Genomic DNA, 57671 nt, shown 5'->3' with positions numbered 1-57671 from the left:
GTGCCGCGACGGCGTGAGACCTTCAGCGCTCCGGGTGACCGGGTGCTCGTCGTCACCTGGTGGGATGCCGACGCCGACAGCCGTGAGGCCGCCCGGCCCGCCGAGGACGCCGCGAGCGCGGACGCCCCGAGCACGGGCGTCCCGAGCGAGCCCGCGGCGCCCGTCGTCGCCGAACTGCCCGAACCCCCGGCAGAGTTGCTCCAGCGCCCCGTGCACCGCTGGCACTTCACCTCCCTCGGCACCGACTGACGCGTACCCCCGCGCCCCGGGCACCCGGCCCACTCCGGCGACCCGCCGTCCCCGTCCGAACGGGGCGTTCCGTCCGCCGTTCGCTCAGGTGCCGGTCACCGGATGGCCCAGGAGCATGGCCGGTGCGCCCTCCGCGCGGGTCAGGAAGACGGTCGCCGACGCGGGGCCACGAGGTTTGACCCTTCGCCGCAGCTCCTCGGGCTCGATCGGCGATCCGCGTTTCTTCACCGTCAGCGTGCCGACCTCGCGTTCGCGCAGCAGGGCCTTCAGCCGTTTGAGGTTGAACGGCAGCGCGTCGGTGATCTCGTACGCCCGCGCGTACGGGGTGGTGCGCAACTCGTCGGCGGTGAGGTAGGCGATCGTCGGGTCGATCAGCCGCGCGCCCAGGTCCCGCGCCAGCTCGGCCACGAGGTGCGAGCGGATGACGGCGCCGTCCGGCTCGTAGAGATAGCGCAGCACCGGGCCTGCCTGCGGGTCCGGGAGTCCCTCGCCGACCAGCGAGTGGCGTTCGGGCAGCAGCGTGGCGCGTACGACGGGACGGGCCGGGCCGCCCGTCCCCTCCGTGAAACCGCCGAACCAGAGCACGGCCTCCTTCACCTCGCCGTCGACCGAGATCCACTCCGCCTCCGCCTCCGGCGGGATCGCCTCGTGAGGCACTCCGGGAGCGATCTTGAGCGCGGCGCACGGCATCCGTGCGGCCAGTTCGCCGGCCCAGGAGAGGGGCGGCGAGTACGCCTCGGGGTCGAAGATCCGGCCACGGCCGCCGCGGCGTGCCGGGTCGACGAAGACCGCGTCGTACGGGTCGGGGCCGCCGAGCAGTTCGGCGTCTCCGAGGTCTGCGGCCTCGGCCCGGCGCACCTCGATGAGTCCGTCGAGGCCGAGCGCGGCGGCGTTGGCCGCGAGAACCGCGCAGGTCAGCGCGGAGCGGTCCACGGCGAGGACCTGTACCCCGGCTCGGGCGAGTGCCAGGGCGTCGCCGCCCACGCCGCAGCAGATGTCCACCAGCCGACGTACGCCCGCTGCCGCGATCCGCTCGGCCCGGTACGTGGCCACCGCCGATCTGGTGGCCTGTTCCAGACCGTCCGGGGTGAAGTACATGCGGCTCGCGTCCGCCGCTCCGAACTTGGCGACCGCCCGTTGGCGCAGCCGGGCCTGGCCGATCGCCGCGGAGACCAGTTCCGGTGGGTGCCGGCGTCGGAGCCTGGTCGCCACGGCCAGCTCCTGCGCGGGGTCGAAGTCCCGTAGCTCGTCGAGGAGTTGCTGCCCCAGTGGAGTCAGCAGCCGGGTGAAGGATTCCACGGCGTCGGGCGGGTTGCTGGTGCTGTCGGATACGGCCACACGAGCCATTTTCCCCGGCTGTCTCCGGCAGTGCCGAACCGGCTTCCGGAAAAGGGGTGCGGTCGGCTGCCAGCATCCGGCTCCATGAGACTTATCCGACAAATCACACAAATCTCGAGGAGGGGGCGATCACCGTCCCCTCCGCCGCGTGCGGACCGCCTTCTCCGTCGAGCGGGCGCCCTCTCGCTCGCCGCCCTGGTCGCCGTCTCCTGCGGCTGGGCGGAGACCGGTCGATCCGACTCCCGGGCAGGCGACCCCGAAGCCGACACCGCCCACCGCGACCCCGAAGTCGGTGCCGCCCACCGCGACCCCGACACCGCCGACCGCCTCGCCGAAGCCGGCGCCGGCGACCGGGACGCGACGGCCGGTGGAGAGGCGCGCCGGGCTCCGCTCGGCGAACCGCTCTCCGGGGCGCTCGCCGGCACCGAGGGCGGCCCTGCCGGGCGGCGGGCCGGTTCCGAGCTCACCCTGGGAGCCCGCCAGCGCGCCCAGGCCTCCCGGGCCGCCGCCGCGCTGGACGCCTACGCCCAGCGCCTGCACCGTCGGGAGCGGCTGCGTGTCGCCGCCGCCCGCACCTGGAAGGTGGCCCGCGCTCCGCTGCGTCCGCCCGCTCCGCCGGACCGCAAACCGGACCTCACCAGCGACGCCGACCACCTCGGCAAGGGGCTGCCGCCGGTCCTCAATCGCGTCCCGACCCGCGACCGGGTCGTCTTCCTCACCATCGACGACGGCTACCACAAGGATCCCGAGCTCATCCGGATGCTCCGCGAACTCGACGTCCCCTACAGCGCGTTCCTCTCGGACTACGTCGCCGCGGACGACTACGACTACTTCCGCCGCATGCAGCGAGCGGGCGCGGGAATCCACAACCACACCCTCACCCACAAGGAGCTCCCGAAGCTCTCCTACGAGGGTCAGCGCAAGGAGATCTGCGGCCAACAGGAGGTGCTCGCCGAGGAGTTCGGCAAGCCGCCGAAGTTGTTCCGGCCGCCGTACGGGGCGTACAACCGCGACACCCTGCGTGCTGCGGCCACGTGCGGCATCACCGCCGTTCCGCTGTGGGCGGAGGAGGCGTGGGCCAAGCGCTTCGACTGGCGCAGGGCGGACCGGAAGTTTCACCCGGGCGACATCGTCCTCACGCACTTCCGGGGCAGGGAGGAGTGGGGCGGCTCGATGGCGGACATGGTCCGCCGCACGCTGAGGACCGCCACCGAACAGGGCTTTGCCGTGGCCAGGTTGGAGGACTACCTCTGAGTGCCGACACCACGGACCCCGCCCGAACGGGAGTGCCACGGAACGGTTCCGACCGTGCCGGCGGGCGGCTGCGGCGGTCCGCCGGCACGCCGTGCGCGACGGTTCACTGGCACTCGGCTTGACCGAGTGCTAAGCGCGGCATAATCTCGGCACTGGCACTCTCCGCGTGGGAGTGCCAGGCATCAGCACAACGGCGCGCGCAAAACCGGGAGTGCCCCGCACTCACGGCGAGCGAGCGTCAGCGACAGGCGATCCGGCACCCGCGACGACGGATCACCAGACGTCGCACACCAAGACATGCAGACCCCGTGAGATCTCCGAAGGGGGAGGTCGGATCGTGACGACCGCCAGCTCCAAGGTTGCCATCAAGCCGCTTGAGGACCGCATTGTGGTCCAGCCGCTCGACGCAGAGCAGACCACGGCCTCGGGCCTGGTCATTCCGGACACCGCCAAGGAGAAGCCCCAGGAGGGCACTGTCCTGGCCGTGGGCCCGGGCCGCGTCGAGGACGGCAAGCGCGTCGAGCTCGACGTCAACGTCGGCGACGTCGTGCTCTACAGCAAGTACGGCGGCACCGAGGTGAAGTACAACAACGAGGAGTACCTCGTCCTCTCGGCTCGCGACGTTCTCGCGATCGTCGAGAAGTAAGCACCCACGTTTGCCGATCCGCGCCCTGGTTCTCCCGAGTCATCCATGACAACAAGTCATTCATGACAACCGGGGCCGGGGCGCGGTTCGTTTGAGAGGACTGGAGAGGACCCCAGCAGCATGGCGAAGATCCTTAAGTTCGACGAGGACGCCCGGCGCGCCCTGGAGCGCGGCGTCGACAAGCTCGCCGACACCGTGAAGGTGACGATCGGCCCCAAGGGCCGCAACGTCGTCATCGACAAGAAGTTCGGTGCTCCGACCATCACCAACGACGGCGTCACCATCGCCCGTGAGGTCGAGGTCGAGGACCCGTACGAGAACCTCGGCGCCCAGCTGGTGAAGGAGGTGGCGACCAAGACCAACGACATCGCGGGTGACGGCACCACCACCGCCACCGTGCTCGCCCAGGCCCTGGTGCGCGAGGGTCTGCGCAACGTTGCCGCGGGCGCCTCCCCGGCCGCGTTGAAGAAGGGCATCGACGCCGCCGTCAAGGCCGTCTCCGCCGATCTGGTCGACTCCGCCCGCCCGATCGACTCCAAGGAGGACATCGCCGCTGTTGCCGGGCTGTCCGCCCAGGACAAGCAGGTCGGTGAGCTCATCGCCGAGGCGATGGACAAGGTGGGCAAGGACGGTGTCATCACCGTCGAGGAGTCCCAGACCTTCGGCCTGGAGCTGGACTTCACCGAGGGCATGGCCTTCGACAAGGGCTACCTGTCCCCGTACATGGTCACCGACCAGGAGCGTATGGAGGCCGTCCTCGACGACCCGTACATCCTGATCCACCAGGGCAAGATCAGCTCCATCCAGGACCTGCTGCCGCTCCTGGAGAAGGTCATGCAGGCCGGTGGCTCCAAGCCGCTGCTGATCATCGCCGAGGACGTCGAGGGCGAGGCGCTCTCCACCCTGGTCGTCAACAAGATCCGCGGCACCTTCAACGCCGTCGCGGTGAAGGCTCCCGGCTTCGGTGACCGCCGCAAGGCGATGCTGGGCGACATGGCCACCCTCACCGGCGGCACCGTCGTCGCCGAAGAGGTCGGCCTCAAGCTCGACCAGGTCGGCGTCGAGGTGCTCGGCACCGCCCGCCGCGTCACCATCACCAAGGACGACACCACCCTCGTCGACGGTGCCGGCTCCTCGGACGACGTTCAGGGCCGCGTTGCCCAGATCAAGGCCGAGATCGACGCCACCGACTCCGACTGGGACCGCGAGAAGCTCCAGGAGCGCCTCGCGAAGCTGGCCGGCGGCGTCTGCGTGATCCGCGTCGGTGCCGCGACCGAGGTCGAGCTGAAGGAGAAGAAGCACCGTCTGGAGGACGCCATCTCCGCGACCCGCGCCGCGGTCGAGGAGGGCATCGTCTCCGGTGGTGGCTCCGCGCTCGTCCACGCCGCCAAGGTCCTCGAGGGCAACCTCGACAAGACCGGCGACGAGGCAACCGGTGTCGCCGTGGTCCGCCGTGCGGTCGTCGAGCCGCTGCGCTGGATCGCGGAGAACGCCGGCCTGGAGGGCTACGTCATCACCTCCAAGGTCGCCGAGCTCCCCAAGGGCGAGGGCTACAACGCCTCTTCCGGCGAGTACGGCGACCTGGTGAAGGCCGGCGTGATCGACCCGGTCAAGGTCACCCGCTCCGCCCTGGAGAACGCCGCCTCCATCGCCTCGCTGCTCCTCACGACCGAGACCCTGGTCGTCGAGAAGCCGGCCGAGGACGAGGACGCCGGCCACGGCCACGCGCACTGATCTCGCGCGCGCTCGTCCGCGGGCCGTCGCTCTTCCGTATCCGTACGGGAGGCGGCGGCCCGCGGCCGTTCCGCCGGCCGGTCAGTCGTCGTCGCTCGTACGTGTGGGGCCGTACTTGCGCCCGGATCTGGACGACACCCGGCCCATCAGATTGCGCGGCACCAGCTTGCTGGCCCCGATCAGCGTCTTGTAGCGCGGGTCGGGAACCGACAGGGTCCGGCCGCGCGCCAGGTCCTTGAGCGCCGCGTCGACCACGCGGTCCGCCTCCAGCCACATCCAGTTCGGGATGTTGCCGGTGCCCATCCCCGCCCGCTGGTGGAACTCGGTGCGCACGAACCCCGGGCACAGCGCGAGCAGCCGGACCCCCGAGCCCGCCAGATCCTGCGCCGCGCCCTGCGTGAACTGGACCACCCACGCCTTGCTCGCCCCGTACGTCCCGCGCGGCAGGAAGGCGGCCACCGAGGCGACGTTGACCACCCCGCCGCGACCGCGCTCGCGCATCTGCCGCACCCCCGCGGTGGTCAGCCGCAGCACAGCCTCGCAGTGCACCTTGAGCATCGTCAGTTCGTCGGCCACCGGTACGTCGAGGTAGCCGCCCTTGTTGCCGAAGCCCGCGTTGTTGACGAGCAGATCGACCGGGTGCCTGCGGTCCGACAGTCGCTCCTCGACGGCCGCGATGCCCTCGTCCGTGGACAGGTCGGCGCTGAGCACGGAGACCTCGACGCCGTGCATGTCGTGCAGTTCGGTCGCGTGGTCGCTCAGCCGTCGCTCGTCGCGCGCCACGAGTACGAGGTTGTGGCCGTCCCGTGCGAGGCGCCGGGCGAAGGCGGCGCCGAGTCCCGCGGTGGCTCCGGTGATCAGTGCAGTCGTCATGCCCGAACGGTATAGCGGCACTCGCAGTCCCGAACGGGCCGCCCGGCGCCCGATACAGGCGGTCGCCGAACCGCCGAACCGCCGCACGCCCGCGCGGGCACCGGACGCCCGCGCGTCCTCGGAGTCACGCCGAGGGGGGGGTGTGTCCGGGCGGCCGTGTCCCGGGGTGCGTCCGGGAGATTCCGGACGTGGCCGTCCTCCGGCGAGGTCGTCCCCTGGGCGCCTCTCCGGCTCCGTGCCTCAGCCCAGGTGCTTGAGGGCGCGCTCGCGTGCCTCGGGATCCAGCGCGTTCCCCGCTTCGAGGATCTCCGGCAGCAGCTCCTGCTCGGTGAGCAGCGCCCGGAAGAGCAGGTTCACCGTGACGCGGTGGGTGGGACGGTGCTCCACCCGTACGGTGTCCGACGCCCGTACGTCGCCCGGCTCCACCACGCGCAGGTAGGCACCCGGCCGTGCGGCGTGGGTGAAGCGCTTGATCCAGCCGGGCTCCCGAAGCCTGCCCTGGAAGGTGCGGCAGGGGATGCGCACCGAGCAGACCTCCAGCAGCAGCTGCTCCCCGATCCGCCAACGCTCCCCGACCAGGGCCCCGTTGATGTCGAGCCCCTCCGTGGTGAGGTTCTCGCCGAACATGCCGTTCGGCAGCTCGCGGTCGAGCTCCCGCTCCCACAGGTCGAGGTCCTCCCGCGCGTACGCGTAGACGGCCTGGGTGTCGCCGCCGTGGTGCCGCAGGTCGCCGATGGCGTCCCCGGCCAGGCCGCTGCCGCCGACGCCTTTGGGGCCGGGCGAACTCACCCGCACCGGCGCATCGACCGGCTTCTTGCCGATGCCGGTGCTGCCGCCGGGGGCTCCGGTGTGCTCACTGGGTTCGAAGGTGCCGACGTTGACCGTGAGAATGCGCATGAGGGCATGCTAGGAGCGCCCCGATCAAAGCGGCAATCGATTATTTCGCTATAGCGCCAAGGCTGTCTTATGGTCGGGTCCATGATTGAGGCTCGACACCTTCGAGTGCTGCGCGCGGTCGTCCGCGCGGGCTCCTATTCGGGCGCGGCACGGGAACTCGGCTGCACCCAACCCGCGGTCAGCCAGCAGATGAAAGCCCTCGAACAGTCCGTCGGTACACCGCTGTTGGTTCGCATCGGGCGGGAGGCGCGTCCGACCGACGCGGGCGAGGCGCTGATGCGGCACGCGGCGGGCGTACTCGCCGGGCTCGCGGCGGCCGAGGAGGAGGTCGCGGCGATCGCCGGACTCCGGGCCGGCCGGGTGCGGCTGGTCTCGTTTCCGAGCGGAAGCTCCACCCTGGTGCCCACCGCCGTGGCGCGCCTGCGCTCGGGCCACCCGGGAACCCGGGTCTCGCTGGTCGAGGCGGAGCCGCCTCGTTCGGTGGAGATGCTGCGCGCCGGCGAGGCGGACATCGCCCTCGCCTTCCGCTACCCCGGCGCTCGCGCGAGTGCGAACTCAGTCACGGAAACCGGAACGGGCGGGACCGATCCGGAGACGGAGTGGTCCGACCTGGCGATTCGACCGCTCTTCACGGACAGCCTCGTCGGCCTGGTCCCCGAGGGCCACCGTTTCGCTGACGCGGGGGAGGTGGGCATCGCCGAGCTCGCCGGGGAGCCGTGGATCGCCGGCTGTCCGCGCTGTCGCGGGCATCTGGTGGAGGTGTGCGAGGCGGCGGGTTTCACCCCGCGGATCGACTTTGCCACAGACGACTACCCCGCGGTCGTCGGCCTGGTGGGCGCCGGCCTCGGGGTCGCCGTGCTGCCCGCGCCGGCCGTCGAGTCCGTACGTCCGAGGGGTACGCGCACGGTGCGGGTCGTACCCGAGGTCAGGCGTGAGGTGGTCGCTCTGACGTTGCCCGATCTGGAACGGGTGCCCGCGGTGGCGGCGATGCTCGACCGGCTTGCCGAGGCGTCCGCGGTGTAGCCCGGCCGCCCCGCGGGGCGGACCTGCCCGCTCGCGCCTGTCGCGACGTCGAGCGCCGCGGTGCGACCGTACGTTCACGGTCGCACCGCGGCGCTCGAACTGCCGGGCGTGGGCGGCGGGTTGGGCGAGGGCGCCGTTCTGCTCGCGGCGCTCCAGCGGGGGCCGTCCGGTGAAGGTGAAGGTGTTCCGCCGGGATGTGCCGACGCACGGTGCATGGCGCACGGTGCACCGACGCACGGTGCATGGCGCGCCCAGGAGTTGCAGATACGTTTCTTCGGTCGTGTGTTGCGGCGAGGTCCTAGCCGGGGGTGCTGGTCGTGGCGGTGACGAGGCGGCTGCGGGCGCGGCCCATCAACTCCTCGCGCTCGTCCTCGGTCAGACCGCCCCAGACCCCGTAGGGCTCGCGGACGGTGAGGGCGTGTGCCGCGCACTCGGCGCGTACGGGACAGCGCATGCAGACCTCTTTCGCTGATGCCTCGCGCGCGCTGCGGGCTGCTCCGCGCTCTCCTTCGGGGTGGAAGAAGAGTGAGCTGTCCACGCCGCGGCAGGCAGCGAGAAGCTGCCAGTCCCACAGATCGGCGTTGGGGCCCGGAAGGCGGGAGAAATCTGCCATTGCTCGTTCCTCTCGGAGCTTTGCTGCCGGCTGCTGAACTGGTCTGAACTGGTCAGAAGGGGTCCTGGTGGGACCCGCCACCGTTCAGAGCGGATCAAGTCACCTCTGACGGTACATCTACGGTGTGAGTAGATGTAAATATGACTCTTTGCGAATCTAGCTACAGAGGCGACAAAGGGGAAGCAAAAGCCACCAAATAGGGCACAGTGGGGCGGCAGAAGAAGGACGAGGGTGCCCTGTGGTGTGGTGAGCCGATCACGCTGGGTGTTGAAGGCGGGTCTCCGGGCCCGTAACTCTTTTGGGTGACCGTCGTTGAGAGTGCGGAGGCGGTTGGCGGACAAGCGACTCGGGCAGATGTCCGAGAGCGTCAACCGCACAGGTGAAGACTCGTAACAGCCTGGAGGCACAAGGTGATGCGCATCAGCAGTGGGGGGCGGCCATGACTTCCGTTCTCGTTTGCGACGACTCTCCACTCGCCCGGGAGGCGCTGCGCCGCGCGGTGGCAACCGTGCCGGGCGTCGAGCGGGTGACGACCGCGGCCAACGGCGAGGAGGTGCTCCGCCGCTGGGGCGCCGACCGCTCGGACCTGGTCCTGATGGACGTCCGGATGCCCGGACTCGGCGGTGTCGAGACCGTGCGCCGGCTCCTGTCGGCCGATCCCGGGGCGCGCATCATCATGCTGACGGTCGCGGAGGACCTGGACGGTGTGGCGCTCGCCGTCGCCGCCGGAGCGCGCGGCTATCTGCACAAGGACGCCTCGCGTGCGGAGTTGCGCGCGACCGTCACCCAGGCGCTCGCCGACCCGACCTGGCGGCTCGCGCCGCGGCGGCTGCGTTCCGCCGACATGGGTGCGGCGCCGACGCTCACGGCGCGCGAGATCCAAGTGCTGGAGGGCATGAGTCACGGCAGGTCCAATGCGGAGATCGGCCGCGAGCTGTTCCTCTCCGAGGACACCGTGAAGACGCATGCGCGCCGGCTCTTCAAGAAGCTCGGCGCATCCGACCGCGCGCATGCGGTGGCGCTCGGATTCCGCTGGGGCCTCGTGCGCTAGCGAACGTCCCGATCCTGACCCGTACCCCCGCCCATCGGTCCCGGTGGGCGGGTCGGAAGAGCAAGGGTGGTGCCGCAATCCCGCGCGTGCCGCATCCTTGGGAGTATGGAGTTCCTCGGGGACCGGTCAGTCAGGCGTGAGGGGAGGGCGCAGGGCATGGGATCCAGTGCGCCCACTCATAACGCTTCAGTGCACAAGCAAGGGCTCGGTGCAACGGATGCTTCGGCTCCGGTGCACCATGGACCGATGCGCGACGACGAGACCACGGCCGCGACGGCCATCGGGACACTCGTCCAGCGAGCGGCGGACGGCGACGAGCAGGCGACACACGACCTGCTCGCGCACGTGCACCCGCTCGCGCTGCGCTACTGCCGTACCCGGTTGAGTCGCCTCCCGGGGGACGCGCGGCACTTTGTCGACGACCTCGCCCAGGAGGTCTGCCTCGCTGTGCTCTGCGCGCTGCCGCGCTACCGCGACACCGGGAAGCCGTTCGACGCCTTCGTGGTGGGCATCGCCCAGCACAAGATCGCCGATCTGCAGCGCGCCGCGATGCGCCGGCCGGGTTCGACGGCGGTTCCCTCGGACGAGATGCCGGAGCAGCCGGACGCCTCGCTCGGCCCCGAGGAGCGTGCGCTGCTCAGCAGCGACACCGAGTGGGCCAAGAAGCTGCTCGCCAGTCTCCCCGAGCACCAGCGGGAGTTGATCCTGCTGCGGGTCGCGGTCGGCCTGACCGCGGAGGAGACCGGTCAGATGCTCGGCATGTCACCGGGAGCCGTACGGGTCGCGCAGCACCGCGCGCTCAGTCGGCTGCGCGCGCTGGCCGAGCAGTAGGCACGGAGATCCGTGCGGGGTTCGTACGATCAGCCGATCGTGCGGTGGGTGTCCGGCTGGGCGTTAGCATGGTCGCCCGTGCTGGAGCAAGACCATTGGGGAAGGTGTCATGAGGGATGACGTCGGCGGCGTACCCGAGAAGTTCGCGACTCTTGGGCTGACGTATGACGATGTGCTGTTGCTGCCCGGCGAGTCCGACATGGCCCCGCACGAGATCGACACCGCCTCGTACGTCAGCCGGAACGTGCGGGTGAACATCCCGCTGCTCTCGGCGGCGATGGACAAGGTCACCGAGGCGCGGATGGCCATTGCGATGGCCCGCCAGGGCGGTGTGGGCGTGCTCCACCGCAATCTGTCGATCGAGGACCAGGCCGCGCAGGTGGACCGGGTGAAGCGGTCCGAGTCCGGCATGGTCACCGACCCGATCACCATCCGCCCGGACGCCACGCTGCGGGAGGCGGACGCTCTGTGCGGTCGCTTCCGGATCAGCGGGGTGCCGGTCACCGACGGCGGCGGCAAGCTGCTGGGCATCGTGACCAACCGCGACATGGCCTTCGAGGTCGACCGCGAGCGTCAGGTGCGCGAGGTCATGACGCCGATGCCGCTGGTCACCGGCAAGGTCGGCATCGCGCGCGACGAGGCGATGGAGCTGCTGCGGCGGCACAAGATCGAGAAGCTTCCGCTGGTCGACGGCGAGGGCCGGATCAAGGGTTTGATCACCGTCAAGGACTTCGTCAAGGCGGAGAAGTACCCGAACGCCGCCAAGGACGCCGAGGGCAGGCTCCTGGTCGGCGCCGCCGTGGGCGTCGCGGGCGACGCGTACGAGCGTGCGCAGGCGCTGGTCGAGGCCGGCGTCGACTTCGTCGTCGTGGACACCGCGCACGGTCACTCGCGCTTGGTCAGCGAGATGGCGGCGAAGATCAAGTCCCACCACCGCATCGACGTCGTCGGCGGCAACGTGGCGACCAGGGACGGCGCGAAGGCGCTGGTGGACGCGGGTGTGGACGGCATCAAGGTCGGTGTCGGACCCGGTTCCATCTGCACCACGCGGGTCGTCGCCGGTGTCGGCGTACCGCAGGTCACCGCGATCTACGAGGCCGCGGAGGCAGCCAGGGACGCGGGCGTTCCGGTGATCGGCGACGGCGGCCTGCAGTACAGCGGTGACATCGCCAAGGCGCTGGTCGCCGGTGCGGACACGGTGATGCTGGGCAGCCTGCTGGCCGGCTGCGAGGAGTCGCCCGGCGAGCTGCTGTTCATCAACGGCAAGCAGTTCAAGTCCTACCGCGGCATGGGTTCGCTCGCGGCGATGCAGACCCGCGGCGACCAGCGTTCGTTCTCCAAGGACCGCTACTTCCAGGAGGAGGTCAGCGGGGACGACAAGCTGATCCCCGAGGGCGTCGAGGGCCAGGTGCCCTACCGCGGTCCGCTGGCCTCCGTGGTGCACCAACTCACCGGCGGGCTGCGGCAGTCGATGTTCTACGTCGGCGGCAGCACCGTGCCGGAGATGAAGGAGCGCGGGCGGTTCGTACGGATCACCTCGGCGGGTCTCAAGGAGAGCCACCCGCACGACATCCAGATGACCACCGAGGCGCCGAACTACAGCCGCCGCTGACCCGTCGTCCGGCCTGCGCGAGCGGATGCGGGCGGTTCTCCCTCGCCCGCCTCCCGCAGCTCTGGGGAGGTCGGGGATACTGAGGTCGGCACACCGTACGAAAGGGCAGTGGACACGTGAGTGAGATCGAGATCGGGCGCGGCAAGCGCGGTCGGCAGGCGTACGCCTTCGACGACATCGCCGTCGTGCCGAGCCGGCGGACGCGCGACCCGAAGGAGGTCTCGATCGCCTGGCAGATCGACGCCTACCGCTTCGAACTGCCCTTCCTCGCCGCCCCCATGGACTCAGTCGTCTCGCCGGCCACCGCCATAAGGATCGGCCGGCTCGGCGGCCTCGGGGTGCTCAACCTCGAGGGCCTGTGGACCCGTTACGAGGACCCGGAGCCGCTGCTCGCCGAGATCGGCGAGCTGGACGAGGAGCGGGCCACCCGCCGTCTCCAGGAGATCTACGCGGAGCCGATCAAGGAGGAGCTGATCGGCCGTCGACTCAAGGAGGTCCGCGACTCCGGCGTCGTGACGGCGGCGGCGCTCTCGCCGCAGCGCACCGCGCAGTTCTCCAAGGCGGTGGTTGACGCGGGCGTGGACATCTTCGTCATCCGCGGCACCACGGTCTCCGCGGAGCACGTCTCCTCGGCCGCCGAGCCGCTCAACCTCAAGCAGTTCATCTACGAACTGGACGTGCCGGTGATCGTCGGCGGCTGCGCGACGTACACCGCGGCGCTGCATCTGATGCGCACCGGCGCGGCCGGTGTGCTGGTCGGCTTCGGTGGCGGTGCGGCGCACACCACGCGGAACGTACTGGGCATCCAGGTGCCGATGGCGACCGCGGTGGCCGATGTGGCCGCCGCCCGTCGCGACTACCTGGACGAGTCGGGCGGCCGGTACGTGCACGTCATCGCCGACGGCGGGGTCGGCTGGTCCGGCGACCTGCCGAAGGCCGTGGCCTGTGGCGCGGACGCCGTGATGGTGGGCTCGCCGCTCGCCCGTGCCGAGGACGCACCGGGCCGCGGCTACCACTGGGGCATGGAGGCCGTGCACGAGGACGTGCCGCGCGGCAAGAAGGTGCGGCTCGGCACTGTGGGCACCACGGAGGAGATCCTCACGGGGCCCTCCCACACCCCGGACGGTTCGATGAACTTCTTCGGCGCCCTGCGCCGGGCCATGGCGACCACGGGCTACTCGGAGCTGAAGGAGTTCCAGCGGGTAGAGGTGACGGTGTCGCCCAGCCGCTGAGGGAATCGCAGCGCAGTGTTGCAGTGCTGAACGGGCCGGTCCCGGCGAGCAGTTCGCCGGGACCGGCCCGCACTCGTGCGCGGCCCCTCGGCCGCCGAACGCGGCGCCCCACCGCCGGCTGCGACGGTGAGGCGCCGGGCGGCGGCACGGCTGCGGTACGGCGGCGGTGTCAGTGGAGCATCAGCCGGCGCACCAACCGGCAGGTGGCCGTCGACGGCGGGTGCACGCCGACGAGCGGGGCGATGGCTCGTATCCGTCGGTCGGATGCCTGAGTGGGGTGGTACACCCCGGAGTTGAGCAGAGCCGAGGCCAGGCGCATGGCCTTGAGCTTGCGGTTGTGCGACTCGTACCACTCGCGGGGCTGGCCCGCGGGCAGGCGCTTGCAGGGGATCTGAGCAGCCGGGGCGGTCGGGATGGTCAAGGCAGGAGAGGCGGGCTGGGCTGTCGGGGCAGGCGGTGTGACGACGGTCATCGGCGTCCTCCCAGGGCGTCGGCGAACCATTCGAACTGTGTTCGAGTCTACCGTCGACCACTGACAACGGCCGGGCCGACAGCGGCTGTTCGCGATGCTCCGGCGGGTGCCCGCGGAGCGGGTCAGAGCCGGTGCGCGGCACCTGCGGGGCTGGCGCCCCTGGTGTCCAGGAGGAGCTGCGCCTTGGCGCTCAGGCCCTGGAGGTCGTACACCGTGTGGTGCTGGAGCAGCAGGGTCAGATCGGCCCCCGCCGCGGCCTCGTGGAGCGAGTCGGCGCGGGGTACCGGGCGCCCCGAGACGCGCCACTGCGGGACGTACGGGTCGTGGTAGCTGAGCTGGGCGCCGAGGTCGGCGAGCCGGGTGGCGATCTCCCGCGCGGGCGCGCCCTCCTGGTCGGGGAGGTCGGGCTTGTAGGTGACGCCGAGGAGCAGGATGCGCGAGCCCCGTGCGGACTTCCCGTGCTCGTTCAGGAGCGAGGTGGCGCGGTGGACGACGTAGCGGGGCATCCGGTCGTTGACCTCGCGGGCGAGTTCCACCAGCCGCAGCGGGTGGCCGAGTGTACGGCTGCGGTACGCCAGGTAGTTGGGGTCGATCGGTACGCCGTGGCCGCCGACCCCGGGGCCGGGCCGGAAGGACTCGAAGCCGAACGGCTTGGTCTCGGCGCAGCGGATGACGTCCCAGAGGTCGACGCCGAGGTCGTGGCAGAGCACGGCCATCTCGTTGACGAGCGCGGTGTTGACGTGCCGGAAGTTGGTTTCCAGGAGCTTGGTGGTCTCCGCCTCGCGCAGTCCCCGCGCGCGGACGACCTTGTCGGTCAGCCTTCCGTAGAAGGCCGCGGCGGCCTCGGTGCAGGCAGGGGTGAGGCCGCCGATGACGCGCGGGGTGCGGGCGTACCCGTAGCGGCGGTTGCCGGGGTCGAGGCGGCCGGGGGCGCAGGCGAGGTGGAAGTCGCGTCCGGCGCGCAGCCCGGAGCCCTCCTCCAGCAGTGAGCGGATCAGCTTGCCGGTGGTGCCGGGGTAGACGGTCGACTCGACGATGACGGTCGTACGGGGCCGCAGCCGGCCGGCGAGCGTCCGGGCGGCGTCCTCGACGGCGGTGAGGTCCAGGGCGCCGTCGGTGCCCAGCGGGGTGGCGGCGCAGATGAGCGCCGTGCGCACCCGGCCGAGCTCGGTGGGCTCGGACGTGGCGTGGAAGCCGGCGGAGAGCATCCGGCGCAGCTCCGGGGTGGACAGGACGCCGTCGGCGGGCGGGCGCCCGGCGCGCAGTTCGGTGACGGTCCCGTGGCAGGGGTCGTATCCGACGGTGCCGATACCGGCGGCGGTCGCTGCCTGGGCTGCCGGCAGACCGAGATGGCCGAGTCCGAGAACTGCGAGGTCTGCGGGCATGGGGGCGGTGTCCTTCCCGGGACGACGGGGCGGCTGGTGCGGGGCGGGCCCGGCACGGCCCGAGGGAGCGCTCACCCTGGGCGCTACGTCAGGTTAAGCGCATATATGACAGATATGGTGGATTCCGGAACCGTGCCGACCCCCGGGTCAAGGCCCGGGAAATGGGGGACCATCGGCCCAGGAGCCACTCCCATCACAGCGGAGGCCGGCCCCTGGATCGACGACGGCGCGCGACCACGGGAGGCAAAGGGTGAGGACAGCGACACTGGGACCGGCGGAGCGGGCGGAGGCACTCGCCCTGATGGCCGAACGGGAGCTGGACGTACTGGTGGTCGGCGGCGGCATCGTCGGCGCGGGCGCGGTGCTGGACGCCGCGACGCGCGGCCTGTCCACCGGCATCGTTGAGGCGCGGGACTGGGCCTCGGGCACCTCCAGCCGCTCCAGCAAGCTCATCCACGGCGGGCTGCGCTACCTGGAGATGCTGGACTTCGCCCTGGTGCGGGAGGCGCTGAAGGAGCGCGGTCTGCTGCTGGAGCGGCTCGCCCCCCATCTGGTCAAGCCGGTGCCCTTCCTCTACCCGTTGCAGCACAAGGGCTGGGAGCGGCTGTACGCCGGTTCCGGAGTGGCGCTGTACGACGCGATGTCGATCTCCTCCGGGCACGGCCGCGGGCTCCCGGTGCACCGGCACCTCTCGCGCAAGCACGCGCGGCGGGTCGCGCCGTGCCTGCGCAAGGACGCCCTGACCGGAGCCCTCCAGTACTACGACGCCCAGGTGGACGACGCCCGTTTCGTGCACACCCTGGTGCGCACCGCCTCCTCCTACGGCGCGTTGGCGGCGAACCAGGCCAAGGTTGTCGGCTTCCTCCGCGAGGGCGAACGGGTCGTCGGCGCGCGGGTGCAGGACGTCGAGTCCGGCGGCGAGTACGAGGTGCGGGCCCGGCAGGTCGTCAACGCCACCGGGGTGTGGACCGACGACACCCAGGCGCTGATCAGCGAGCGCGGCCAGTTCCATGTGCGCGCGTCCAAGGGCATCCACCTGGTCGTGCCGCGGGACCGCATCAACTCCACCACCGGGCTGATCCTGCGCACCGAGAAGAGCGTGCTGTTCGTCATCCCCTGGGGGCGGCACTGGATCGTCGGCACCACCGACACCGCCTGGGACCTGGACAAGGCCCACCCGGCCGCGTCCAGCGCGGACATCGACTATCTGCTGGAGCATGTGAACTCCGTGCTGGCGACGCCGCTGACCAGGGACGACGTGGAGGGCGTGTACGCCGGCCTGCGCCCGCTGCTGGCAGGGGAGTCGGACGCGACGAGCAAGCTGAGCCGGGAGCACACCGTCGCCCACCCGGTGCCCGGCCTCGTGGTGATCGCAGGCGGCAAGTACACGACGTACCGGGTGATGGCCAAGGACGCGGTCGACGAGGCCGTACGGGCCCTGGACCACCGGGTCGCGGAGTGCTGCACCGAGCAGGTGCCGCTCGCCGGGGCGGAGGGCTACCACGCGCTGTGGAACGCGCGCGCCAGGCTCGCGGCCAGGGCCGGTCTGCACGTGGTGCGGGTCGAGCATCTGCTGGGCCGCTACGGCTCGTTGACCGAGCAGCTGCTCGAACTCATCGCCCAGGACCCGGAGTTGGGCAAGCCGCTGCCGGCGGCGGACGACTATCTCAAGGCGGAGATCGTCTACGCCTGCACCCACGAGGGCGCGCGCCACCTGGAGGACGTGCTGACCCGCCGCACCCGCATCTCCATCGAGACCTTCGATCGCGGCACCCGAAGCGCCCGGGAGTGCGCCGAGTTGATGTCCGGAGTGCTCGGCTGGGACAAGGAGCGGATCGCCCGCGAGGTCAAGCACTACGAGAAGCGGGTCGAGGCCGAGCGCGAGTCCCAGCGGCAGCCCGACGACCTCACCGCCGACGCCGCCCGACTGGGCGCGCCGGACATCGCCGCGGGCTGACCCGGCACCCCCGTACGGGAGTTGGCCCCGCGCACCGCGCGGTGGCCGACTCCCGTCGGCGTGTGTGGTGCAACGCACTGGTCTGCACCAGAGGTCACGTTGGCCCCGTACCTCAGCTCCGCTCCGCATGGGTGACAATAGGTCCGACTGCTGGGGCGGGCTGACGCGAGGGGAAGCATGGGCGAGAACGCCGAAAATGCTGCCAAGGGCAAGGAGACCGGTCGGCTCCTGGGTGGGCGCTACCGCCTCGGGGACGTGCTCGGGCGTGGCGGTATGGGCACCGTGTGGCGGGCCAGGGACGAGGTGCTGGGCCGTACGGTCGCGGTCAAGGAGCTGCGGTTCCCCTCCGACATCGACGAGGAAGAGAAGCGGCGGCTGGTCACCCGCACCCTGCGCGAGGCCAAGGCCATCGCGAGGATCCGCAACGGCAGCGCCATCACCGTCTACGACGTGGTGGACGAGGACGGCCGCCCGTGGATCGTGATGGAGCTGATCGAGGGCCGCTCGATCGCCGACATCATCAAGGAGGACGGCCCGCTGACGCCTCGCCGGGCGGCGGAGGTCGGGCTCGCGGTGCTCGGAGTGCTGCGCGCCGCCCACCGCGAGGGCATCGTGCACCGCGATGTGAAGCCGTCGAACGTCCTGGTGGAGGAGGACACCGCCCGTGTCATCCTGACCGACTTCGGCATCGCCAAGGTGGAGGGCGACCCCTCGGTCACCTCCACCGGCATGCTGGTCGGCGCGCCCTCCTACATCTCGCCCGAGCGCGCGCGCGGCCAGCGGCCGGGCCCGCCGGCGGACCTGTGGTCGCTCGGCGGACTGCTGTACTGCGCGGTCGAGGGCCACCCGCCGTACGACAAGGGCTCGGCGATCGCCACGCTCACCGCCGTCATGACCGATCCGCTCGAACCGCCCACGAGCGCGGGCGAGTTGGAGGAGGTCATCTACGGGCTGCTGCTGAAGAACCCGGAGAAGCGGCTGGACGAGGCCGGGGCGCGGGTGCTGCTCCAGGCCGTGCTGGACGGTCCCGAGGACTCCGAGCGGTTGCAGCAGGACTCCTCCTCGACCGTGGTGCTGCCCGCCCGGGGTGCCAAGGCCGCCAGGACCGCGGAGTACGAGGCCGCGGACGGCGAGCCCGCCAAGCGCGGGGAGCGCGGGGGCGAGGACAAGCCGCCACCGGTGAAGTCCGCCGCCGTACCGGCCGGCCAGGCCTCGGCAGGTGCGTCCGACGGCGGTCCGACCGCGCCGCAGCCTGCACGTGCCGGCGGCGAGTCGGGCTCCAGGCGCTCGGTGGCGCTGATGGCCGCCGCGGTCGCGGTGGTGCTGCTCGGCATCCTCGGCGCGGTGATCGCCTTCGCCAACAACGGAAACGACGACGGCGGTTCGCCCGGGAAGGGCGACAGCGCCGCGGCTGCCGGCGGCGGCGGTGAGGACGCCAAGGGCTCCGGCGGCGAGGGCGAGGACAAGGGCTCCGACAGCGGCGGCGACTCCGGGAAGGGCGACGAGGGCTCCTCCGCAGGCGGCGACGCGGACGGGAAGAAGGGCGACGAGGGCGACAAGGACGAGAAGGACGACGAGGACGGTCTGCCCCGGGGCTACAAGGAGCTGACCGACAACAGCTTCCGCTTCGGAATGGCGATGCCCGAGGACTTCTCCCGGGTCGCCACCGCGGGCCGCAACTCCGGCGGCATCTACGCGACTTCGCGCGGCAGCGTTCCCAAGATCCAGGTCGACTTCACCAACAGCCCGACCAAGAGCGCCCTGCGCGCCTGGCAGTTGCTGGAGTCAGCAGTGGCCACCGGCAGCAAGGACTACCGCAAGGTCGACATGCAGCAGATCGAGTGGCGTGACTACCCGACCGTCTCCGACTGGCACTTCGAGCGCGAGGAGAACGGCGAGCGGGTCCGCGTGCTCAACCGCGGCTTCAAGGTCGACGACGACAACGGGTACGCCATCGTCATCACCTGCAAGGCTTCGGAGTGGGAGGGCGAGGAGTGCACGACGATGCGCGAAACCGCCTTCGACTCCTTCCGTCCGCAGGGGAGTTGAGCGGCTGTCGGCGGCACGGAGACGTGGCACCGACTGACAGGTTGCGGCAGCACGTCGCCGCGGGGACACGTATCGTGAGGTACTGAGCTGTGGACGTTCTCCGCCGCAACAGGGCGGCGGAAGAGCGGATCTGACTGTTTCGCACGCTGTGGGGAGGCGCTGTGGACGCTTATGCGGGGAGGCTTCTGGCCGAGCGCTACCGTCTGCCGCTTCCGCCCGCGGAGGAGTACGAGCTCCGGGAGTCGCGCGCGTACGACACCGCCAGCGGTCAGGAAGTCCTGGTGCGCCAGGTGCCGTTGCCCGAAGTGGTCGAGGCCGAGCTGCTCGGCGAGCCGGGCTTCGGCGGCCGTACCTCGTTGGGACGGGCCACCAGGACGCCGGACGATCCGGCGGTGCGGCGCGCGATCGACGCGGCGCTCGAAGCCAGCCGTATCCCCGACCACCCGCGTCTGGACCAGGTCTTCGACGTCTTCGTGGAGGACGACGGGCTGTGGATCGTCAGCGAGCTGGTCGCCGCGCGACCGCTCGCCGCGGTCCTCGCCGAGGCGCCGCTCACACCGCACCGGGCTGCCGAGATCGCCGCGGACCTGCTGGCCGCGCTCAGCGCCGTGCACACCTACAGCTGGACACACCGCAACATCACCACCCGTACGGTGCTGATCTGCGAGGACGGCCGGGCGCTGCTCACCGGCCTCGCCTCGGGCGCCGCGGAGGAAGCGCTCAGCGGTTACGACCCGTTGCCCACGGACGGCCCGATGGCCCCCTCGCCGCCGGTGCGCGGCCTGCGCGGCCCGGCCGAGCAGCTGCACGCCGAACAGCCCCCCGGGCAGGGCGAGTCCGGGTACGGCGGCGTTGGGTGGGGCGATCCGGAGGCCGGCGCGGAGAACGGCGGTACCGGGTACGGCGATCCGGGCGACGACGCGGTGGTGGACGCGGAGGCGGAGTTCGCCGAGGAGTGGCCAGTGGCTGCGTCCGAGGTGCGGTCCGGGGCGGCGCCCCGGGATACCGGCGACGGCGAGGCGACCGACGAGGCCCCCGCGCCGAAGGGAGCACACGGACCGTGGGGCGGCGACAAGCCGGGCCCGGCGATGGCGATTCCGGTGCAGCTCGGCTACCGCCCGCGGCACACGCCGGACAACGGCCCGAGCGCCGACGGTTCGGATCGTGACGGTGAGAACGGCGACGGCGCGAACGAGGGCTCGGAGGGCGGCCAACTTCCGCCCGCCGAGGACGAGTTGGGCCCGCTGGACTTCGAGAAGGCGCCGCACCGGGGCGTCGGGGGCGATGACACCGACGGCACCGACGGCCGCTTCGATCCGAACGACCACCGGCAGGACGCGGCAGAGGCGGAGCTCGCTCCCCCCGCCGACTCGCAGACCGCACCCGCCGACGCGTACGGCACGCCGGCCACGTACAGAACACCGGACGCGTACGCCGAGACCGATCCGCACCCCCGCGGTCGCGATGCCGAGCTTCGCGGCGGCCACGGAGGTGGCGAGGGCCGTGAGGCGGAGCGGTGGGGCGGCGGCGAGAGTGCCGCAGGCCCCTACCGCGGGCCGGTCACCTCGCTCGCCGCCGAGCGGGCGAGGCAGGCGCGGATGACGATGGTCGGCGCCGTCACCGAGCGCTGGGCGCCCGAGCAGGCCGGGCCGGTCTACGAGAACTGGCGCCTCGCCCCGCCGGTCGGGCCGCCCGCCGATCTGTGGGCGCTGGGCGCGCTGCTCTTCCGTACGGTCCAGGGTCACGCGCCCTATCCGGAGGAGAACACCGCGGAGCTGGTGCAGTTGGTCTGCGCCGAGCCCCCGGCGTTCGCCGAGGAGTGCGGCCCGCTGCGGCCGGTGATCGAGTCGCTGCTGCGCCAGGACCCGACCGAGCGTCCGAGCTACGAGGAGCTCAGCGGCTGGCTGCGTTCGCTGATCAGGTCCGCGCCGGAGCCGGACGCGGGCCGACGGGTGGTCAGCGCCGGGCTGCCGCCCGGCGGACGGCGTTCGGACCCCAGCCGGCTGCCGATCATACGGCGGCGCGGGGAGCTGGTGCGGCGACGCCGAGCGGCTCGTGAGCCGGTTCCGGTGGAGCGCCGGCGGCACCGCAAGCAGAGCGCGAAGCCCGCTCCCCGCACCGGCGGAGGTGATCCGCGCAAGCTCGGCCGGCTGATAGTTCTCGGCGTGTTCGTGCTGGTGGTCGCCGTGATGGTGGGTGCGGCGCTGTTGATGCCGAAATCGGATGGGGACTCCAACCAGCGCGGTTCCGTGGACGGTTCGAGGCCCGCGCCCTCGGAGTCCGGCGACGGCGGCACCGGCGGAGAGGACGACAAGCCGGGCGAGGGCGGAAGCGGCGGGCAGAGCGACAGCCCCGAGCCGAGTGGCGGCGCCACCGACTCCGACGAGCCCTCCGCCCCCGAGGGCTACCGGGTCCAGGACGACCCGGCGGGATTCCGGATCGCCGTGCCCCAGGGGTGGGCGCGCGGCCAGACCTCGGACGGCCTGGTCCGGTTCCGCAAGGGCGCGATGGAGCTGGTGGTCGTGCCCGGACGGGACAGCGCCGACAGGTTCGGCAGCGATCCGCGGAACTACCAGCTCTCCGACCAGCCGGAACTGGCCGACTACCGCGACGCCACGGGCTGGAAGACCAGCAGCGGGGTCCGGACCATCACGGTCGGGGACACCGCGATGGCCGAGGGCGAGTTCGGCTGGGAGGCCGGCGGCAAGCAGACGGTGGTGCGCAACCGCGCCATGCTGCTGGGCGGCAAGTACCACGTGGTGCTGGTCAAGGGCCCGCAGAGCAGCCGCGAAGAGGTCGACGAGCACTTCACCGCGGTCGTCGACACCTACCGCGCCGGCGGCTGACCCGGAACGCCCGGCGTACGGCCCCGTACGCCCCGTCGGGCCCCGTACGCCGTACCGCCCGTCGGGCCCCGTGCGCCGTACCGCCCGTCGGGCCGCGTGCAGCTGCGGTGCGCGTCCTCGCCCGCGGTGCCGGTGTCCGGCGCTCCTCCCGCGCCTCCGGGCGTTCCTCTCGCGCCGCACTCCGACCCCCGCACCCGTACTCGCGCCCCGCCTCCCGCCTCGGGCGTTACGGGCGGACCGCGCCGGCTTGGGACGTAACGTGCCAGTAATCGCTGGCAGATTTTCTGGAAAAGTGTTACCCGCGGGTACCCATCGGTTTTCCTGGGCTCTACTCTCTGCCTATGACGCAGACGCAGGACAGGAATCCGGCCGCCACGGCCCCCGCCGGCACGCGCGACGCCGCCGACGTCGTCACGCCCGAACTCCTCGCGCGCCTGACCCGCGGTGTGGCCGGCAGCGGCAAGACCGTCTCGCACACCCCGTCCACCGGCGAGAAGCTGGCCGACCTGCCCGAGGCCACCGCCGAGGACGTCGAGGAGGCGTTCGAGCGTGCCCGGCAGGCGCAGCGCGAGTGGCAGCACTGGCCGGTGCGCCGGCGCGCGGCCGTACTGCTGCGCTTCCACGACCTGGTGCTGAAGCGCCAGTCCGAGGTGCTCGACCTGATCCAGCTGGAGACCGGAAAGGCCCGGCTGCACGCGCACGAGGAAGTCCTCGCGGTCTGCGTCGCCGCCCGGCACTACGGCCGCAAGGCGCCCTCCTACCTCGCGCCCAAGCGGCACCAGGGCGCCATCCCGACGCTGACCCGGGTGAGCGAGCTGCGGCACCCGCGCGGCGTGGTCGGGCAGATCGCACCGTGGAACTACCCCTTCGAGCTGTCCGTCGGCGACGCGCTGCCCGCCTTCGTCGCGGGCAACGCCGTGGTGATGAAGCCCGACACCGAGACCTCGCTCACCGCGATGTGGGCCAGGCAGCTGCTCATCGAGGCCGGGCTGCCCGAGGACGTCTGGCAGATAGTCCTCGGCGAGGGCCCGGTGATCGGCCCCGAGGTGGTGAACCGCGGCGACTACGTCTCCTTCACCGGCTCCACCGCCACCGGCCGCCGGGTCGCGCAGCAGGCCGCCGCCCGGCTCGTCGGCTGCTCGCTCGAACTCGGTGGCAAGAACGCGATGATCGTCCTGCCCGACGCCGATCTCGACAAGGCCGCCGCCGGCGCCGTACGGGGAGCGTTCTCCTCCGCGGGACAGCTCTGCATCTCCATCGAGCGGCTCTATGTGCACGATTCGATCGCCGACGCCTTCCTGGAGCGCTTCGTCGCCCGTACGAAGGCGATGCGGCTGGGCTCAGCCCTCGCCTACGGCGCCGACATGGGCTCGCTCGTCTCCGAGCAGCAGCTGCGCAACGTCACTCGGCACGTGGCCGACGCCGTCGAGCAGGGCGCGACCGTGCTCGCCGGCGGCCGGGCCAGGCCCGACCTCGGCCCGCTCTTCTACGAGCCGACGATCCTGGACGGTGTCACCGAGCCGATGACCGTCTGCGCCGAGGAGACGTTCGGCCCGGTCGTCTCGGTCTACCGCTTCCAGGACGTCGAGGACGCCGTCGAGCTGGCCAACGCCACCCCGTACGGCCTCAACTCCAGCGTCTGGTCCACCAACGGCCGCCGTGCCCGCGCGCTCGCAGCCCGGCTGCGCACCGGCACCGTCAACGTCAACGAGGGGTACTCCTCGGCCTACGGCAGCGTCCGGGCGCCGATGGGCGGCATGGGCGACTCCGGTCTCGGCCGTCGGCACGGCTCCGAGGGCATCCTCAAGTACACCGAGGTGCAGACGGTTGCCCATCAGCGACTGCTGCCGATGGCGCCGTCGCTGGGCATGGACGACCGGCGGTACGCGGCGTTCATGTCCCGCTCGCTGAAGGCGATGAAGGCACTGCGCCTGCGCTGACCGGTGGGTGCCGGTCACGTCCCGGCGCCCACCCCCGACTTCACCCATCTGTGGGGCTTTTGAGCCGCACCCTCACTTCGGAGGTCCCCGTGTCCCAGGAAGCATCCGATTCCCGGTCGAACTCCGCGCCGAAGGCGGCGCGGACGGGCGACGAGTTCGACGTCGTCATCGTCGGCTCAGGTTTCGGCGGCTCCGTCTCCGCGCTGCGACTGGCGGAGAAGGGCTACCGCGTCGCCGTGCTGGAGGCCGGCCGCCGCTTCAGCGACGATTCGCTGCCGAAGAACTCCTGGGACCTGAAGAACTACCTCTGGGCCCCGGCGTTCGGCCTCTACGGCCTTCAGCGCATCCACCTGCTGAACAAGGTGATGATCCTCGCCGGCGCGGGCGTCGGCGGTGGTTCGCTCAACTACGCGAACACCCTCTACGTGCCGCCGCAGCCGTTCTTCGAGGACCGCCAGTGGGCCCACATCACCGATTGGCAGGAGGAGTTGAAGCCCTTCTACGACCAGGCGCAGCGGATGCTCGGCGTACGGCTGAACCCGACGCTGACCCCGGCCGACGTCCATCTGAAGGTGGCGGCCGAGAAGATGGGTGTCGGGGACACCTTCCACTTCGCGCCGGTCGGCGTCTTCTTCGGCGACGGCAAGGACGCGGACGGAGCCACCCGGACGGAGCCCGGCGCGACCGCCGCCGACCCCTACTTCGGCGGCGCCGGCCCGGAGCGCAGGGCCTGTACCGAGTGCGGCGAGTGCATGACCGGCTGCCGCAAGGGCGCCAAGAACACCCTCAACGAGAACTACCTCTACCTCGCGGAGAAGGCGGGCGTGCAGGTCTTCCCGCTGACCACCGTCACCGACATCACCGACCTGGGCGACGACACCTACCGCGTCACTGCCGTACCCACGAACAAGCGCGGCAGGGGCGCCAAGTCGCGAGGCCGTACCTTCACGGTGCCGCATGTGATCGTCGCCGCAGGTACGTACGGCACCCAGACGCTGCTGCACCGGATGCGCGACGAGGGCAACCTGCCGCGGACATCGCCGGCGCTCGGACTGCTGACCCGCACCAACTCCGAGGCGCTGGTGGGCGCCCAGACCGTCCCGCGCCGCTACCGCAAACGGCACGGCAAGGACGCGGAGCTCGACTTCAGCAAGGGCGTGGCGATCACCTCGTCCATCCACCCGGACGCGAACACCCACATCGAGCCGGTCCGTTACGGCAAGGGCTCCAACGCGATGTCGCTGATGACCACGCTCCAGGTCAACCACACCTCCCGACTGCCCCGGCTGCTCGCGCACCTGGTGACCTGCGTGCGTCACCCCCAGCTCTTCCTGCGGTCGCTCTCGGGCCGCAAGTGGTCGGAACGCGTCATCATCGGCCTGGTCATGCAGTCGCTCGACAACTCGCTGACCACGAGCCGGAAGCAGAAGGGTCTCGGCAAGGGGATGCTCACCGCCCGGCAGGGCCACGGTGCACCCAACCCGGACTACCTGCCCGAGGGAGCCGAGGCGGCACGGCACCTGGCCGAGGACATCAACGGCTTCGCCGGTTCCAACGTCGGCGAGCTGATGGGCACCCCGCTCACCGCCCACTTCCTCGGCGGCTGTCCGATCAGCGACGACCCGGAGAAGGGCGTCATCGACCCCTACCACCGGCTCTACGGCCACCCCGGTGTCTCGGTCGTCGACGGTGCGGCGGTCTCGGCGAACCTCGGCGTCAACCCCTCGCTCACCATCACGGCCCAGGCCGAACGGGCCGCCTCGCTCTGGCCGAACAAGGGCGAGGCCGACCCGCGTCCGAACCAGGACGAGGCGTACGTACGGCTCGCCGCCGTCGCGCCCAACAGCCCGGCGGTCCCGGAGGACGCGTTCGGCGCGCTCCGTCTGCCCGTACTGCCGGTGCCGGTGGTGCCCAAGCGCAAGACCGCGGCAGAGGAGTCGGTGTCCGCGGAGCGGGCGGGGTCGGCGAAGGATGCCGGGCCGAAGGCACCGACGCAGACCGGTAAGCCGAAGTCCGGTAAGTCGAAGTCCGGTAAGCCCGGGGAGTCCGGGAATCCGAAGGCGGCAGGATCGGCCGAGGTGGCGAAGGAGCGGAAGGCGTCGGGAGAGCCGCGCGAGTAGAGCGTGGACGGAACCGTTCGCGTTCCGGCGGTCCGGTCGGCTCCGGCCGGTGTGCAACACCGCGCGCTGCGCAGGGGTTTCGGCTGGAATCGCCCGTCTCGGTTAGGGTGCGGTGACGCCGATCCGCGGGCGGCCGGCCCCCGGCGTCCCGGGAACCGGCCACTGGGTAGTGACCGGGCTGCTGTCCCCTGCGTTCCGGTCACCGCACCGAAGCGAGGTCCCACGACGCGCGTTCCTCCCCGACTTCGGGAGGAGCGGCGCCTCATCGCTTCGGCAGCGATCCCCAAATCGCCGGGCCCCGGCGGACATTGGGTTACCTGGACCAACGAAGCGCACACCCGCCGGTCACGCGCCGTACGGGTGACGAGGCGTGCGCAGGTCCGCCCGTGACCTGCGGACGCCTCGTACGTGTGCGGCGCGCGCGGGCTGCGGAACCAGTCGCGACCGCGCGAGCGCTCCAGCCGGCACAGCCCCCAACGCCGTTGCGCGGTGCCCGAGTTGGGGAGCGGAGGGGGCCGGTCCGGTCGTGACCGCCGACTCGGCCCGGCCTGGGCGGGTCCCACCGGTCGTACCGGTCCTGGCCGGCCGATGCCGCGTCGGCCGGGGGAGACGACTGCCGCCCCGGGCCGGGCCGGCGGGGCGGGGCAGTGAGCGACCGCTCGGCGGCTGACGAGCAGCACCGGCCGGGCCCGCGGCGGCCGGACGGGCGGGTGCCACCGGCGAACCGGAAAGCGGGCGCCTGCTGCGGCGCGGCGGCCGGTGTGCCCCGGTCGGGCGAATCGGCAAAGTCGACGGCGGTAGACTCGGCCGCATCGTCCCGGCGCCGCAGCCGGGTGCGCGCCCTCCCGATCCACCGCCGAAAGGCAGCTCAGTGGCTTCCACCGTGGCATCGAACGCCGCCGCGTCCTCCGCTCCCGACACGGTCCTCGTCGTCGACTTCGGGGCGCAGTACGCCCAGCTCATCGCCCGCCGCGTCCGCGAGGCCCGGGTCTTCAGCGAGATCGTCCCCTCGACGATGCCGGTCGCCGAGATGCTGGCGAAGAAGCCGAAGGCGATCATCCTCTCCGGCGGCCCCTCCTCGGTGTACGCGGAGCAGGCGCCCACGCTCGACCGTGCGCTCTTCGAGGCCGGCGTGCCCGTCTTCGGCATGTGCTACGGCTTCCAGCTGATGGCCCAGCTCCTCGGCGGCACCGTGGACAACAGCGGCGCCCGCGAGTACGGCCGTACCGAGCTGCACGTCGGCCGGGCCGGTTCGACGCTCTTCGAGGGCACGCCGACCGAGCAGCAGGTGTGGATGTCGCACGGCGACGCCTGCTCGGCCGCGCCCGAGGGCTTCGCGGTGACGGCCTCCACCGACGTCGTACCGGTCGCCGCCTTCGAGAACGACGAGAAGAAGCTCTACGGCGTCCAGTACCACCCCGAGGTGCTGCACTCCACCCACGGCCAGCAGGTGCTGGAGCACTTCCTCTACCGGGGCGCGGGCATCGAGCCCAGTTGGACGACCGGTTCCATCGTCGAGGAGCAGGTCGCCGCGATCCGGGACCGGGTCGGCGACAAGCGCGCGATCTGCGGGCTGTCCGGCGGAGTGGACTCCGCGGTGGCCGCCGCACTGGTGCAGAAGGCCGTCGGATCCCAGCTGACCTGCGTGTACGTCGACCACGGGCTGATGCGCAAGGGCGAGACGGAGCAGGTGGAGAAGGACTTCGTGGCCGCGACCGGCGTGCAGCTGAAGGTCGTCGACGCCGAGGAGCGCTTCCTGGCCGCCCTGGCCGGGGTCAGCGACCCGGAGCAGAAGCGGAAGATCATCGGACGCGAGTTCATCCGGGTCTTCGAGCAGGCCCAGGCCGAACTGGTCGCCGAGGCAGGGGAAGAGGGCGCCGAGGTGGCGTTCCTGGTGCAGGGCACGCTCTACCCGGACGTCGTCGAGTCCGGCGGCGGCACCGGCACCGCCAACATCAAGTCCCACCACAACGTGGGCGGGCTCCCGGAGGACCTGGAGTTCGAGCTGGTCGAGCCGCTGCGTCAGCTGTTCAAGGACGAGGTGCGGATGGTCGGCCAGGAGCTGGGGCTCCCGGAGGAGATCGTCCAGCGCCAGCCGTTCCCCGGGCCGGGGCTCGGCATCCGGATCATCGGCGAGGTCACCAGGGACCGGCTGGACCTGCTCCGCGAGGCTGACGCCATCGCGCGCGAGGAGCTGACCGCGGCCGGTCTGGACCGCGACATCTGGCAGTGCCCGGTCGTGCTGCTCGCCGACGTCCGCTCGGTCGGCGTCCAGGGCGACGGCCGCACGTACGGCCACCCGATCGTGCTGCGGCCGGTCTCCTCCGAGGACGCGATGACGGCCGACTGGTCGCGGCTCCCGTACGACGTGCTGGCGAAGATCTCCACCCGGATCACCAACGAGGTGGCGGACGTCAACCGCGTGGCCGTCGACATCACCAGCAAGCCGCCGGGGACCATCGAGTGGGAGTGACGCGGGAGACACCGCACCGCTGAAGGACTCGCCCGGACGTCGACGACGGTGAACCCAATCGTCGGGTGTGGAACCGGCGTTGCGAAGGGGCGGGGGCGGGGGCGCTGTGGTGCCCGCCGCCCTCAGCGCTCGTCGTCGTCCTCCGCGTCGTCGTCGTGCTCGTCGAACTCGCCGTCGTCCTCGTCCTGTTCGTCGGACCCGTCGTCTTCTTCGTCGTCGTGCTCGCCGTCGTCCCCTTCCGAATCCGGCTCTTCGGCGTCATCCTCCTCGTCCGCCCTCACTTCCTCGTCGGTGCGGACCACCTCGCCGTCGCGTATCTCACCGCGCCAGCCCTCCGGCTGCTCCTCGGCGAGGGTCACGTAGCGCTGGAAGTGCTTGAAGTCCAAGCGGATGCGGCGTCCCTGGGCGCGCCACAGATTGCCGGTCTTCTCGAAGAAGCCGGACGGGCGGTACTCCACGACCAGCACCACCCTGGTCAGCGTGGGTGCCAGCTCGTGAAAGCTGACCGCTCCCTGAGTGGAGCCCTTCGGCCCCTGGGACGTCCACACGATCCGGTCGTCGGGTATCTGCTCCTGAACGGTGGCCTCGAAGCTGCGCGAGGACGCCGCGATCTTGGTGTTCCACTTGCTCACCGTGTCGTCGTCCTTGGAGACAGACTGCACGCCCTTGGCGAACTTTCCGAACTCCTCGTACTGAGTCCAGTGGTCGTATGCGGCCCTGAGCGGTACGCCCACGTCCAGGGTCTCGATCACCGTCGTCACCTTGGGGTCACCCGGTGTCATCACCGCTTCCCCTCCGGAGCCCGAGTCCGAGCCGGATCCACCCGACCCCGGGCTGTCCGAATCCGGTCCGCCGGAATCCGGGCCGTCGGAGCTGAAGCGGTCGCCCAGCCGCTGGGTGGTGTGGGAGACGCGTTTGCCGAGTCCCTCGGCGGCGCTGCCGATCTTCGCTGCCGCGTAGTCGGCCACCACACCGCGCAGTCGGTCGACCGCGGAGGGCCGAGTGTCCGACGCCTGCTGTCCCATGGCGCTACCTCCGGGGGTTGTTGCGGGTCGCCGAGCCCGTCTTCTTGGCTGCCGTCTTCCCGGCGGGCGCCGACTTGGCGGTTTTCTCCGTCCTGCTGCTCTCTCGGGCGGGAGCGGATTTCCGGGCCGGCTCGCTGCGCTCCGCACGCGGCACGCCACGGCGTCCACCCGAGGGCTCGGGCTCCCGTTCGCCCTGTTCCTCCTCCGGCTCCTCGGCTTCCTCGTCTGCTCCCTCCTCGGGCTCCTCGTCCGCTCCGTCGGCCTCCTGTTCCTCGTCGCTCTCCTCGCTCAGGTCGCCGTCGCCGTCGTCGTCCCGCTCGCTTCCCGACGCGTCATCGTCGCTGTCGGTGGCTGTCTCTCCCGGCTTGTCGCCGGGTACGGCCGTGCGGCTGCTGATCACGTCGGCGAGCGAACCGGCGCCGCGCTCGGCCAGCGAGGTCATCACATTGCGTGCGGCATCCGTGCCCTCCTGCCGCAGTTGGTCCCGCAGCTGCGCGACCTCCGGTACTCCGCCCAGCCACTCGGCCGCCTGGGACGCCAGCTGACGGGGCTGGGCACTCGCCTCGCGTCCGGCCAGCATCATTGCCAGGCTCAGCGCGAGTCGGCCCTTCTTCGTACGCCCGAGCAGGTAGCCGCCCGCGACCGCGGAGGCCAGACCGATCTTCGTCGTGTCATCCATGGGTATCCCACCTCTGAAGAGCCGTCGGGGCGGGGGAGCGGTGCGCCGACTTCTTGTCGGCGCCGCTCGGTTCCCGCGCCTGCCATCGCGCCGTGCGGGGCCGTTCCCTCACTGCACGCGCGAACGGTCGCCGGCGGTACTTGTCGAGCGGTCATCGCGCCGGGAACCGCCGGAACTCTCCGAGCCCCCGGAGCCCTCGGACTTCTCGGAGGTGTCGGGGACATGTACGTCCAACACGTAGATGTTGATCTCGACCACCTCAAGTCCCGTCATCTCCTTGACGGTTCGCGAGACCTTCGACCTGATCTGGCGTGCGGTGTCGGTGATGATCGCGCCGTACTCGACGACGAGTGAGATGTCGACGGCCGCCTGCTTCTCGCCGACCTCGGCGTCCACGCCGCGAGCGCTGTCCTCGCCCGACTGCAATCGGTTGCGCACCGCTCCCACCGCTCGGGACACGCCACCGCCCATCGAGTACACGCCGTCCGCTTCACGGGCGGCGATACCGGCGATGGACTCCACGACCACATCGGCGATTGCCGTCCGACCGCCGACGGTCTCGGCGCCCGACTCCCCGTTCTTCCGTGCCTGCGATGTTCTGTACTGATCGGTCTCCATCGAAAACCCTTCCTTGTCCCCGAGTGGGTCTCCGCCCGCGTCCCGGGCGGAGGTTCAGGGCGCGGTCGGTACGACTCGACGTGTGCGAGCGGCCGGTCCTGCGGTTGCGGTCGCACCGCCGCCGACGGGGTCACTGCGGCGGGCGACCGCGAGTGGCGCGAGGTGAGTGCGTACCGGCCGACTTCCGCCCACCGACCCCCGGGCTTCGTTCGGCCTCGCGTGCGGTGGCTGCCCTCGCGGACCGGCGGGGGTGCTTGCCCGGGGCAGCGTCGATCACCGATCCGGCGGCGCGGGACTTGTTGGTTCCCGGTTCGCGGCGAGTACGGGCCGTGGGGCGGGACGGCTGGCGGCGCTCGCCGCGTCGCCCGGCGTCCTCGACGTCCCGTTCTGCGGTTTCTTCCGCTTCCGGGAGGTCTTCGTCCCCGTCCGTGGAGTCGTCGTCCAGCCCCGCGGGGTCGTCGTCCAGCTCGTTCTCGGCGGTGTCGACCGCGTCGTCCGCGCTTTCCACGACGCCTTCGGCCGTGTCCTCGACGGCGCGGCTCGTGCTGTCGGCGGTGGTGTGCACAGCCTTTCCGGCGCTCCGTGCGATCTGGCCGGCTCCCTCGCCGGTGGCCTCGACCGCCTCGCCGGTGCCTTCACCGACCGACTCCACCGCCTCGCCGGCGCCGTGACCCAGTTCGGCCACCGCGGTTCCCGCGCTGCTGCCCAGGTCCGCCGTGGCGGTCTCCACCCCGCGCGTCACATGCTCCAGGATCTGCGGGTTCCGGTCGATCGTGGTCAGCACGCGTCCGACGATGGCAGCGACGTGCCGCAGCCGTACCTCCAGCTCCGCCTCGGCCTCGACTCCCTTGACGTCCAACTGAACCCGGCCCAGGCGTACGTCCGCTCCGACGTTGAGCTTGAGGAGGTCGAGCACTTCCGCGCTCAGGGCGACCTGCGCGGTGAGGTCCTCGACCTCGAGGTTGATCTCGTCGACGTGGAGCGTCGGAACCTCGAGCCGCACGTCGGGGGCGTCCACGGCCGGAACGTCCTCGTCCACCCGGGCCGGGAGCGCCGTTCGGTTTGCACCGGGGCCTTCGGTGGGCTCCTCCTCGTCCTCACCGAAGGGGTCTCCTTCGACCGAATGTTCGGGGTAGCTCATTCCAGACACACCCAAATAGGTAGACAGTACGCATACAGGTTTATTGTGTCATCCATCACGCTTCGGGGCGACCGCCGTCGCCTGCGGGCGGTCGGCACGGGGTTGCGATCTCCCCAGCCGCGCGCCGAGCACATCCGTGAGCCGCCGCACCGGCGCCGGCGGCGTGAGCTCGCCGCTCGCCGCTCGCCGCAGGGCCGCGTGGCGTCGGTGCCCAACGATGCGGCGCCGGCGCGAACCGGACCCGGAGGAGGCCCTGTTGGCCGGAGAACAGGGTGTGCGTGTGCCTACGGGGACCGCGCGGCCCGCCCAGCCGGCGATCGAGCCACATGAGTTGGGCTTCGCTGCTCGACAACTCGGAGCTCCCGGCGCTGCGTTCGGCCAACGTTCGGCCAACCGGACGCCAACGCGGCGGCGTTCGTCGGGCAGGTCCGCGAGCGCGGGTCCGCGCCACAGGTCCAACGCAGTGCGCAACTCGTCCGGGCTGCCGTCGAGCGCGGCCGTGAACCGGTGCGCATCGACGTCACAGGAGTCGAGGCACAGTACGTATCCGGGGTCGCGGGTCTCCACGCGCGATTCGCCGAGCAGCCGTCGGAGTGCGGAGATGTGGCCCTGCCGCGCGGCCTTCGCAGCGGCCGGCGGCTCCCCGCCCGGACGAACGAGAGCAGTGGACGGACAGGCGTCACCGCTCCTGCCTCAAGGGCGAGCGCGGCGAGCACTCCCCGTCGTTCCGGCGCTGCCATGCAGTGCAACCGGCCGCTTTGGCCGACCAGTTCGAGCAAGCCGAGCAGTCTGATTCCGGCCGCGGCGCGCCCTCGGTCAGCCGCGTGCCACGCCTCGCAGACGGAAGGGCGGGGTGTTCCGCTCGTACCCGAAGACGTCCGGCCCCAACGTCGGAGTTCACTCCACGACTACAAACGGTCACCGAACGGCAGCCCCGCCACTCCCAACGGGCACTCATCCACAACCCGTTGACCCTTGCTCTACTCCGCCTCGGTGCGCACCTTGTCCGCGATCTCGACCAGCGAGCCACGAGTGGGAACGAACCATCGGCGCGTTCCCTGCACGGCCTTGGGCCCCTTCTTGTTGGCTTCCTCGAAGAACTTCATCACCAGGGCGGTGGGCGAGTACTGCATGCCGTCCAGCTCCCACAGCAATGGCTTGCTCTTGCTCCGGGCCCAGGTCGCTCGACCTCGCCGAGGATCCTCGGCGATCCAGGCGGCGAGTGCCGAGCGTTCGGGCCCCGTCACCGGCCGGAACTCCAGCGCGGTGCCCGCCTCGATCGCCTCCGCCTCCACGATGACCGTGACGGCGTTGGCCTTGCGCGCCTTGCCCTCGCTTTCGGATGCCTGGTAGCCCTGCGCCAGATCCGGAACGGTCTCGCCGGCACGGGTTGCCTCGGCAGCGGCGCGCGCGACACGCTCATAACGCTCGCTGGACCGGAAGAGAGAACTGATGTGGCTTCCCTGGCCGATGACGGTGTCAACGGTGTGGATGGCCCGGCGGAATGCTTCCTCTGTCAGTTGGGCGACCGATGCGAGGACCTCTGTCCACTGCTCTTCGTCTACCTTCCGCCACCCGGGCAGGGACTGGTACACCAGATGCGCGACGAGGTGCCCGCCCTGGTCGGCGAGTTGCTCGGCCCGGCCCTCTCGTTCGGTGCGGGAGTCCCGCAGATGCTGCTGGATTGCACGATGGAGCTGTACGCACCGCCAGACCGTCCGGGCGTCCCCCACCTTGAAGATCTCGAAATAGGTGTCGTTGTCCCAGAGTCGCCGGCTGTCCGCGGTGGCGCGGTAGGAGATCCGGAAATCCGCGTGAGCGCAGGCCAGCGCCATGGCCGCCTCCGCCATGTCGCAGCCCTCTCGGCTGTCTTGCGGCTTATCACCGCGCTTGAGCACATAGGCCTTGTCCAGGCCGTACTGGAAGTCGTAGGCCAAACGCCGCTGAAGATCGTCCAGCGCTCGGAAGTCCTGCTGGATGACGCCGTTCTGAGTGTTCGTCGCGATGGTGACCCTGCTGTCGAACCCGGACGGGGTTCCCTGAAGCGGAATGATGCGGATGCCGAGCGCCGCCTTCTTCAGAGCCTCGGGAGCACGTGTGTGCGCTTCGTGGATCGAGGCGACGGTCTGCGCTCCGTTGACCACGCTTGCGTCGTTGAGCTGGAGGTCTCCGAGCGGTCCCATCATCGGCACCGTGTCGCAGAGAACCGTGATGCCGTTGTGGAAGTACCAGAAAAGTTCCGGGGTGTTGACCAGGCAGTCGACGATTTCGGAGTTGACCGGCGTGAGCCCCAGCGGGTGGCGGATGTTGCGCTTGAAGAGGCGGTGTCGGTACTCGGCGTGCCATGCCGCGACCTGGTCGGCGGTGATGGTGCCGTAGTACGCGGGGTAGGGCTCCTTGTGCACCTTGAGATCTTCGATCCGGGCCTGGAGTTCGATGCGGGTGTCGGAGCGCACCGCTCGCACGAAATCCGAGAGGTGCATCGTCTTGATGGTCATGAAGTCGTGGTTGATCTCGTTGTACTCGCCGGTGAGATCGGCGCAACGCTGCCGGACGTTGGGTGAGAGGCGCTCCTCGCCGGTCAGGGCGAGGAGGACGGTCAGCCGGACCCCCGGGTTGGCCAACGCATTCGAAAGATCCTCGATCAGCGGCTGCAGCTTGTTGTTGAACCTGTGGTACTCGCCCCGTTTCACCAGAAGATCGAGGCCGGCCTTGAGCGCGAACATCGACTGCTGGTCGAAACCGGCGTTTCCGTTGCTGCTGTATTTTGCCTGCACGATCCAGATGTGGGGCGATTCGGTGTCCACCGCGATGGCGTCGATGCCTTCGTCGTCGAAACCGTCGATGACGCACTTCGCCGCCCGGCCGGGCTCCCAGCCGGTGGCGTCCACCACTGCGAGCGCGGCGAGCGCTCGGGAGAGCCAGGTCTTGTCCGGATCGGAACGCTTGGCCGCTTCGTCGCTCATGTCGATGAGCCCGTCGAACCGCTCGCGGAGCTGTTTCTCCACCTGCTTGATGTACAGGTCCTTCATGTGCAGATCCTTCATGCGCCCCGCTCCCCTGTAACCGATTCCCCACGCTCAGCGATCGATCGTATCAACGCCAGTGCAGGAGCGGACCGTTGAACGTACGGGGCAGGCGGTCCGAACGGCGTCGTTCTCAGCGGCCGAGGTCGCCCAGCCAGACGTGGCGGCCCATCTCGTCCAACTCGGCCTTGAGCGACTCGCATTCGGGAATGGCCCGACGCAACAGCCGCCAGTAGTCGGGGCCGTGGCCGGAGACTCTGATGTGCGCGAGCTCGTGCGCGATGACGTAGTCGATCAGCCGTGGCGGGAGCTGGAAGAGGCCCCAGTGCAGCGCCATCACACCGGGGCTGCCGCCCGGCTCGGGCGCCGCCCGGTAGGTGCCCCAGCGCTTGCCCACATCCCGCACGACGAGACGGGGCTCGGCGACCTCCATGCGTCCCGCCCACGGCTGGAGCCGCCCCCGCGACCAGTCGGCGCCCGCCTCCCGGTACCAACGGCGCAGATGGGCGCGGGCCAGCACGGGATCCTCGGCGACGCGCGCGTCGAGCAGGAACTGCCCCGCGACCAGGCGTACCGGTGCCGGCGGAGCGGACGCCTCCGTCAGCGCCAGCCGGTACTCGCGGCCGAGATAGCGAAACAGCTCGCCCTCGGCCAGTCTCGGTGCGGAGTTGAGCGGGCGGTGCCGTCGCCACAGCTCCAGCTTCGCGTCGATCCAGCGTCGGTTCTCCCGTACGAAGCGGTCCACTGCGTCGAAGCCGGCGCCTAGCGGAGTGCGCACCACCAGCCTGCCGTCCCGCTCGATCGTCAGGCCCAGGCGTCGGCGCTCTCGGGTCACCGAGACGGTGGCCTCGCGGCCGTCGAACACTGCTCTCTGGCCGTCGGTGAGCTGATCGGATCGCTGGTCCACGATGCCACCGTAGCCGTCCGCACTGTCAGTGCCTTCACATGTTTCCCGCCTGTCTGTAGTGCGAGAGGTGGCCCTGCACATGACCGGCCAGCGCCGTGCTGAGGTCCTCCTCTGCGCTGATGTCCCGCTTTGCGCCCTGGCTCCTGAGGGCGGTCCGCAGCGTTTTCCAGATCACGTCCTCCAGTCTGGAAAGGCTCGTCGCGTCGTCCCGGTAGGAGTGCAGCGACACCTCCGCCACAATCGAGCTCTCCACGGCGATGACGACGGACCTGACCTGCTCGGCGAGGAGCGGACCGAACGGGCTCTCCTCGTGCGTGAGCTTCCCGGAGAGCTGCTTGTACAGCAGGTACTCGGTCCGGGTGAGGCCGTGCGACTCCGGATCGTCGGCGTTCTGCGCCCTGGCCGTCTCGATCAGCGGCTGCACTTGTTCGCTGATCCTCTCCCAGCGACCATCGAACTCGCGCAGCACCTCTTCGAGACCTTCGGACAACTCCCGGTAGAGCTCCGGGCGTTCGCGGCGTTCTCGCTGCTCCAGGTGGTAGCGCAGACCGTGCACCTGCTCGGCCGCCGCGAGTTCGGCGTTGGAGATCGATTCGACGGCGGAGTCGAAGCCGAGGTCGGTGATCGAGACGGGGACGATCTGCTGGGACAGCTCCGAGTGCTGCAGATGGTCGGCGATCAGGGAGCGCACCGCTCGTCCGACCGGGCGCAGCGAGAACACGCCGCCCTGCGCATCCCGGTAGAGCCTGCGCGCACGCTTCTGCAGCAGCGTCCACGCCTTGGCTTCCGCGATGTGTGCGAGGGCGGCCTCGTGCGGCAGCACGCGATCGAGCCCACGGTGGAACTCGCTCAGCAGCTCGTCGTAGCGTGCCCGCGTCTCCTCCTCTTTCAGTGCGAGCACCGCGCGGGTGAGGCCGGCCCGGTCGGCGAGCTGGGTGATGCCCTGCTGGTCGAGGAAGTTCCGGACTGCTTGTGCGCCGACTCGGAGAGCAGGCAGATCTTCGTCCAGAGCCCGAACGCTGCGCTGCACCGAGGGGTCGCCCCGGTAGGCGGCGAGAGTGACGGTGAGGTCGTCGAGCACGCCGTAGTAGTCGACCACGCGCCCGTGTGTCTTCTCCCGGGCCGGCCGGTTGACCCGGGCGACGGCCTGGAGCAGTTCGGCGTCGCGGATCGGACGGTCCAGGTAGAGCACCTGCTCGATGGGCGCGTCGAAGCCGGTCAGCAGCATCGACTTCACGATCAGGAAGGCGACCGGCTGAGCCTCCGACGCCTTGCCGACGGTCTCGACGGCCACCTCCTCCTCACCCCACGGATTGAAGGACGGCATCCGCCCCACCTGTCCCATCAGCGGCGGATTCGGCTCCGCTTCCGGTGCCGCGGCTTCCCACGGAAGGTCGGGCGGGAGATGTGGGAGCGGCTGGCGGAAGTCCTTGATGTGCTCTTCCTGCCGGGCCGGATCCGTCCATTGGCGCCAGCCGCGGTCCTTGCCGTCCCTGCCCTCGGAGATGACCGGGACGAAGTCGATGCGTCGCAGTACCGCCCGGTACTGCCAGGCGCGCAGATGCAGCAGCTCGCGCTCGGTGTACTGCGACACGTCCTTGTCCCGGAGGTGCTCGGGGTCGAAGTCCTCGATCTCGGCGAGCAGTTCCGCGCGGGCGTCGCGCAGCGCGTGCCGGTACATCACCGCGGCCCGGCGGCTGACGGCTGCCAGCTGCGCCTTGAAACCACGGTCGAGCGCACCGGTGACGTAGTGGTTCAGCATGTCCCGCGCCTTGGCGCGGATCATCGGCGCGGACTCCGCCACGTCCCGTGCGGTCGGCTGGGACCAGCGCCGCCGCAGAAGCCGCTGCTGATCGTCGGAGAGAGGCTGCAGCAGGTTGTCGAACTTCCCGTCCAGAGCGTCGGCGTCGCTCACCTCGCCCTTGCCGGTCCGGCCCTCGTAGCGGACGGGGACGACAACGCCGTCGGTCTCGGCCTCTTCCATTCGGTAGGTGTCGAGGAAGAGGTCGTCCGGCTCGGTACCGAAGATCCGGCTGGTGTGCTTGAGGTGGTTGCCCCGCATGATCGGGGTGCCGGTGAACCCGACCCGGGCGGCGTTCGGTACGGCGTCGCGCAGGCAGGCGTGGAGGACCGAGGCGTGGGAGCGGTGGGCCTCGTCCACGAGGACCAGCACCCGGTGCGAGTCGCTGCACCGCCGGAAGACCCGCCGCCGTACGGCCTCCTCGGGTGCTTCGGGTTCCGCCGCCTGCTCCGGGTCCTCTCCGGCTTCGATCCGCTTCCGCGTACGGTCGAAGTCGCCGCGCAGGTCGCGCTCCTCGCGGTCGGCGCTGTCCAGCACGAGCCCCGGGACGCGCCCCAGGTACTTCTGGATCATCGCGAAGATCACCCGCCGACCGCCCGGCTTCCCCGCGTGCTCCAGCAGGCTCTCCACGTCCGCCTGGGAGCCGGCCGTGACCACCTCGCTGCCGCTGAGCTGCAGTGCTCCGTTCAACTGGCCCTGCAACTGCGTGCGGTCGGTGACCACCAGAATGGTGAAGCCGTTCAGCTCCGGATCGCGGTGCATGTGCAGGCGCCTGGCCAGGCAGGCCATCGTCAGGCTCTTGCCCGAGCCCTGGGTGTGCCAGACGACCCCGCCGCGCTCGTCGTCGGTGACGCCGGGACTCGTCGGGTTGCGCCCGTTCGCCAGCTTGCGGACGATCTTCTCCGAGGCGCGGTACTGCTGGTGACGGCAGACGGTCTTGACGCGTCGCAGGATCTCGCCGTCGTCGTCGGTGATCGGCAGCTCGATCACGTAGTGCCGCAAGATGTTGAGCAGATTGGCGGGCCTGAACACCAGGGCGGTCAGGACATGTTGGCCGTTCGGCTGCTGGTCCGCGACCAGCAGTCCCGGGACGCGGCGCAGCTCGCGTTGGAGCGCCGCCGGCTTGTCGTAGTCGGGCTGAACGCTGCGCCAGGCGTGGTAGTGCGCCTCGTCCGCCGAGATCGTGCCGAGTACGGCGTCCTCACCGTTGGCGGCGACCAGCAGCTGGGCGAAGGCGAACAGGCCGGGGATGCCGCGCGGTCGTTCGTGTGCGGTCCGTTCGTCGTCCTCCAAGGGATTGCCGCTGTACGCGCGCAGATCGCTGATGGCGAGGTCGAGCGGGTCCGGCGCATCGGGGCTCTTGCATTCGACGACGGCCAACGGCAGACCGTTGACGAAGAGGACGAGGTCGGGGATCTCCGTATGGCCACCGGGGCCGGCGACAGAGAACTGGCTGACCGCCAGGAAGTCGTGGGCATCCGTGTCCGCTGTCCAGTCCACGAACCGAACGAGCTCCAACTCTCCGTCCGGGCCGGGCAGTTGGGTCCCGCTGAGGAGGAGCGTGGTGGCGGTGCGGTTGGTGTCCTCCAGCGTGACGCCGCTCGCGTGGCTGGTGAGCCTGCGCACCTCTTGGACGGCGGCGTCCGTCGTCGCCTCGTCGAGCCAGGTGTCGGCCTGGCCGGGCTTGCGGTTGATGCGGCGCAGAGCACGCCGCACTCGTCCCTCCAGAATCGGGGAACCCGGCGTACGGTCCTCCGCGGACAGCTCCGAACCGCGCAGATGGGTCCAACCCATCGCCGTGAGCTGCGCGATCAGCGGTGCTTCGGCCTCGTCCAGTTCCGCCGAGTACGGTGCCATCCCCGGTTGCCCTCCCCTGCCCGTTGGCGTGCCCACACCCATTGTGCGCCGAAGACGGCGCCGGGTGTGAGTGGGGGTCTACAGGGTGTGAGCTTTGCGCAGGTGTGTGAGGAACGCGGCCCAGGCGGCGGGGGAGTGCAGGACGTGTGCGCGGCGCGGCGTCTTGGAGTCCCGCACCGCGACGGCCCCGGGAACGTTGTCGGCGACCTCGACGCACTCGCCGCTGCCGCTGCTGTAGCCGGACTTGCGGAATCTGAACTGGGACATGAGTTCACAACCCCTTGCGGATCTCATCGATGAGCGTGAGCGAGTCTCGCTGTGCAAGAGCCTGCCTTGCAGTGCGCTCGAAGAACGTGCGGTAGGTGGTGCTCAGTTCCTGGTTCTCCACCCAGACCGTCGTGCCGATCGTATCCGCGTGCGTCACATCGGCTGCCGCATCCTCGGCGAAGGAGACGATGGTGAACGAGGAAGCGGCGCAAGCATGCGCGCCCGCACGGTAAGGCAGCACTTGCAGCTGGACGTTGGGCAGCTCCGTTAGCTCGCGGACCTGGTCGAGCTGGGCGCGCATCACGCTCGGGCCTCCAACGAGTTGGCGCAGTGCGGCCTCCCAGACGACTGCGTAGACGTGCAGTGGGCGATCCCCGTGGAGGCGTTCCTGGCGTTTGAGTCGGGTGCCCACCATCTGGTCGACCTCGTCCGGGTCCTCCCACGTCCCTTCCCCGACCGCGAGCGCTCTGGCGTACTCGGCCGTCTGGAGCAGGCCCGGTACAAAGGCCAGTTGCCATGTGCGCACCCGGCTGGCGGCATCCTCCAGTGCGATGTACTCGGACAGGGCGCCGGCTCCCGGGAGTTGCTGCCACCATCCTTTTGCCCGTCGGCGTTCGCGGTCGAGCTTGGCGAGTTCGAGCAGCGATCTGAGCACCGCGTCGTCGGTCACGCCGTAGTAGGAGCACAGCGCCCGTAGATCCGGGTCACGTACGGGCACCCAGCCCCGTTCTATCTTCACGACCTTGGTTGATGTGGCGCTCAGGGTCTGTGCTGCCTGCTGCTGCGTCTTGCCTGCCGAGTCCCGCAGGTGCAGGAGTTCGGTACCCAGCTTCCGCCCAAGGACTGTCGAGACCCGACTGCTTGTGTCTGCTGACTGCTTCACGAGTCGAAGTGTGCAACTGAAGCGGTTCACGAGTCGAGTCGCCCAGGCACTCGGAGAAGATATTCCCCGGGAAGGTTGTGCCCGTGAAGTTCTGAATCTACTCTCGGTGTTGAGCTCGTCACGAATCGTGTTCGGGCGTTCGAGGTGCGCGAACACGCGTGGGAGGGAGCAAAGATGGGGCACGCCGAGTTGAGGCGGGGTACTGACGTGCTGCGGGAGGACCGGCTGAACTACACGCCGTTGCCGGGAAGTGTGCAGTTGGTTCGGCGTCGAGCGGCGCGTCTGGTCGCGGAGTGGGGCCACCCGGGGATCGCCGGTGACTTTGCGCTGGTGGTGGGGGAGTTGGCCTGCAACGCCGTGCTGCACGGCTGTGTTCCGCGGCGGCATTTCCGCGTTCATCTGAAGCTGACGCGGCTCGTTGTGCGCGCCGAGGTCACCGATCCGCGCGGCGAGCGATTGCCCCGACGTCGTCAGGCAGCGGACGACGAGATGTTCGGCCGGGGGATGGTCATCGTCGACGCCCTCGCCTCCCGCTGGGGTGTCACTCCGCTGGAAGTAGGCAAGACGGTCTGGGTCGAACTGGACCTGACGTGAGGGACGTTCGGCTCCGTGGGATCAGCTGACCGATCCCACGGGTACGCGCCCGCTCAGCAGGTCATCCGCCAACCCCTCGCGTAGAAGTCGCAGCTTGGCGAGCTGTCGCTCCACGCTTGCGCTCCTCTGCAGCTGAGCATCGAGGATCGCGATCACTTGCTCCTGTCGCGCGATCGTCGCCTCCGGAAAAGACATCGAGGCGAATCGCTCGCTGCCCAAGTGTGCGATGCTGGTCGTCTGTTTGGCGATTCCGGAGAATCTTCCTGATGCAAGCCAGTGAGTGAATACCTCTTGTGCGAAACGTGACTTGACGCGAGGGCCGGGCCGGAAACGAATGAGAGTGTTTTGGAAGAAGAATTTTCCCGGCTGTTCGTTGTAGATGGCGCTTCGCCCCACCAGCTCCAAGCTTTGCCCCTCGTTGAGGAGGATGTCACCAGGCTGTAGCTGGTATGTGTCTTTCTCTGAATTCGTGAAATGCATCGTCTTGACATCGGAGAAGCTGATTCTTCCGGCCAGGACGTTGGCGACCCTCAGGTAGGGGTATTGCTCAGGATTTTCTTTGCCTGAAGGTGAAAGCTGCTTGCCGCCCCGCACATTTCCTAGGTCCTTAACCCTTACCGCTTCGCTGTTCGAGAGTTCCTCGATCAAGCTACTACGCGCGGAAGAAGTGATGATGCTGAGCTTAGCTTTGGTGCGCGCGAGTACCCGCTCCGTCTCGGTGACGGAGTCGAGGATCTCGACGATGCGGTGCTGCTCCGGCAAGCTGGGCAGCGGAATGCGAAAGGCCCGAAAGAACTCGGCCGGCACCCGGCGTTGGCCACCGGATCCCGTCATCGTTGCTTCCGCTGCTCGGCGGAAGCGCCTGAGGCACGTCCAGTAGTGGATGAACCCCGGTAGCGCCTTCCCTGTGGGGCGCAGCACATGAAACTCGGTGCTTCCGTACCCGACTGAGTGGCCGAGACCATGAACCAGCGCGCCTTTGCCGTTCTCCATGCATGGCGTGATCTTGGCAAAGAGGATGTCATCGTCACGGAAGGTGGGTTGGCTTGTTGCCACGTCGGCTAGAGGGCGCTCCTCAACCCGTAGCAACCGGCCCTCCTCGGAGACATCCTGCATCGCCACGTAGGGGATTCGGTTGCCATTCGGCACGTCTCGTGGGTTGACTTCCGCCGCCACGGAGAACGGCACGAGTTCGGCCTCACTCCGCATAGCCGAGCTCCTTCAGGAAATGTTCCATGCGGGCGGTGGCCTCCGCGCGCTGGGTTTCGATCGAGTGCAGTGAGACCTCGTACTTGTCGAGCCAACGCTGATACGCCTGCGTCAATTCCCGCCGTTTGCGGACGACATGACCGTCGAGCTTGGCCGCGAGGTCGTCGTGGAGGATGCCGAGGACGGCAGCCGGCTCCGCGTCCGGGTCGTCCCACAGGGCTCGGCGGGCGCGGGTGAGGCCCGGTACCTGCGGGCCGTCGAGTGTGTCCTGCTGTGCGTCCCCGACCGCGCCGGGAGTGCTGACATCGTCTGCTTCGGGAGCCCTGCCATCCAACGGCCAGAAGTCGTCTTCGAGTTTCTTGACGGCCGCGGCGGCCTTGGTGCGGGCGCGCTTGAGCGCCTTGAGCTCGTCCTCGGTGGGCAACGTCCGCTCGTCCTCGGCTGCTTCCCCGTCCCCGTCTTCCGAGTCCTCCGGTACGGCGGTCGCGGCTTTGAGCTTCGCGTCCGCCTCGGCCTTCCTCGCGTCCGCCTCCGCCAGTTCTCGCAGGAAGTCCGGAGCGATGGCCTCGACGATCTTCTGTCCATACGCCTGGCGGCGCTCGGCCCCGCTGCGTTTGCTCGACTTGCCGGTGCGGGCGTCGAGCTCCGGCAGCAGCATCGTCTCGACCAACTCCACCCAGCCGTCCACCACTTCGGTGAAACCGTGCGTGGAGAGCGCCATCAGGTCGTACTTGGCCTCCTGCCACCAGCCGGCGATGGCGCCGTCCAGCGCGTACCGGTCCAGGAGTCCGACGCTGTCGAGATGTTCGCGGAAGGAGGTGAGAAGCTCGGAGCGGGCACGGACGAGTTGCGCGCGCCGTTCGCTGTCCGTGCGGTCGTCGTCCTTCCTCGGAGCGAGGGCGGTGATGACCTTGGACTCCTCGCCCCACCACTTCTCGAACGCTTCCTTGAGTCGCTGTTCCGTCGGGGCCGCCAGCTCCGCCAGCTTCTCGGCGTCGGGACGCGAGTCCTCGGGCGGGAAGTCGAGATAGTCGGGATCGTCCTCGCGTTCGGTGAACAGCGCGTCGAGCCCGATCCCGTACGCGTCCAGCAGCGCCTTGCGGGCCTCGACCTCCGCGTGCGGTACGCCGCCGACCAAGTGGGCCCGCACATCCTGCGGTTCGGGCGGGGGCGTGTTGTCCACATAACGGCGGATATTGAGGTTGTGGTCGTTGGCCGCCAGATCCTCGCGCGTGACGAACCGGGCGAAGCCGTCGACGTCCTTCCCGGCGTGGAAGGTGGAGACGATCTTCTCGACGTGCTCGGGCAGCAGCATGTTCTGAGCCCGTTCCGCGTGGAACTCGCGGTCGGCGTTGATGAACAGCACACCTCCGTGCCGCCGGGGCTTCTTGCCGCCCGGGGCACGCAACACCAGTACGCAGGCCGGGATGCCGGTGCCGTAGAAGAGGTTGGGGGCGAGACCGATGACCGCCTCCAGTAGGTCCTTCTCCACCAGTTGTGCGCGGATGCGCTGCTCCTCGCCGCCCCGGAAGAGCACGCCGTGCGGCATCACGGTGAAGACCGAACCGCTCTTCGGCCCGACCATGTGCAGCATGTGCTGGAGGAACATCAGGTCGGCCTTGCCGCGTTCGGACGTCGCTCCGTACTTCATGCGCTCGTGGCGGTGCGGGACCGCGCTGCGGGTGTAGTCGGCCGAGAACGGCGGGTTGCTGAGCACCAGGTGGTACTCACCGGGTGTGTGGAGCGGGTTGGTGAGAGTGTCACCGACCTGGAGGTTGTACTTGCTCGCGCCGTGGAAGAGCATGTTCATGGTGGCCATGACCTTGGAGCCGCTGTTGGCGTCCTGCCCGTCGAGGACCAGGCTTGCCGCGTTCTGGCCCTGTTCCTCGACGTACTCGCGTGCGTGGATCAGCATGCCGCCGGAGCCGACGCAGGGGTCGTACACACCCCAGTTCTCCTGCGGGCGGGCGAGTTCGACCATCATGCGCACCACCGCACGAGGGGTGTAGAACTCACCTCCCTTGCTGCCCGCCGAGTCGGCGAAGTGTTTGATCATGTACTCGTAGGCGGCGCCGATCATGTCGGGGAACTCGAAGTTCTCGCCGCGCAGGTTGATCCGCGAGAAGTGGCGGATCAGGTCCTCCAGCCTGCGGTCGGCGAGCTTCGCCGAGGAAGCGCCGCTTCCGCTGCCGCCACCGATGCGGTTGAAGTTGACGTGGGAGAAGAGACCGGCGAGACGGTCGTTCCCCTTCTGCTGAGTGAGGGCGTTCAGGGCCGGGTCGAGGCGGCCCGTCGCGATGTTCTCGTTGGCACTCGCCAGCCGCTCCCACCTGGCGTCCTCGGGAACGAACAGGACGCCCCGTGAGGTGTAGTTCCTGGGGAGCTCCAGCTCCTGCGCGATGATCTCCTCGGACTCGTCGTCGCGCCGCTGTTCCGCGGCGATCGCCACCCTGGCCGCGTCGAACTCGTCGTTGGCGCGCTTGAGGAAGAGCAGTACGAAGATGAAGTCGCGGTACTCGGCGGCGTCCATCGTGCCGCGCAGGATGTCCGCCGCGGCGAAGAGATGGCGCTCCAGCTGGGCGAGCGTGAGCTTGGCCACGAGATACGGCTCCCTGTGCTCTTGTCGTTCGGGGGCGGCCCGCGTCCCCAGCACATGGGTGGCAAGCCGCGCAAGAGCCTACGCTCCGCAGGAGCCCGCCATGCCCAACACCCTAGTAACCCGACAGCCCGAGCCCGTCCTCGATCAGTTCGTACACGTTTGTGTACGGATCCCAGTGGCTCTGGTCCGGGCCGGTGTGCTGCTCGTTGAGCTTCGCGGCGAACTTGCGCGCGTCCGCGTAGCCGCCCTTGATCTGGTCCAGCACGACCTTCTTGGCGCGGTCCTCCGAGACCGACCTGACGTTGTGGCCGTACGTCTTCGCGAAGCCGGGCTGGGAGCGGAGGGCGGAGCTGGCGGAGTGGCATTTGCCGCCACCGAAACCGACGGTGCGGTTCTTGTAGTGCAGCAGTCGCCAGAGCTCGAAGCACGGGTGGGAGTAGGCGACCTGCACGCCGGCTTCTCGCGCACGGCTGAACGCGGTGGGGATCTGCTTGTGATCATCCCGGTCGAAGAGCACCCACACCTGAGGCCAGGCCCAGTGCTTCTTGGTGAGCCCGCCCTGTTCGGCCTCGCGCTCCGCCTTGCGCAGCGCGGCCACCGCGAGGTCCACCAGGGGCAGCGGTTTGCGGTCTTTGGTCGCGACGGAGCTGGTGCGTACTCGATGAACCGCAGTCTCCGCCGGGTTCTTCGGTGTGCCCTCTGCCATCACCAGATCGAGGTACTGCTCTTCGGTCACCTCGCCCTCGGCGAAGATGTGAACCACACGATTACGGGCCCTGCCCCCGGCGCCCTTGGGGCGACGCCTCGTGTCGTCCTTCCCCCTCTGGCGTGCCATCAGGAACCGCTCACCTCCATCGCGTCCGCCATCAACAGCCGTCGTCCGACCTGCCCTTCGGACAGGCGGGGCACTCCACCGAAGACCCCGGTCAGATATGAGCTCGTCAGGTCCTCCTCCTCACCGGGCTCGAAGTCCGAGAGCGGGAATACCCGGGTGGCGCCGTCTGCGTCCTTCTCGGTGAGCCAGATCTGCCCCACCGCCAGCAGCCGTCCGCCGCCGGGCTCGCCCAACAGCGAGGAGTCGTGGCTGGTGAAGATGAGTTGTGCGTTGCGGGGGTTGGTCTGCGGGCGCTGGAAGAGGCGTACGACCTCGGCGGCCATCCGGGGGTGCAGGCTGGAGTCGAGCTCGTCGACCAGCAGCACCGCTCCCTCGTCGAGGGCGCGCAACACCGGGCCGAGCAGCGCATACCAGGAGCGGGTTCCGAAGGACTCGCGCTCCCATTCGATGGTTCCCCCGCCCTGCGCGGAGGTGTGCCGCAGCTTCACCACGGGCGGCCGACCGGGGCGCTGCTCCAACTCCGTGCTCTCGATTCCGAGGTCGGCGACGCGCAGCAGCTCCTCGATGCGGTGCCGGGCCTTTCCGTCGGCGAGCTGACGGGTGGTGAAGGCTTCGCGCTGCTGCCGCTCGGACTCCGGGTCGATGTCCCAGAGTTTCTTGAACCAGTCGAAGACACGGCCGAGTTGGGGGTGGTTGTCGGCCGCGGCCCGGGAGAGGAGCAGCGCGTTCGGACGCGTCGTACGGGCGAGTCTCGTACGGTCCTGGAGGCGCTCGCCGGGAAACTCGAACTCCTTCGGGCGTCCTGCCTCACGGTCGAACCAGACCTGCCTGCGTCCCTTGGGATAGGCGTGCAGCCATTCGCCCTCGACGCGGCTCTCACCCAGCTCGAACCCGTAGGTCCAGCGCACCCCGTCTCCCAGGACGAAGTCCGCTTCCCAGAAGCACGACTTGGCGGCGGCGCCGGGGTCCAGCGCGTACGGCTCGCGGGGGAGCCCGTCGTAGGAGGTCCAGGCACCGTACGAGCTGAGCACCGCCTCCTTCATCAGGCGCAGTGCGGCCAGGACATTGGACTTTCCGGAGGCGTTGCCGCCGAGGATGCCGAGAGTGGGGTAGAGCGCCAGCTCGCGTCCGTCCGACAGGGCCACAAGGCGCTCCGCGTACCCGGACTCGCCCTCCGGGACGGCGAAGGACAGCTCCTGCTCGTCGCGCAGGGATCGTACGTTCTCCACACGGAATCTCAGCAGCATGCCCACTCCCTCCTCGGTCCGATCAGGGTATCGCCCGGCTGCTCAGACCAGCCTGCGAGCGGTGGCCCAGCGGGTGAGTTCGTGGCGGTTGGAGAGTTGGAGCTTGCGGAGCACCGCGGAGACGTGCGACTCGACCGTCTTGACGGAGATGAAGAGCTGCTTGGCGATCTCCTTGTACGCGTAGCCGCGGGCGATCAGCCGCAGCACCTCGCGCTCGCGCTGGGTGAGTCGGTCGAGGTCCTCGTCGACCGGGGCGGCGTCGGTGGAGGCGAAGGCGTCCAGTACGAAGCCGGCGAGGCGGGGGGAGAAGACGGCGTCGTCGTCGGCGACCTGGAAGATCGCGTCGACGAGGTCCCGGCCGGTGATGGTCTTGGTGACGTAGCCGCGCGCGCCGCCGCGGATGACGCCGATGACGTCCTCGGCGGCGTCGGAGACCGACAACGCCAGGAAGCGCACCGGCTGTTCGGGGTCGGCCATCAGCGCGGAGCTGCGCCGCAGCACCTCCACCCCGCCGCCGCCGGGGAGGTGCACGTCCAGCAGTACGACGTCCGGTCGGGTCGCGGAGATGACGCTCACCGCCTGGTCGACGTCCCCGGCCTCGCCGACGACCTCGACCCCGGTGGCCGCGGTCTCGCCGATCTCGGCCTGCACACCGGCCCGGAACATCCGGTGGTCGTCGACGAGCACGACCCGTGCGCGCCGGCCGCCGGTGGTCTCTTCGCTCTGTTCCGCGCTCATGATTCCGCCCTCTCCATCTCCAGCACCACCTCGGTCCCCTCACCAGGAGTGGACCTGATGCGGGCGGTGCCGCTGTTGCGTTCCATCCGGCCGATGATTGACTCCCGTACGCCCATTCTGTCCGAGGGCACCGAATCCAGATCGAATCCGGGGCCGCGGTCGCGGATCGATACGAAGATCGTCGAGCCCTCCACCTCGGCGAAGACCTGGACGTGGCCGGCCTCGCCGCCGTACTTCGCGGCGTTGACCATCGCCTCGCGCGCGGCCTGGAGGGTGGCGGTCAGCCGGTCGTCCATCGGGCAGTCGCCGACGCACACCACCTCCACCGGTACGCCGTGGTGGTCCTCGACCTCGGCGACCACCGCCTTCACCGACTCGGCGAAGGTCCGCGGACTCTCGTCCGACTCCTCCTCGCTCGCGCCGCGCGCACCCTTGTAGAGCCAGGCGCGCAGATCGCGCTCCTGGGCACGGGCGAGGCGGCTGACCTCGCGGGCGTTCTCGGAGTTGCGCTGGATCAGCGTGAGGGTGTGCAGCACCGAGTCGTGCACATGGGCGGCGACTTCGGCGCGCTCCTGCGCCCTGATGCGCATCAGGCGCTCCTCGGAGAGATCCTGCGTCATCCGTACGAGATACGGGCCCGCGATCAGCGCGATACCGATGACCACGGCGAGCGCGGCCTGGAGCACGGCGCCCAACTGCCGTCCCGAGCCCTGGATCACGGCGAACCCGGCCACGCCCGCGCCGACCAGTACGACGCCGGCGGCGGTGCGGGCGAGCGGAATGAGCCGCTTGCTGCGGCTCATCTCCGTCCAGTGGGCCCGGCGGTCGTTGTCCACCTGGCGCCAGACGACGGCCACGCCGACGCCCATCAGCAGCAGCGGCCAGACATAGGCGTTGGCGGTGCCGAACTGGAGGTTCTCGCCGAGCGCGACGAGCGCGACGATCAGGACGACCGCGGCGAAGAGGTAGCCCCGGTCCGGTTTGCCCTGGGCCGGTTTGTGGCCCTCTCCGACACCGCCGGCGCCGAGCGGCACCACGAACCAGAACACCGCGTACAGCAGGGCGCCCAGACCGCTGGTGAAGAAGAGGACGATGAACACCATCCGCACCCAGGCCACCGGCAGCCCGAGGTGGCCGGCCAGGCCGCGGGCCACGCCGCCGAGGAGCCGCCCCTCGGAGCTGCGGTACAGCTTGCGCAGCGGGCGTACCGCAGGCGCCTGGGTCGGCGGCGCGGGAGGAGCTGTCGTCATTGCTAGATCGTCACACGGGAGAGGAACGCGGTACATCCGGGTAACCCCCCAGTCCCTCCCTGACGAAAGATGTCAGGGCAGCCTCCGGGGTGGCCCCGGATACCGCCGGGAGGGACGAGTCGACAGTATGGACGCATGACACAGGAGCACTGGGGCCACGACGGGCCCGCCGGCGGGAGTTCGGCGGCCGGTGCGTCGCACGGCCCGGCGGTTCCCGGCGGCGCCGAGGACCGGCGCGGCGACCCGTCCGCGTACGCGGGGGTGGGTGCGACCGGCGCGGGCTCCGCGCACACCGGCGACCCGGGAGGTGCGGACGCGCGCCCCGGCGGCAGCGGCGGCAGAGGCGCCGGCGGTCGGTCCGGGCCCGGGGGAGCCGGCGGGAGGTGGGCGCCGCCCCGCAGCGGCCGTGGCGAGAACGGCGCTTCCGGCGCTTCCGGCGCTTCCGGCGCGGACGACGGGGGCGACGGGGGCGGGGACGGCGGCACCGGTACGGGCGCCACGGACGTCTTCGGCACCGGCGTCGCCGACGGCGCGGAACGCCTGGAGCGCAGCCGGCAGCACAAGGTCGTCGCAGGCGTCTGCGGAGGACTCGGCCGCCACTTCGACATGGACCCCGTGCTCTTCCGGGTGCCGGTCGCCGTCCTCTCGGCGATGGGCGGGCTCGGGCTGCTCTTCTACGCCTTCGCCTGGCTGCTCGTCCCGCTGGAGGGCGAGGACGAGAACGAGGCCAAGCGGCTGCTCTCCGGCCGGGTCGAGGGCGGAGCGTTGGCCGCGGTGCTGTGCGCGCTCGCCGGTTGCGGTGTCGCGCTCGCCTCGCTGGACAACAGCAAGCTGCTCACCTTCGCGCTGATGGTGACGGCGGCCCTCGGCGCCGCCGCGTACTGGTCGCAGAAGACGCGCGGCGAGAAGCCCGAACTCGGCGCGGACGCACGGCCCGAGGCGCCGCCCGAGCCGCAGGCGCCGCCGACCCCGTTGTCCCCGTCCTGGTGGCGCGAACCGTCCCACACCGACGGGTACCTCTGGGGCCCGGAGGGTGCCGAGAACACGCCGTCCGGTGACGTGTGGACCGAGCAGCAGCCCTCGGGCGGCACGGCGCCGGTCGCGCAGCAGGAAGGCTGCCGGCGGAGCGCGATCTCCCTGGGCGGCGCGGTGTTCCTCGCCGCGCTCGTCTCGGCGGTGGGCAGCAGCGCGGCGGTCTGGTCGAGCCAGCCGCTCGGTACGGCGCTCGCGGTCGGGCTGACCGCGGCGCTGGCGACCTTCGGACTCGGCCTGGTCGTCGGGGCGTTCACCGGCAGGATCGGGGGCGGCACGATCGTCGGCGTCGTCCTGACCACTCTGCTGCTGGCCGGCGCCGTCAGTCTGCCGAAGGACCTCACCACCACCTTCTCCGAGCAGCTCTGGCGGCCGGCCTCGGCCGGGGAGGTGCGGGAGCACTACCGGGTGGGCACCGGCCAGGGCACCCTCGACCTGGGCGGGCTGCGGATGAAGGAGGACGACACGGTCGTCACCTCGCTCCGGGTCGCCGCCGGTGAGGCGCGGGTGGTCGTGCCGCCGAACGCGCTGGTGGAGGTCGACGTACGGGTGGGGCTCGGCGGTTACGACCTGCCGGGCGTCGGCAGCGGACAGGACGGCAGCGGCGTCAGCGGCGGCGGTTTCCGCGTCACCGAGAGCTACACCATGGGGCCGCTGGACGGCGAAGAGCCCACCGGCACCGTCGAGTTGACGGTCGACGTGGGTGCGGGCGGCGTCACGGTCGAGCGCGACATGGACGCTCCGGCCCGCACACCGGACAGCGGCGCGGACACCGACAGCGACCCGAGCGCCGACCCGAGCGCCGACCCGGGCGCGGAACCGGCAGGAGCGTCGGGCGGTCGGCCGGAGGCGGGCCGGCAGCGGGTCGAGGCCGTGGAGGCCGGCACGGGTCCGGACGCCGGGGTCGGATACGGGCCGGTTCTCGCCGGTCGCGAGCAGGAGGAGCGCTCATGAGCCGTACGACGAGCCACAGCCGTTTCGACCCCGCGAAGCTCCTGCTCGGCCTGGCGCTGCTGGCCGTGGCCGGCGGGCTGCTGATGCGGACGCTGGGCGAGTGGGATCTTTCGTACGCTCTGCTCATCCTGGCCGTACCGGCGGCACTGCTGCTCTCCGGGCTGGTCGCGGCGGCCGACCGGGTACTGCGCGTCCGCCGCGGGCGGAGCAACGAACTGCGCTGACGGGCAAGGCCGTTCGGGCGTGCTCCGGGCACCCGGAAGCGCACGGCCCGCACCGCGACCGGCCGCCGCGACCGCACCGCGGCCGGAGGCGGCGGAGCCGTCAGCCGTAGAGTCGGCGTCCGGACCGCTTGCGGCGTTTGCCGACGACGGCGTCGAGCGAGTAGATCTGCGCGCCCGCGATCAGCAGCGGGACCCAGGCCATCAGGTACGGCACGTCCTGGCTGTAGTAGTACGGGCCGACGTCCCAGCTGACGGTGAGCCAGAACGACAGCGAGATCAGCAGGCCGCCGAACGCCACCAGCCGCATCAGCAGTCCGGCCAACGCCCCGATACCGACGGCCAGTTCGCCGAGCGCGATGCCGTAGCCGAACGCCTCCGGATTGGTCAGGGCGAGGTCGAGCAGCCAGGGCGCCGCCGCGTTGGGGATCGAGTGGAGCAGGTCGCTCATCGAGGCGGGGAAGTCCGGATCGGTGAGCTTGTCGATGCCCGCGTAGGCGAACGTCACGCCGAGGAAGAGGCGCAGCGGCAGCAGTGCGAGCTGCGACGTGGTCGGTGCCGGCTGGCCGCCCTCGCCGGGGTCCATGCGGGTACCGCCCGTGTGATCAGTGAGGCCCATCGCGTCCCCTGTCCCTTTCCGTCGGCTGTGCTCCGGTCCGCCGAAGGGAGCCTTCCCTCATCACGCTCCCGCAAGGGTGTACGAACGCAGTGGGTCCTGTGTTCACCGTGTGGTGGTGCGGCAACGTACGGCACAGGCGGCGGAATCTCTTGCCTGTCCCAGGCACCTGCCATAACTTACCAATGAGTAGTGTCGGGGTCGGCCGGTTTGCCGAGGTCCGAGCGGTGCCGGGAGGAGTGCGTGATGGTGCAACGCGGCAGCGACCACCGAGCGCGCCTCGCCACCGGAACCGCCGTACCGACGTAAGGCCGCGGAGCCGCGGAGCCGTTCGGCCCGCGGCAGCCGACCGTCACGCTCGCCCCGTACGAGCCGTCCCGGCGAAGTGCGCGACCGGACGCGTCCCCGCGGGACTGACCCGCGGCGCCCGAGCGCCGCACTGCGCCGTACACCTCTCCGCCCACCCCCAAGGAGCAGTCATGCCCGTACTCGACCGCCAGGACGGCGTGTTCGTACTCGATCTCGGCGACGGCGAGAACCGTTTCCACCCGGAGTGGATCGCCTCCGTCAACGCGGCCCTGGACGAGGTCGAGCACGCCGACGGTCCGCGCGCCCTGGTGACGGCCGCGACCGGCAAGTTCTACTCCAACGGACTCGACCTGGAGTGGCTGTTCGCCCACGCCGACCAGCACGAGGAGTACGTCGTCTCGGTGCACGCCCTGTTCGCGCGGATGCTGGCGCTGCCGCTGGTCACCGTGGCGGCGCTCCAGGGACACACCTTCGCGGCCGGCGCGATGTTCTCGCTGGCGCACGACTTCCGGGTGATGCGGGCGGACCGCGGCTTCTGGTGCCTGCCGGAGGCCGACATCAACATCCCGTTCACGCCGGGCATGTCCGCCCTGGTGCAGAGCCGCCTCTCGCCGCAGACCGCGCACGAGGCGATGGCGACCGCGCGCCGTTACGGCGGTACGGACGCGGCGGCGCACGGCGTCGTCGACGAGGCCGTCGGGGCGGACGCCGTCCTGGCCGCCGCCGTCGAGCGCGCGGCGGCCCAGGTGGGCAAGGTCGGCGACACCCTCGGCACGATCAAGTCCCGGCTGTACGCACCCGCGTTGGCGCTGCTGCGCGACCCGGTCAACCCGCTCGGCTGAGGCCCCGCAGGCCGTACGCCCTGCGGGTCGGGCGGTACGTACGCGGTCGCGGGTTGTGCGCGTGCGGGGCGTGCGTCCGCGCACCCGGGGCGTGCGTCCGCGCGCGAACCGCCCGCCGGGGAACCGGGCGTACGGGCGGGGGCCGTCGAGCCGTACCGGCGGGTGCGCACCCGGCCGATCCGGCCGTGCCCGGCCCGGTTACGCTCCGGCCCATGAGCACAGTCATCAACGTCGTCGTCGCGCTGCACATCATCGGTATCGCCGCTCTGCTGGGCGGCTTCTTCGCACAGATGAAGGCGATCAGCGCCGGCGAGGGCCGGATGACGCCGGGGATGCTGCACGGTGCGCTCACCATGCTGGTCACCGGGATGGTCCTGGTCGGGCTGAACGAGGCGGACGGCGCCGAGGTCAACCACGTCAAGATCGGCCTGAAGCTCGCCGTGCTGGTGGTGGTGCTGGGCCTGGTCTACGTCAAGCGGGACGAGGAGCGGGTGCCCGCCGGAATGCTGGGCGCGGTCGGCGCGCTGACGACGCTGAACATCTTCCTCGCCACCGTCTGGGTCTGACCCGGCGCCCGACCCGCCGCCCGACCCGCCGTACCGAGAGGCGGGCCGGGGCGCGGGCGCGTGTCCCCGGGAGATGAGGGCCGGGGCGCCGCCGGTCAGGTCGGGCGCATCGCGCTGTGGAAGGGCATGTAGTCGACCGACTCGTACTTCACGTCGTCGCCCGGCTTGGAGGCGTGGATCATCTGGCCGCCGCCCACGTAGATCCCCACGTGGGTGACGTCCGCGTAGAAGAAGATCAGATCCCCGGGACGCATGTCCGACTTGGCGACCTTCGTGCCGACCTTCACCTGGTCGAACGTCGTCCGGGGCAGCTCGAGGCCGCCCGTCCGCCAGGCGGCCCGGGTGAACCCCGAGCAGTCGTAGGAGTTGGGCCCGGTGGCGCCCCACACGTACGGCTTGCCGAGCTCCTTCTTGGCGAAGGCGAGGACCTTCTGCGCCTTCGCCCCGTAGGAGTCGCCGTCGGACGGCTTCTCGGGAGCCGGCTGCTCCTTCTCCTTCTCGCGTTCGCGCCGCTCGCGCTCGGCCTGCTCCTGCTGCTTGCGCGCTTCCTCCGCACGCCGTTCGGCTGCGGCGGCGCGTTCGCGCGCCTCCTCCTGCCGTTCGCGTTCGGCGGCGGCCAGCCGGGCGCGTTCCTGCGCGGTGAGCTTGGACAGCAGCTTCCTGGCCTCGGTCAGCTTGGTCTGCACGGTGCTCTTGTCGGTCGCCAACTCCTGCTGCGCCTCGGTGAGTTCGGCCAGCCGTCCGGCCGCTGCCGCTCGCTGCTTCGCGACGCTGCGCTGCTTGTCCCGGAACGTGGTGACGGCGCGCTGCTGGCGGGCCGACATCCGCTCCATGACGTGCGTCTGGTTGAAGTAGCCCTGCGGGTCCCGGGAGAGCAGCAGGGTGGCGGTGTCCGACATGCCGCCGTCCCGGTACTGGGCGGCGGCGTAGCTGCCGAGTACGCGGCGGGCCTTGTTGAGGTCGTCCGCCCGCTCGGCCGCCTGGTCGAGCAACCGGTCGACCTGCTTGCGGCGGCTGTCGGTCCGCTCCTTGGCGGCGTTGTAGCGCTGGGTCGCCGCACCGGCGTCGCGGTAGAGCGCGTCGACCTCGGAACGGGTCTGCTCCAGCGTGGGCCGCTCGCCCTCGCGGTCGTCGTTCGGGTCGGCGCCGGCCTGCTGCGAGAGCAGGGTGACGGACGCGAGGGCTGCCGCCGTCGCGCCGATCGAACCGCGCCGGGCCGCCGGGGACAGTGCTGAGGTGCGCGGTTTGCGGTGCCGGGGGTGGGGGTGGGGGCGGTGTCGTGGGGCCACGATCCGCAACTCCTTCCGTGGACCGCCTACCGGGTTAGCTGTCGGGTTCGGGCGTCGGAAGGCTGCCCTACGGGCTCGGCTCGCGCCTGCGCCCGATTCACCCCGGTGGTGCTCAGGTGGGTCCCCGGCTCCGGCTGGGCCGGACTCGGCGGAGCAGTCCGGGCCGGCGCTTTCACCGGCGGTGACGGGCTGCTTGGAGGAGCACCGTAGTGAGTGGCCGCGGCTGTTGGGAAGACCGGTGTCCGATGTGTCGGGAAACCACTTCTGGGCCGGCGGTCGTTCGCCCGTATTGGACGTCGAATGTCGCGCACGCACGGCGCCTTGCCACCGATCGGTTGCCGGTTGCCGGTTGCCGTACCGGCGTACCGGCTGCGGCGCGTGCCTCGGCGCCGACGGGCCCGTCGGGGTCAGCTGCTGCGGAGCCAGTTCTCCCAGCGGTTGGGGTAGCGGACGCGCACGTCGCCCATCGCGGCCCGGCCGGTGAGCTCCAGGGTCGGCGAGCCGGGCGTGGGCGGCTCGGTGGCCCGGTTGCGCACCGATCCGACGCTCACCTTGAGCGAGTGCGTACGCGCCGACCAGCCGTGCGGGACGATGACGGTGACGTTCCCGATACCGGCGTTGACGTCCAGTACGACCTCGCTCTGGTGGCACTCCGCCTGACTGAAGTCGATTTTGATGTCGCCGAGTCGGGAGATCGCGTTGATCCGCGACGGCACGACCCAGTACCCGTCCTGGACGATGTCCCCCGCGCCCGTCTTCAGCTCCAACGGCTGCTCGGCGGCTGCCGCCTTCTTCTGCTGCTGGTGGGTCGCGGGCAGATCCGCCGTGAGCGGCTCCAACTCTCCGTACGTCTTCGCCGTGAGCGCCTTCTCCAGCCGCTCCTCCAGCTCCTCCAGGTCGATGCGGCCGTCGCCGGCGGCTTCGCGCAGGCGCTCCGCGACGGCCTCCCGGTCCGAGTGCGACGCACGGAGATCCGCGTCACGTCGAGGGCGGGGGGCGGGCGCGGAAGAGGAGTCCGTCATACGAGTAAGTCTAGGAGAGGCTCACGTTGTCGTAGGTGCCGCCTAGACTCGGTCAACGATGAGCAGCCTCTTCGACGACAGCTTCCTGGCCCGCCTCGAACCCTCCGAGGAGGAGCCCCCGCCGCCACCCGAGGACGACCTCGCGCCGCCGGACGAGGAGCTTCCGCCCGGGTTCTTCGCGGCGCCCCACCTGAGGGAGGACGCGCGCGGTGCGCAGCAGCACGCCGCGCGCCTCCCGGCCGACCCCGCCGCACTGCTGGAGGGGCTCAACGAGCAGCAGCGCGCGGCCGTCGAGCACCGCGGCGGCCCGCTGCTGATCGTCGCCGGAGCCGGTTCGGGGAAGACCAGGGTGCTGACGCACCGCATCGCCCACCTGCTCGGCGCCCGCGGCGTCCACCCCGGCCAGGTCCTGGCGATCACCTTCACCAACAAGGCCGCGGGCGAGATGAAGGAGCGCGTGGAGGAGCTGGTCGGCCCGCGCGCGCAGTCGATGTGGGTCTCCACCTTCCACAGCGCGTGTGTGCGGATTCTGCGGCGGGAGAGCAAGAAGCTCGGCTTCACCTCCTCCTTCTCGATCTACGACGGCGCCGACGCCAAGCGGTTGATGGCGCTGGTCTGCCGCGACCTCGACCTGGATCCCAAGCGCTTCCCGCCGAAGTCCTTCACCGCGAAGATCTCCAACCTGAAGAACGAGCTGATCGACGAAGAGGACTTCGCCGGCCGGGCGTCCGACGGCTGGGAGAAGACGCTCGCCGAGGCGTACACGCTCTACCAGTCGCGGCTGCGCGAGGCGAACGCGCTGGACTTCGACGACATCATCATGACCACGGTGCACCTGCTCCAGGCGTTCCCGGACGTCGCCGACCACTACCGCCGGCGTTTCCGGCACGTGCTGGTCGACGAGTACCAGGACACCAACCACGCGCAGTACACGCTCATTCGGCACCTCGTCGGTGTCGGTGCCGCGACGGCCGGCGGTGCGGGTGCGGGTGCGGGCGCCGCGGGTGCGGGATTCGCCGAGGAACCGGGTGGCGGCGAGGTGCCGGAGCGGGCCGAGCTGTGCGTCGTCGGTGACGCAGACCAGAGCATCTACGCCTTCCGCGGTGCCACCATCCGCAACATCCTCCAGTTCGAGGAGGACTATCCGGACGCCACCACCATCCTGCTGGAGCAGAACTACCGCTCCACGCAGACGATCCTCACCGCAGCCAACGCCGTCATCGAGCGCAACGAGAACCGCCGCCCGAAGAACCTCTGGACCCAGGCCGGCGACGGCGCCCGCATCACCGGCTACGTCGCCGACACCGAGCACGACGAGGCGCAGTTCGTCGCCGAGGAGATCGACCGGCTGACCGACGAGGGCACGGCGAAGAGCGGCGATGTCGCAGTCTTCTACCGCACCAACGCCCAGTCCCGCGTCTTCGAGGAGATCTTCATCCGGGTCGGCCTGCCCTACAAGGTCGTCGGCGGTGTGCGCTTCTACGAGCGCAGGGAGGTCCGGGACGTCCTCGCCTATCTGCGCGTGCTCGCCAACCCGGAGGACACCGTC

General features: G+C 70.5%; 45 protein-coding genes and 1 riboswitch (2 of these 46 only partly in view). Of the genes, 21 read left to right on the top strand and 24 right to left on the bottom strand.

Annotated features, from left to right (window positions below; translation table 11 throughout):
• Positions 1-249: the 3' portion of a hypothetical protein gene (locus JGS22_RS04190; protein WP_211039203.1), read on the top strand. It extends 90 nt beyond the left edge of the window; the window shows 249 of its 339 coding nt (coding positions 91-339); its start codon lies off the left edge, out of view; the stop codon is at positions 247-249.
• An 84-nt stretch (positions 250-333) separates the two neighbouring features.
• On the opposite strand, the gene JGS22_RS04185 is transcribed toward JGS22_RS04190, so the two are convergent.
• The gene (locus JGS22_RS04185) at positions 334-1596 is read right to left on the bottom strand and encodes a class I SAM-dependent methyltransferase (protein ID WP_211039204.1); all 1263 of its coding nucleotides are present in this window, start codon (positions 1594-1596) and stop codon (positions 334-336) included.
• A gap of 75 nt (positions 1597-1671) precedes the next feature.
• Here JGS22_RS04185 and JGS22_RS04180 point away from each other — a divergent pair, with 75 nt between their 5' ends.
• The 3 genes from JGS22_RS04180 to groL all read left to right on the top strand — a co-directional run bounded on the left by JGS22_RS04180 (position 1672) and on the right by groL (position 5221).
• Positions 1672-2841, top strand: coding sequence for a polysaccharide deacetylase family protein (locus tag JGS22_RS04180; RefSeq protein WP_211039205.1), 1170 nt, complete (start codon positions 1672-1674; stop codon positions 2839-2841).
• A 337-nt stretch (positions 2842-3178) separates the two neighbouring features.
• The gene (groES, locus tag JGS22_RS04175) at positions 3179-3487 is read left to right on the top strand and encodes a co-chaperone GroES (RefSeq protein ID WP_211039206.1); all 309 of its coding nucleotides are present in this window, start codon (positions 3179-3181) and stop codon (positions 3485-3487) included.
• Positions 3488-3607: 120 nt separating this feature from the next.
• Positions 3608-5221, top strand: coding sequence for a chaperonin GroEL (groL, locus tag JGS22_RS04170; RefSeq protein ID WP_211039207.1), 1614 nt, complete (start codon positions 3608-3610; stop codon positions 5219-5221).
• 81 nt (positions 5222-5302) lie between these two features.
• Here groL and JGS22_RS04165 read toward each other — a convergent pair whose 3' ends face one another.
• Positions 5303-6094, bottom strand: coding sequence for an SDR family NAD(P)-dependent oxidoreductase (locus JGS22_RS04165; RefSeq protein WP_211039208.1), 792 nt, complete (start codon positions 6092-6094; stop codon positions 5303-5305).
• A 240-nt stretch (positions 6095-6334) separates the two neighbouring features.
• On the bottom strand, positions 6335-6991 hold the full coding sequence (locus JGS22_RS04160) for an MOSC domain-containing protein (protein WP_211039209.1): 657 nt from the start codon (positions 6989-6991) through the stop codon (positions 6335-6337).
• 81 nt (positions 6992-7072) lie between these two features.
• On the opposite strand from JGS22_RS04160, the gene JGS22_RS04155 reads away from it, so the two are divergent.
• The gene (locus tag JGS22_RS04155; RefSeq protein WP_211039210.1) at positions 7073-8014 is read left to right on the top strand and encodes a LysR family transcriptional regulator; all 942 of its coding nucleotides are present in this window, start codon (positions 7073-7075) and stop codon (positions 8012-8014) included.
• Between the two features lie 298 nt (positions 8015-8312).
• Here the strand turns inward: JGS22_RS04155 and JGS22_RS04150 are convergent, their stop codons facing one another.
• Positions 8313-8627, bottom strand: a complete 315-nt coding sequence (locus JGS22_RS04150; RefSeq protein ID WP_211039211.1) for a WhiB family transcriptional regulator — start codon at positions 8625-8627, stop codon at positions 8313-8315.
• A gap of 439 nt (positions 8628-9066) precedes the next feature.
• On the opposite strand from JGS22_RS04150, the gene JGS22_RS04145 reads away from it, so the two are divergent.
• From JGS22_RS04145 to JGS22_RS04130, 4 genes are all read left to right on the top strand, one after another.
• Positions 9067-9678 carry a response regulator transcription factor gene (locus JGS22_RS04145; protein WP_211039212.1) on the top strand — a complete coding sequence of 204 codons (612 nt, stop codon included), beginning with the start codon at positions 9067-9069 and terminating at the stop codon, positions 9676-9678.
• Between the two features lie 246 nt (positions 9679-9924).
• A complete protein-coding gene (locus JGS22_RS04140; protein WP_308405505.1) occupies positions 9925-10509 on the top strand; it encodes a sigma-70 family RNA polymerase sigma factor in 585 nt (194 codons plus the stop codon).
• A 109-nt stretch (positions 10510-10618) separates the two neighbouring features.
• Positions 10619-12121, top strand: a complete 1503-nt coding sequence (gene guaB / locus JGS22_RS04135; RefSeq protein ID WP_211039214.1) for an IMP dehydrogenase — start codon at positions 10619-10621, stop codon at positions 12119-12121.
• 116 nt (positions 12122-12237) lie between these two features.
• On the top strand, positions 12238-13353 hold the full coding sequence (locus JGS22_RS04130) for a GuaB3 family IMP dehydrogenase-related protein (RefSeq protein WP_211039215.1): 1116 nt from the start codon (positions 12238-12240) through the stop codon (positions 13351-13353).
• Positions 13354-13522: 169 nt separating this feature from the next.
• Here the strand turns inward: JGS22_RS04130 and JGS22_RS04125 are convergent, their stop codons facing one another.
• Together JGS22_RS04125 and JGS22_RS04120 are read right to left on the bottom strand one after the other, a co-directional pair.
• Positions 13523-13825 carry a hypothetical protein gene (locus JGS22_RS04125; RefSeq protein WP_211039216.1) on the bottom strand — a complete coding sequence of 101 codons (303 nt, stop codon included), beginning with the start codon at positions 13823-13825 and terminating at the stop codon, positions 13523-13525.
• Between the two features lie 122 nt (positions 13826-13947).
• Positions 13948-15210, bottom strand: coding sequence for a nucleotide sugar dehydrogenase (locus JGS22_RS04120; RefSeq protein ID WP_211039217.1), 1263 nt, complete (start codon positions 15208-15210; stop codon positions 13948-13950).
• Positions 15211-15460: 250 nt separating this feature from the next.
• Here JGS22_RS04120 and JGS22_RS04115 point away from each other — a divergent pair, with 250 nt between their 5' ends.
• From JGS22_RS04115 to guaA, 6 genes are all read left to right on the top strand, one after another.
• Complete coding sequence (locus JGS22_RS04115; RefSeq protein ID WP_211039218.1) at positions 15461-17167, top strand: glycerol-3-phosphate dehydrogenase/oxidase; 1707 nt, start codon at positions 15461-15463, stop codon at positions 17165-17167.
• A gap of 177 nt (positions 17168-17344) precedes the next feature.
• Entirely contained in the window at positions 17345-19216 is a 1872-nt protein-coding gene (locus JGS22_RS04110; protein ID WP_211039219.1) for a serine/threonine-protein kinase, read from the top strand.
• A gap of 161 nt (positions 19217-19377) precedes the next feature.
• Positions 19378-22062, top strand: coding sequence for a serine/threonine kinase C-terminal domain-containing protein (locus JGS22_RS04105; RefSeq protein WP_211039220.1), 2685 nt, complete (start codon positions 19378-19380; stop codon positions 22060-22062).
• A gap of 341 nt (positions 22063-22403) precedes the next feature.
• The gene (locus JGS22_RS04100) at positions 22404-24002 is read left to right on the top strand and encodes a succinic semialdehyde dehydrogenase (protein WP_211039221.1); all 1599 of its coding nucleotides are present in this window, start codon (positions 22404-22406) and stop codon (positions 24000-24002) included.
• 89 nt (positions 24003-24091) lie between these two features.
• Complete coding sequence (locus JGS22_RS04095; RefSeq protein ID WP_211039222.1) at positions 24092-26122, top strand: GMC oxidoreductase; 2031 nt, start codon at positions 24092-24094, stop codon at positions 26120-26122.
• 883 nt (positions 26123-27005) lie between these two features.
• On the top strand, positions 27006-28595 hold the full coding sequence (gene guaA / locus JGS22_RS04090) for a glutamine-hydrolyzing GMP synthase (protein ID WP_211039246.1): 1590 nt from the start codon (positions 27006-27008) through the stop codon (positions 28593-28595).
• A 122-nt stretch (positions 28596-28717) separates the two neighbouring features.
• On the opposite strand, the gene JGS22_RS04085 is transcribed toward guaA, so the two are convergent.
• The 9 genes from JGS22_RS04085 to JGS22_RS04045 form a co-directional block, all read right to left on the bottom strand.
• On the bottom strand, positions 28718-29620 hold the full coding sequence (locus JGS22_RS04085) for an SRPBCC family protein (protein WP_211039223.1): 903 nt from the start codon (positions 29618-29620) through the stop codon (positions 28718-28720).
• A 4-nt stretch (positions 29621-29624) separates the two neighbouring features.
• Positions 29625-30299: a histone protein gene (locus tag JGS22_RS04080; RefSeq protein WP_211039224.1), complete on the bottom strand. Its 675-nt coding sequence runs from the start codon at positions 30297-30299 to the stop codon at positions 29625-29627.
• Between the two features lie 108 nt (positions 30300-30407).
• Positions 30408-30917 (bottom strand): Asp23/Gls24 family envelope stress response protein, encoded by a 510-nt coding sequence (locus JGS22_RS04075; protein ID WP_211039225.1) that lies wholly within the window; start codon positions 30915-30917, stop codon positions 30408-30410.
• A 130-nt stretch (positions 30918-31047) separates the two neighbouring features.
• The gene (locus JGS22_RS04070; RefSeq protein ID WP_211039226.1) at positions 31048-32058 is read right to left on the bottom strand and encodes a hypothetical protein; all 1011 of its coding nucleotides are present in this window, start codon (positions 32056-32058) and stop codon (positions 31048-31050) included.
• 980 nt (positions 32059-33038) lie between these two features.
• Complete coding sequence (locus JGS22_RS04065; RefSeq protein ID WP_211039227.1) at positions 33039-35105, bottom strand: AIPR family protein; 2067 nt, start codon at positions 35103-35105, stop codon at positions 33039-33041.
• Positions 35106-35217: 112 nt separating this feature from the next.
• Entirely contained in the window at positions 35218-35991 is a 774-nt protein-coding gene (locus JGS22_RS04060; protein WP_308405503.1) for a M48 family metallopeptidase, read from the bottom strand.
• Positions 35992-36025: 34 nt separating this feature from the next.
• The gene (locus JGS22_RS04055; RefSeq protein WP_211039229.1) at positions 36026-39649 is read right to left on the bottom strand and encodes a type I restriction endonuclease subunit R; all 3624 of its coding nucleotides are present in this window, start codon (positions 39647-39649) and stop codon (positions 36026-36028) included.
• 78 nt (positions 39650-39727) lie between these two features.
• Positions 39728-39916, bottom strand: a complete 189-nt coding sequence (locus JGS22_RS04050; RefSeq protein WP_211039230.1) for a DUF397 domain-containing protein — start codon at positions 39914-39916, stop codon at positions 39728-39730.
• A gap of 4 nt (positions 39917-39920) precedes the next feature.
• Positions 39921-40799 carry a helix-turn-helix domain-containing protein gene (locus JGS22_RS04045; RefSeq protein ID WP_211039231.1) on the bottom strand — a complete coding sequence of 293 codons (879 nt, stop codon included), beginning with the start codon at positions 40797-40799 and terminating at the stop codon, positions 39921-39923.
• A gap of 174 nt (positions 40800-40973) precedes the next feature.
• Between JGS22_RS04045 and JGS22_RS04040 the strand changes: the two genes are divergently transcribed.
• Positions 40974-41393: an ATP-binding protein gene (locus JGS22_RS04040; RefSeq protein WP_211039232.1), complete on the top strand. Its 420-nt coding sequence runs from the start codon at positions 40974-40976 to the stop codon at positions 41391-41393.
• A 21-nt stretch (positions 41394-41414) separates the two neighbouring features.
• On the opposite strand, the gene JGS22_RS04035 is transcribed toward JGS22_RS04040, so the two are convergent.
• The 6 genes from JGS22_RS04035 to JGS22_RS04010 all read right to left on the bottom strand — a co-directional run bounded on the left by JGS22_RS04035 (position 41415) and on the right by JGS22_RS04010 (position 49271).
• Positions 41415-42602 carry a restriction endonuclease subunit S gene (locus JGS22_RS04035; RefSeq protein WP_211039233.1) on the bottom strand — a complete coding sequence of 396 codons (1188 nt, stop codon included), beginning with the start codon at positions 42600-42602 and terminating at the stop codon, positions 41415-41417.
• Complete coding sequence (locus JGS22_RS04030; protein ID WP_211039234.1) at positions 42592-45201, bottom strand: type I restriction-modification system subunit M; 2610 nt, start codon at positions 45199-45201, stop codon at positions 42592-42594. The genes JGS22_RS04035 and JGS22_RS04030 overlap by 11 nt, the downstream gene beginning before the upstream one ends.
• Before the next feature lie 112 nt (positions 45202-45313).
• Positions 45314-46036: an RloB family protein gene (locus tag JGS22_RS04025; protein ID WP_216814831.1), complete on the bottom strand. Its 723-nt coding sequence runs from the start codon at positions 46034-46036 to the stop codon at positions 45314-45316.
• Positions 46036-47283: an AAA family ATPase gene (locus tag JGS22_RS04020; RefSeq protein WP_211039236.1), complete on the bottom strand. Its 1248-nt coding sequence runs from the start codon at positions 47281-47283 to the stop codon at positions 46036-46038. Before JGS22_RS04020 ends, JGS22_RS04025 begins: the two co-directional genes overlap by 1 nt.
• Before the next feature lie 42 nt (positions 47284-47325).
• The gene (locus tag JGS22_RS04015) at positions 47326-48021 is read right to left on the bottom strand and encodes a LuxR C-terminal-related transcriptional regulator (protein WP_211039237.1); all 696 of its coding nucleotides are present in this window, start codon (positions 48019-48021) and stop codon (positions 47326-47328) included.
• Complete coding sequence (locus JGS22_RS04010; RefSeq protein WP_211039238.1) at positions 48018-49271, bottom strand: ATP-binding protein; 1254 nt, start codon at positions 49269-49271, stop codon at positions 48018-48020. The genes JGS22_RS04015 and JGS22_RS04010 overlap by 4 nt, the downstream gene beginning before the upstream one ends.
• A 135-nt stretch (positions 49272-49406) precedes the next feature.
• Between JGS22_RS04010 and JGS22_RS04005 the strand changes: the two genes are divergently transcribed.
• Together JGS22_RS04005 and JGS22_RS04000 are read left to right on the top strand one after the other, a co-directional pair.
• Entirely contained in the window at positions 49407-51257 is a 1851-nt protein-coding gene (locus JGS22_RS04005) for a PspC domain-containing protein (RefSeq protein WP_211039239.1), read from the top strand.
• A complete protein-coding gene (locus JGS22_RS04000; protein WP_211039240.1) occupies positions 51254-51481 on the top strand; it encodes a hypothetical protein in 228 nt (75 codons plus the stop codon). Before JGS22_RS04005 ends, JGS22_RS04000 begins: the two co-directional genes overlap by 4 nt.
• Positions 51482-51581: 100 nt before the next feature.
• On the opposite strand, the gene JGS22_RS03995 is transcribed toward JGS22_RS04000, so the two are convergent.
• A complete protein-coding gene (locus tag JGS22_RS03995) occupies positions 51582-52097 on the bottom strand; it encodes a DoxX family protein (protein ID WP_211039241.1) in 516 nt (171 codons plus the stop codon).
• A 476-nt stretch (positions 52098-52573) separates the two neighbouring features.
• Between JGS22_RS03995 and JGS22_RS03990 the strand changes: the two genes are divergently transcribed.
• A complete protein-coding gene (locus JGS22_RS03990) occupies positions 52574-53245 on the top strand; it encodes an enoyl-CoA hydratase-related protein (RefSeq protein WP_211039242.1) in 672 nt (223 codons plus the stop codon).
• 212 nt (positions 53246-53457) lie between these two features.
• Positions 53458-53811, top strand: coding sequence for a hypothetical protein (locus tag JGS22_RS03985; protein WP_211039243.1), 354 nt, complete (start codon positions 53458-53460; stop codon positions 53809-53811).
• Positions 53812-53906: 95 nt separating this feature from the next.
• On the opposite strand, the gene JGS22_RS03980 is transcribed toward JGS22_RS03985, so the two are convergent.
• Complete coding sequence (locus tag JGS22_RS03980) at positions 53907-55100, bottom strand: C40 family peptidase (RefSeq protein WP_216814830.1); 1194 nt, start codon at positions 55098-55100, stop codon at positions 53907-53909.
• A gap of 7 nt (positions 55101-55107) precedes the next feature.
• Positions 55108-55261: riboswitch (cyclic di-AMP (ydaO/yuaA leader) on the bottom strand.
• 246 nt (positions 55262-55507) lie between these two features.
• A complete protein-coding gene (locus JGS22_RS03975; RefSeq protein WP_211041331.1) occupies positions 55508-56122 on the bottom strand; it encodes a DUF1707 SHOCT-like domain-containing protein in 615 nt (204 codons plus the stop codon).
• Between the two features lie 58 nt (positions 56123-56180).
• On the opposite strand from JGS22_RS03975, the gene pcrA reads away from it, so the two are divergent.
• A protein-coding gene (gene pcrA / locus JGS22_RS03970; protein WP_211041330.1) for a DNA helicase PcrA crosses the window boundary here: on the top strand, positions 56181-57671 show its 5' portion. The gene runs 1044 nt beyond the window's last position; 1491 of the gene's 2535 nt are visible here — the first part of the coding sequence; its start codon is at positions 56181-56183; its stop codon lies beyond the right edge, outside the window.

This window comes from Streptomyces tardus (assembly GCF_018101125.2).
GTDB classification, from domain to species: domain Bacteria; phylum Actinomycetota; class Actinomycetes; order Streptomycetales; family Streptomycetaceae; genus Streptomyces; species Streptomyces tardus.
This window is presented reverse-complemented; position numbering and strand designations above follow the sequence as displayed.

Bases quoted from the DNA above. Each gene is read 5' to 3' on its own strand.
- JGS22_RS04185 (WP_211039204.1), bottom strand. From the start codon at position 1,596: ATGGCTCGTGTGGCCGTATCCGACAGCACCAGCAACCCGCCCGACGCC.
- JGS22_RS04180 (WP_211039205.1), top strand. From the start codon at position 1,672: ATGAGACTTATCCGACAAATCACACAAATCTCGAGGAGGGGGCGATCA.
- groL (WP_211039207.1), top strand. From the start codon at position 3,608: ATGGCGAAGATCCTTAAGTTCGACGAGGACGCCCGGCGCGCCCTGGAG.
- JGS22_RS04165 (WP_211039208.1), bottom strand. From the start codon at position 6,094: ATGACGACTGCACTGATCACCGGAGCCACCGCGGGACTCGGCGCCGCC.
- JGS22_RS04160 (WP_211039209.1), bottom strand. From the start codon at position 6,991: ATGCGCATTCTCACGGTCAACGTCGGCACCTTCGAACCCAGTGAGCAC.
- JGS22_RS04155 (WP_211039210.1), top strand. From the start codon at position 7,073: ATGATTGAGGCTCGACACCTTCGAGTGCTGCGCGCGGTCGTCCGCGCG.
- JGS22_RS04150 (WP_211039211.1), bottom strand. From the start codon at position 8,627: ATGGCAGATTTCTCCCGCCTTCCGGGCCCCAACGCCGATCTGTGGGAC.
- JGS22_RS04145 (WP_211039212.1), top strand. From the start codon at position 9,067: ATGACTTCCGTTCTCGTTTGCGACGACTCTCCACTCGCCCGGGAGGCG.
- JGS22_RS04140 (WP_308405505.1), top strand. From the start codon at position 9,925: ATGCGCGACGACGAGACCACGGCCGCGACGGCCATCGGGACACTCGTC.
- guaB (WP_211039214.1), top strand. From the start codon at position 10,619: ATGAGGGATGACGTCGGCGGCGTACCCGAGAAGTTCGCGACTCTTGGG.
- JGS22_RS04125 (WP_211039216.1), bottom strand. From the start codon at position 13,825: ATGACCGTCGTCACACCGCCTGCCCCGACAGCCCAGCCCGCCTCTCCT.
- JGS22_RS04120 (WP_211039217.1), bottom strand. From the start codon at position 15,210: ATGCCCGCAGACCTCGCAGTTCTCGGACTCGGCCATCTCGGTCTGCCG.
- JGS22_RS04110 (WP_211039219.1), top strand. From the start codon at position 17,345: ATGGGCGAGAACGCCGAAAATGCTGCCAAGGGCAAGGAGACCGGTCGG.
- JGS22_RS04100 (WP_211039221.1), top strand. From the start codon at position 22,404: ATGACGCAGACGCAGGACAGGAATCCGGCCGCCACGGCCCCCGCCGGC.
- JGS22_RS04085 (WP_211039223.1), bottom strand. From the start codon at position 29,620: ATGGGACAGCAGGCGTCGGACACTCGGCCCTCCGCGGTCGACCGACTG.
- JGS22_RS04080 (WP_211039224.1), bottom strand. From the start codon at position 30,299: ATGGATGACACGACGAAGATCGGTCTGGCCTCCGCGGTCGCGGGCGGC.
- JGS22_RS04075 (WP_211039225.1), bottom strand. From the start codon at position 30,917: ATGGAGACCGATCAGTACAGAACATCGCAGGCACGGAAGAACGGGGAG.
- JGS22_RS04070 (WP_211039226.1), bottom strand. From the start codon at position 32,058: ATGAGCTACCCCGAACATTCGGTCGAAGGAGACCCCTTCGGTGAGGAC.
- JGS22_RS04065 (WP_211039227.1), bottom strand. From the start codon at position 35,105: ATGAAGGATCTGCACATGAAGGACCTGTACATCAAGCAGGTGGAGAAA.
- JGS22_RS04055 (WP_211039229.1), bottom strand. From the start codon at position 39,649: ATGGCACCGTACTCGGCGGAACTGGACGAGGCCGAAGCACCGCTGATC.
- JGS22_RS04050 (WP_211039230.1), bottom strand. From the start codon at position 39,916: ATGTCCCAGTTCAGATTCCGCAAGTCCGGCTACAGCAGCGGCAGCGGC.
- JGS22_RS04040 (WP_211039232.1), top strand. From the start codon at position 40,974: ATGGGGCACGCCGAGTTGAGGCGGGGTACTGACGTGCTGCGGGAGGAC.
- JGS22_RS04035 (WP_211039233.1), bottom strand. From the start codon at position 42,602: ATGCGGAGTGAGGCCGAACTCGTGCCGTTCTCCGTGGCGGCGGAAGTC.
- JGS22_RS04025 (WP_216814831.1), bottom strand. From the start codon at position 46,036: ATGGCACGCCAGAGGGGGAAGGACGACACGAGGCGTCGCCCCAAGGGC.
- JGS22_RS04020 (WP_211039236.1), bottom strand. From the start codon at position 47,283: ATGCTGCTGAGATTCCGTGTGGAGAACGTACGATCCCTGCGCGACGAG.
- JGS22_RS04015 (WP_211039237.1), bottom strand. From the start codon at position 48,021: ATGAGCGCGGAACAGAGCGAAGAGACCACCGGCGGCCGGCGCGCACGG.
- JGS22_RS04010 (WP_211039238.1), bottom strand. From the start codon at position 49,271: ATGACGACAGCTCCTCCCGCGCCGCCGACCCAGGCGCCTGCGGTACGC.
- JGS22_RS04005 (WP_211039239.1), top strand. From the start codon at position 49,407: ATGACACAGGAGCACTGGGGCCACGACGGGCCCGCCGGCGGGAGTTCG.
- JGS22_RS04000 (WP_211039240.1), top strand. From the start codon at position 51,254: ATGAGCCGTACGACGAGCCACAGCCGTTTCGACCCCGCGAAGCTCCTG.
- JGS22_RS03995 (WP_211039241.1), bottom strand. From the start codon at position 52,097: ATGGGCCTCACTGATCACACGGGCGGTACCCGCATGGACCCCGGCGAG.
- JGS22_RS03990 (WP_211039242.1), top strand. From the start codon at position 52,574: ATGCCCGTACTCGACCGCCAGGACGGCGTGTTCGTACTCGATCTCGGC.
- JGS22_RS03985 (WP_211039243.1), top strand. From the start codon at position 53,458: ATGAGCACAGTCATCAACGTCGTCGTCGCGCTGCACATCATCGGTATC.
- JGS22_RS03975 (WP_211041331.1), bottom strand. From the start codon at position 56,122: ATGACGGACTCCTCTTCCGCGCCCGCCCCCCGCCCTCGACGTGACGCG.